Here is a 57,175-nt window from a genome sequence, read left to right on the forward strand (position 1 = left end):
TCTGACCGGCGCCGACGTATTCGGTCCCGGTCACTTGTTTGCAGGTGCCGGGCTCGTCGCCGGTCACCTTGCCGCTGCGGCCGACCTCGTTGCCGGTGACGCGGTTGCCGCGGCCGGTCGAACTCACGCCGACCCGGTTAAAACCCTTGGCCGGTTCGGCCTGGCAGAAATCGCGGAAGATATCCGCACCCATGTATTCGGTGCCGGTCACGGTGCGGCAGGTGCTCGCCTCGTCGCCGGTCACGTCTCGGCTGCGGCCGACCATCGTCCCGGTCACGGTCTGCCCGTCTGCGGTTTCGCTGGCGCCCACCTTCCAGGGCGCGTCCTGGGCCGCAGCTTGCGAAGCGTTGGTGCGAGCCGGCCGCTGCCGCCCGGTCGGCGCGGACTTTTTCTGTCCGGCGCCGCCACGCCGGCTCCGCTGCTCGCGCAGCGCCTGGGCAAGCTCGCGCCCGGACAGTTCCGGATTGCCTGCGCGGGCGGCCTGCGCCGGCGTCATGCCAGCCGCGCTGACGCCCGCCTTGCCGCGCGCAGCCTGTGCCCGGCGGCGGGCCATGGATGCGGCACGACCGGGTTGCCGGAGCCGTGTCCTGCACCGGCTTGCCGGGCATACCAGTGCGTACGCGGTCCTGAACGCCGGCAGCGGTTTTGCCCTTGCTGGACATGGCCTTGCGACGGGCGAGCGCAGCGGCGCGGCTGGACGTGCCACTGCCGGCGGCAGCCCCCTGGCTGCGCGCTGCGGGCACCGGGGCCGCAGCCGTCTGGGCCGGCGCGGCACTGCGCGCGGCCGAGTCCGCCCGAGTGCGGCTGGCCGCGGAGGCCTTGTCGGCCGCCTTGCCGGCACTCGACAAGGCCTTGCGCCTTGCCAGCGCCAACGCGCGTCCGCTTATCTGTGCACTGGTCTGCTGTGTCATGTCTTCACCCGTCTGAAAAGCTGTCTTTACTGCCGGTTTTCCGGCCCAGGGCGGCATGCTGTTGCGTTGCCGCCCCAGCCGGATTCGCCTCACTTCATTGCGTGGCGTCGATTAGCCACGGCCCTCGATGACCACGAAGCACACGCCCTGGCTCTGGGTGTAGTTGTCGTAGCCAATCAGGCGCACGTGATGGCCCGGGTAGGCGCGATGGCAGGCATCGATCTCCGCCATTACGTTGTCCAGATTCTTCTCGCCGAAGAACGGGAGCTTCCACATGGTCCAGTAGTGGTTGCCCGCGCGGCTCGGGTGCTCGTGCTCGATAGCCGGGGTCCAGCCGTTGGCGATCAGGTACGCGATCTGGTCGTAGACCTCGTCCTGGGTCAGCTTGGGCAGAAAGCCGAAGGTCTCGAGCGTCTGGGCGGTCTGGTAATCACCCATCGTGGAACTGTTGTTCATTGAGTTGTCCTCGTAATCGTTTCAGTCGGTCTGAAGTCGTGAACGGACAGGCGATCAGCCCACGTCGAGCTTGTCGACGGTGTCGAATTCGAACTTGATCTCCTTCCAGGTCTCCATCGCGATGGCCAGCTCGGGGCTGTGCTTGGCGGCCTCGGTGAGGATGTCGCGCGACTCTTTCTCGAGTTCGCGACCCTGGTTGCGTGCCTTGACGCAGGCCTCGAGCGCCACGCGGTTGGCAGCGGCACCGGCGGCGTTGCCCCAGGGATGCCCCTGGGTACCACCACCGAACTGCAGCACCGAGTCGTCGCCGAAGATCGTGACCAGCGCAGGCATGTGCCAGACGTGGATACCACCGGAAGCGACCGCGAACACGCCGGGCATGGAGCCCCAGTCCTGGTCGAAAAACACGCCGCGGCTGCGATCTTCCGGCACGAAGGACTCGCGCAGCTGATCGACGAAGCCGAGGGTGGAGGCACGGTCGCCTTCGAGCTTGCCGACCACGGTGCCGGTGTGCAGGTGGTCACCGCCGGACAGGCGCAGGCACTTGGCCAGAACGCGGAAGTGGATACCGTGCTTCGGGTGACGGTCGATAACCGCGTGCATGGCGCGGTGGATGTGCAGCAGCATGCCGTTCTTGCGGCACCACTTGGCCAGGCCGGTGTTGGCGGTGAAGCCGCCGGTCAGGAAGTCGTGCATGACGATCGGGCAGCCGATTTCCTTGGCGAACTCGGCGCGCTCGTACATCTGCTCCGGATCGGGCGCCGTCACGTTCAGGTAGTGACCCTTGCGCTCGCCGGTTTCCTGCTCGGCCTTCTGGATGGCCTCGCCGACGAACTCGAAGCGGTCGCGCCAGCGCATGAACGGCTGGGAGTTGACGTTCTCGTCGTCCTTGGTCAGGTCCAGACCGCCGCGCAGACACTCGTACACGGCACGGCCGTAGTTCTTCGCGGACAGGCCCAGCTTTGGCTTGATGGTGCAGCCCAGCATCGGGCGGCCGTACTTGTTCAGGCGGTCGCGCTCGACCTGGATACCGGCCGGCGGACCGCCGCAGGTCTTGATGTAGGCGATCGGGAAGCGGATGTCTTCCAGACGCAGGTGGCGCAGGGCCTTGAAGCCGAACACGTTACCGACCAGCGAGGTCAGCACGTTAACGATGGAGCCTTCCTCGAACAGGTCGATCGGGTAGGCGATGAAGGCGTAGAAGGACTCGGGGTCACCCGGCACGTCCTCGATGCGGTAGGCGCGGCCCTTGTAGTACTCCAGGTCGGTCAGGAGCTCCGACCACACGGTGGACCAGGTACCGGTGGAAGATTCCGCGGCGACGGCCGCCGCCACTTCCTCGCGCGGCACGCCAGGCTGGCCGGTGCATTTGAAGCACGCGAGCAAATCGGTATCGAGCGGCACATAGTCCGGCGTCCAGTACATCTCGCGGTACTCTTTCACGCCCGCTTGGTAATTCGCACTCATTGAGGAGTCCTCCTAATTTGCGATTTGAGTGTTAATCGATCGACGGCTTCGCGTTCCTGATACGCAGCCCAAGCCTGCAAGATTGGCTCAGAGTTTATGGAGCCGGATATGTAAATAACAGTTTAAGTTTTTAAACTTTTGCTTTAATAATCGTTTAAATATATGGCAGCCCGGCAATGTGCGCGGAGTCTAGGGCGGGAGGAGCGGTAAATTACAGTTTAAGTTTTTAAATATTGCGTTTAGCAATCGTTTAAACCTGGAAAATCCAGGCCGAAACGAATCGGCGTTATCCGGCAACTGGCGGGACAACGAGGGCGTGCTACGCAAGGGAACAAAGCCTGAAGGCCGCCTCAGAACGGCCGTTTTTTTATTTCCACGGCGGATGTCACAATCCGGCCACTCGGGACGTCTCCAGATTGGATCCCCACGCATACCCGGACAGGAGGAAGGAATGCCTTCCGAAGCAACCGACTTCAATCACTATCGTCCCCGACTGTTCGGCATCGCCTATCGCATGCTCGGCACCCGCAGCGATGCCGAAGACGTCCTGCAGGATGCCTATCTGCGCTGGCATCACGCGGACACCTCATCACTGGACACCCCGGAAGCCTGGCTGGTCACGGTCGTGACCCGGCTGTGCATCGACCACCTGCGCAAGGCCAAGCGGGAACGCGAAACCTATCCGGGTGAATGGCTGCCCGAGCCGCTGATATCCGCACAGGCCGCCTCTGCGGAAGAAACCATCGAACTGGCGGGCGATATCTCGCTGGCCTACCTGCGCCTGCTCGAACGCCTCAGCCCCGAAGAGCGCGCCGCCTTTTTGTTGCGGGAGGTCTTCGAATACGACTACCCGGCCATCGGGCAAATCCTGGAAAAATCGCAGGAGGCCTGCAGGCAGATCGTCCATCGCGCCAGAAAACACCTGCAAGCCGGGCGGACCCGTTACTCGGTCGATCGCCAAGCGCATCTGGACCTGCTGTCGAAATTCGTCTCCGTCGCCTACACGGGCAACATCGATGCGCTCAAGACCCTGTTCGCCGAGGATATCCGCCTGATCAGCGACGGCGGCGGCAAGGCCACCGCCGTCAACCGGATTCTCTACGGACCGGAACGCATCGCCAGACTTTATTACGCGGTCAGCAAACGGCTGGACGGCCTGCGGCGGTTTGAGATCATGGACATCAACAACGAGCCGGGCCTAGTCGCCTATCGAAACGATAACGGAGACGTGGAATCCGTCATCCTGCTGATGACGGATGGCCAGGCGATCCACGAGATCTACACCGTCCGCAATCCGGACAAGCTTTCGCTACTCACCCTCCACTGAGAGGGACATAGCGCCCATTGTCACAAACCGTCCGATCCGGGCGTCTTCAGGATGCACACACCAAGCACAGGAGACCCCGACATGCGACCACAACTGAATTACACGGAAATCGCCCCCGAGGGGCTGCAGCCGATGCACGGACTGGAGGCCTATATCCGCCAGTGCGGCCTGGAACACAGCCTGCTGGAACTCGTCAAGACACGCGCCTCGCAAATCAACGGCTGCGCGTTCTGCCTGGACATGCACACCAAAGATGCGCGCGCCGCCGGTGAAACCGAACAGCGCCTCTACACCTTGCCGGCCTGGCGGGAGACGCCGTTCTTCTCAGCCCGGGAAAGAGCCGCCCTGCTCTGGACCGAGACCCTGACCGAGCTTTCGACACACGAGATCACGGAGCAGATCGAACAGACGGTGCAAGAGCAATTCAGCGACAGGGAGCTGGTCGACCTGACACTCGCCATCATCGTGATCAATGGCTGGAATCGGCTGGCCATCCCCTTCCACACACCCGCGGGCAGCTACGACCCCGCAACCTGGCCACGCCGGACAAAACTGAAATCGCACTACCAGCAGGCAAGCTGACCCGCCAGGCATATCCACGAGGGTCTGTCCGGTACCTGTGCCGACAGGCCCTCCTCACCGGTCCGCAAGACCTGAAAGCCCCACCCTGCCTTTATCAAGCGGCAACGCAGCGCACGAACTCAGCCACGCATCCGCAGTCAAACATTCGACTGGATACCACGCGGCGCAACACAGGCCGTTCGTCCCCACCCGCCGCTCCAGCACCCCACCGACGCAGCGCCCCCGGCGCGCCAATCCGGTGCACGAAGCACCTGGCGCACCATATCCGCGCATATGTTTATTATTAAAAACACCTCGATTCGGGCTTACGGCCGGCCACGGCGTTGGCCAACCCAGTTGACTTACAACGAAAATTGCTGCAAATATGCAGAAATAGCCTTGTCCCCGGAGGCGTTTTTTTACTGTTGAATCCGGCGCTTAGGCATATACGCGTTTATTATATTAATCCAAAAACGAAGCTTGATACCGCCATCCAAGGAGATTCCCCGCCCGACCAGCCCTAATTTGGCACGCATTTTGTTACCCCCCTTTGGCAACGCCTATCACAACAACAATCCGGCGGCTGCTGAAAACAATACGACTCGCAGTATTTGACTGAGGAATGAGATCTGATGCCTGAAGCCCAACGATCCCCCCATGCGGTCTTGGACGACCCTCAATCCACGGCACAGACCGCCCCCCTGTCCCACGGGGTAAGCCTGGAAGTGCAGCAAGTTACCAAGCATTACGATGAACATCTGGCACTGGACGGCGTAAGCCTGAAGGTGGAACCCGGCGAATTCTTTACCCTCCTCGGACCGTCGGGTTGCGGCAAGACCACGCTGTTGCGATGCATCGCCGGACTCGAACGACCCGATTCCGGCGAGATAGTCATCAACAACAAGCAGGTTACCGCCGAGTCCGCCCACGTCCGCAAAGTCAACACCGTCTTCCAGTCCTACGCCCTGTTTCCCCACCTGAACGTCACCGACAACATCGCCTTCGGACTTCGCATGCGCGGCATCTCCAAGGCCGAGCGCCACGCGAAGGTGGCGAAGATCCTCGAATTCATGCACCTGGAGCCGCTGGCCTCGCGCCGGCCGGACCAGCTTTCCGGCGGCCAGCAGCAGCGCGTCGCGCTGTCGCGGGCCCTGGTCAACGAACCGCAGATCCTGCTGCTCGACGAACCGCTTTCCGCGCTCGACGCCAAACTGCGCACCGAGCTGCAACTGGAGCTCAAGCGCACCCAGCAGCGCCTGGGCATGACCTTCGTCCTGGTCACGCACGACCAGGCCGAAGCGCTGACCCTATCGGACCGCATCGCGGTCATGCGCAACGGCCGCGTCGAGCAGGTCGGTGGCGTGACCGAACTGTATGAGCGTCCCCGCACGGCCTACGTCGCCGAGTTCCTCGGCCTGGCCAACTGCCTGCCGGTGAACCGCGTGGATGGCAATGCGCTCGACACACCGATCGGACGCCTGATGATCGAACCCGCGGCAACCAACGTATCCAAGGTGATGATCCGCCCCGAGCGACTGCGTATCGGCTGCGAATCACTGCCCGGCTACAACAGCTTCCAGACCGTGGTGCGTGAACGCATCTATCTCGGCGCCAGCAGTCGCTACAGCCTGGAAATCGGCGATTACTGCCTGACGGCGGTGGTCGCCCACCAGGGCCACGGCTGCGATCTGCCGGAGATGGGTGAGACGATCACCGTGCAGGCGCATCCCCAGGACGTCATCCCGCTCGCGGATGACTGACCGATCCATCAAGTAACGGAGATGCGCACATGATCCGCTTGAATGGGTCCTCATACACACAGGCTTTACGGCTCACCGCCACCATCGGTCCCGGGGTGGCGTGGATTACCGTCTTTTTGTTCCTGCCCAGCGTGCTGATGGGCCTGTTGGCCTTCCTGACCAACGGCGCCTACGGCCAGCCCGTCATGCCGCTGACCACGGATGCCTTCAAACAGGTCGCGGGTTTCAACTTTCTGGGGTGGAGTCCTGGCAATCTGCAGGTCATCGGCCGCTCGCTGCTGCAGGCGGGCTATACGACCATCGCGACCATCCTGCTCGCCTATCCGGTGGCATTCTTCATCGCCGGCGTGCGCGAGCGCTATCGCGCCTTCCTGCTGCTGTTGGTCATCATCCCCTCCTGGACCAACCAGGTGGTACGCACCTATGCCTGGATGCAGCTGCTCGCGCCCGACACGCCGCTGTCCGATCTGGCCGTGCACCTGGGCCTGATCCCGCAGCATCTCGGCCTGTATCCCAGCAATTACGCCGTATCGATGGGCCTGATCTACAACTACCTGCCCTACATGGTGTTGCCGATCTATGCCTCGGTCGAAAAGCTCGACTGGCGCCTGGTCGACGCCACGCGCGATCTGTACGCCAACAGCTGGCGGGTGTTCTGGCACGGCGTGTTCCCGCAGACCATCCCGGGCCTGCTGGCCGGCATCATCCTGGTGGCCATCCCGGCATTCGGCGCCTACATCGTTCCCCAGCTGCTGGGCGGTGACAAAGCCATGATGCTCGGCAACCTGATCGCCTCGCAGTTCAGCTCGCTGCCCAACTGGCCGTTCGGTGCCGCCCTCACGCTGGTCATGCTGGCCTTCACTTTCATCGGATTGGCGGTATTCAGGCGCCTCTCCCGAAAACTGAACGCCGGGGAGGCGAACCTGCTATGAGATCCGGTATCGCCAAGAAGATTTCGAACGCCGTCGCGCTCGCCACGCTGGGCTTTTTGTGGATGCCGCTGGTCGTGGTGGTGGCCTTTTCGTTCGAACCCGAAATGGCCGCGGTGCACCTGACCGGCTTTACGCTCGACTGGTACGGCAAGGTGCTGGAAGGCGGCGGCATGCTCAACGCCCTGTTCAAGTCGCTGGAACTGGGCCTGACATCCGCCCTCATCGGCACCCTGTTCGGTGCCTTCCTGGCCGTCGGGCTGCACAAGTATCGCGGCAGGGGATTCGCCGTTCTGGCCCTGATCGTCTACCTGCCGATCGTGATGCCCGACGTCATCTACGGCATCTCGCAGATGGTGTTCTTCAACTACCTCAAGCAGTTCATCGGCTGGCCGAACGCGGGTCTGCTGACCATGGGCATCGCCCACATCAGCTTCCAGATTCCCTATGTCGCACTGATCGTCTATGCGCGCCTGGTGGGCCTGGACCGGGATCTCGTCAACGCGGCGGCCGATCTTTACGCCTCACCGCTGAAGAGCATCTACGCCTTCTGGATCCCCGTGCTGCGCCCGGCCCTGATCGCCTCGTTTCTGCTGGCGTTCACGCTGTCGCTGGATGACTTCGTCATCAGCTTTTTCACCAGTGGCCCGGGCAGCGTGACCCTGCCGATCTACATCTGGGGCAGCATCGCCAAGCACGGCGTCACACCGGAAACCAACGCCATCGCGAGCCTGCTGATCGGTGCCGTGCTGCTGGTCGCGTTGATCCAAACCTATTTAAGCGCCCGTCGTGTTGGGCATCTTGCACCAACGAGTAATTAACCATCAGCCAGATATAAATGGAGAGCAACACATGTCCCTGTTCAAACGACTGTTAATGACACTGGTGCTGGCGTCCCTGCCGGCATGGGCCTTCGCCCAGCAGACGCTTTATCTGTTCAACTGGACCGAGTACATGGATCCGGACATCATCAAGGCGTTCGAGAAAAAGTACGATGTAAAAGTTGTCGAGACCTACTATTCTTCCAACGCCGAACTGCAGGCCAAGCTGATGGCCGGCGGCACCTCCCAGTACGACGTGGTCGTCCCCTCGAACTACATGATCCAGCGCATGGCCAAGGCCGGCCTGCTTATGAAGCTGGATCACAAACAGATTCCCAACCTCAAGAATCTGATGCCGCAGTTCAACAACCCGGCCTACGATCCCAACCTGCAGTATTCGATTCCCTACCAGTGGGGTACCACGCTGCTCGCCTACGATGACCGCAAGATCAAGAACCCACCCAAGAGCTGGTCGCTGATCTTCGACCCGAAGGTCAACGCCTCTTATCCCTTCGCCGTCATGGGCAGCACCGGTGCGGACACCATGGGCGCCGCCTGCGCCTATCTCGGCCTCGGCTTCGACTGCACCGGCGTGGACGCATGGAAAAAGGCCGCCAAAGCGGTGGTCGCCGTGCAGAAACGACCCAATTTCACCGGCTTCGTCGACGGTACGCCGGCCCTGCATCAGCTAGAGAAAGGCATCATCTCCGTCGGCATGATCTTCAACGGCGACCTCGCTTCCGAGATCGAGGGCAGCCCCAAGGCCACCAAGCATGTGAAGTGGTTCATCCCGAAGGAAGGCTCGGAGGTCTGGGTGGACAACATGGCCATTCCCGCCCATGCCCCGCATCCGGCGCTGGCCTACAAGTTCATCAACTACATCCTGGATGCCAAGGTCGGCGCGCAGCTGTCGAACTATAACGTCTACGCCAGTCCGAACGCCGCCGCCAAACCCTACCTGGATCCGGTGCTGAAGACCCCGCTGGTCACCCCGACCGCCGAGGAGTGGAAGCGACTGAGCTATGTGCCTGCCTTGGAAGGTGAGGCGTTGAAGCAGTACTCAGCGATCTGGCGCGCCGCGCGCGAGCACTGATCCTGTGCCTCCGCCCCCGTTGCATCTCTCATCGCGAGGGATGCAACGGGGGTTTTCTTTTGGGTGCGCCAACGCATCCGTCCCGCCAACCATGCTTCCCCCGACAGCAGCCCCGCATTACCGCCTCATCGACGTATAGCCATCAACCCATTCTGGTTCTTCAGGCACAAAAAAGCCGCGGGCCCGTCACCGGACCCGCGGCATTGGCTTGCAGGTAATGCGTGACCGTTACTTGTGCACGGGCATATGGAAGTGCGACGCCCCTTCGGCATGCGCGTGCCAGCGCGAGGTCACCGTCTTGAGGCGCGTGTAAAACCGCACGCCTTCCGGGCCGTGGATGTGCATGTCGCCGAACAGTGACTGCTTCCAGCCGCCGAAGCTGTGGAACGCCATGGGCACGGGGATCGGCACGTTGATACCCACCATGCCCGCCTGTACGGCATGCGAGAAACGCCGCCCCCAACCGCCGTCGCGGGTGAAGATGGCGGTGCCGTTGCCGAAGGTGTGTGCGTTGATCAGCTGCAGGCCGGTATCGAAATCCGGCACGCGCACGACCACCAGCACGGGGCCGAATATCTCTTCCTGGTAAATGCGCATCTCGGGGGTGACGTGGTCGAACAGGCAGCCGCCCAGGAAGAAACCGTCCTCATGGCCGGGCACCTTGAGATCACGGCCGTCGACGACCAGGGTGGCGCCTTCCTCGACGCCCAGGTCGACGTAATCGCGCACCTTCTGATAATGCTCGCGGGTTACCAGCGGGCCCATTTCGATCTCGCCGGCATCGCCGGGACCGATCTTCAGCGCCTCGACCCGTTCGGTCAGCTTCGCGACCAGCGGATCGGCGATATCGCCCACGGCCACGGCCACAGAGATCGCCATGCAGCGCTCGCCCGCCGAACCGTAGGCGGCGCCCATCAGGGCATCCACCGTCTGATCCAGGTCGGCATCGGGCATGACGAGCATGTGGTTCTTGGCGCCGCCCAGGGCCTGCACGCGCTTTCCGTGCTCGGTCCCGGTGTTGTAGATGTACTTGGCGATCGGCGTTGAGCCCACGAAGCTGATCGCCCCCACACGCGGGTCGGTCAGCAGCGTGTCCACGGCTTCCTTATCGCCGTTCACCACATTGAACACGCCATCCGGCAGCCCTGCCTCGGTCAGCAGCTCGGCCATACGCATCGGCAGACTCGGGTCCTTTTCCGATGGCTTGAGGACGAAGGTGTTGCCCGCGGCAATGGCCACCGGGAACATCCACATCGGCACCATGGCCGGGAAGTTGAACGGCGTGATGCCGGCGCACACGCCGACGGGCTGGCGCAGCGACCAACTGTCCACGCCGCGCCCGACGTCTTCCGACATCTCGCCCTTGAGCAGATGCGGAATGCCGCAGGCGAACTCCACCACCTCGATACCGCGGGTCAGTTCGCCCATGGCGTCCGGCAGGGTCTTGCCGTGTTCGCGCGTGATGATCGCCACCAGGTCCTGCTTGTTCTGTTCGAGCAGTTCCTTGAAGCGGAACAGGATGCGCGCGCGGCGCAGCGGCGTCATGGCGGCCCAGGCGGGCGCGGCCTCGGCGGCGGCCTGGATGGCCGCCTCGGTCTCGGCGCGGGAGGCCAGGGCGACACGCGCCTGGACGCTGCCCAGGGCCGGGTTGTAGACATCGCCGTAACGCTCGCCGGTACCGGCGACCCGCCGGCCGTTCACGTAGTGGCCGAGCGTCGGCAAGGTGGCAGCATCAGGCTGCGCCGATGTCTGAGTATTGGCGGTGGATTGACTCATTAGGATTACCCCGATTTGGCAGGCCTTATCGTATAAGCGTAGGCCCTGGACGACGAATGCGACAGAAACAAAAAAATCCGCGGGGGGCGTTGCGCCCCCCACGGCAATACCGAGCTTCAGCTCGCCAGGGAAAGTCGTTTCAGCGCATCCAGCGCAGGCTGATAGTCATAGCCCAGATCTCGGGCCACGGCCTCGAAGGTCACCTGCCCCTTGTGCACGTTCAGGCCGTTGCGCAGATGCGGGTTGTCCAGCAATGCCTGTCCGTAGCCCTTGTCCGCCAGTTCCAGCGCATACGGCAGCGTCGCGTTGGTCAGCGCGAAGGTCGAGGTGCGCGCCACGCCGCCCGGCATGTTGGCGACGCAGTAGTGCACCACGCCCTCAACCACGTAGGTCGGATCCTCGTGGGTGGTCGCACGGCTGGCCTCGAAGCAACCGCCCTGGTCGATGGCGACGTCCACCACCACCGAACCGTTGTGCATGTGCTTGAGCATCTCGTTGCTGACCAGCTTGGGCGCCGCGGCACCGGGCACCAGCACGGCACCGATGACGAGATCCGCGTTGTACACGTGTTCCTCGATGGCGTCGGAGGTGGAGTAGACGGTCTTCAGCAGCGGACCGAACTGGGCGTCCAGCTCCTTGAGCCGGTTCAGGTTCCTGTCCAGGATGGTGACGTTCGCGCCCAGCCCCATGGCCATGCGCGCCGCATTGATACCGACCACGCCGCCGCCGATGACGGTGACATTCGCGGGCGCCACACCGGGCACGCCGCCCAGCAGCACGCCGCGGCCGCCCTGGGCCTTTTCCAGCGCGTGGGCACCGGCCTGAATGGACATGCGCCCGGCGACCTCGCTCATCGGGGCCAGCAGCGGCAGCCCACCGCGGTCATCGGTCACCGTCTCGTAGGCGATGGCGATCGCGCCGGAGGCCACCAGCAGCTTGGTCTGCTCCGGATCCGGGGCCAGGTGCAGGTAGGTGAACAGCACCTGGTTTTCGCGCAGCATCTTGCATTCAACCGGCTGCGGTTCCTTCACCTTGATGATCATTTCCGCACGCTCGAATATCTCGGCGGGCGTGGCGACGATCTCCGCACCTGCGGCCTGGTAGGCCTCGTCTTCCAGACCGATGCCGGCACCGGCCTGGGTCTCGATCATCACCTTGTGGCCGTGCTGCACCATCTCGCGAACGCCAGCCGGCGTCAGGCCAACACGGTACTCGTGGTTCTTTATCTCTTTAGGGACGCCGATCAACATCGTAAAACTCTCCATCTATATGAATGTTTGAACAGTCGGGCGCACAAACGTTCGCCAACTGCGTATCACTTGGTCGCCTTGATCGCCTCGGCCAGTACACCGATCAGTTCGTCTATCTGCGACTTCTCGATAATCAGCGGCGGGGACATCGCGATGATGTCGCCCGTAAACCGCACCAAGGCACCTTTCTCAAAACACCTCACATGGACATCAAACGCCCGCTTACCGGGTTCGCCCGGCCGCGAGTCGAGTTCTATGCCCGCCACCAGACCCAGATTGCGGATGTCGATGACGTTGGGCAGATCTTTCAGGCTGTGCACCGCATCTTCCCAGTACGATGCCAGCTCGGCACCGCGGGTCAGCAGGCCGTGCTCCTCGTAGACGTCCATGGTCGCGATGCCCGCTGCGGCAGCGACCGGATGCCCTGAATAAGTGTAGCCATGGAACAGCTCGATCATGTTTTCGGGGCCGTTCATGAAGGCCTCGTAGACGTGCTCGCGCACGAACACCGCGCCCATGGGGATGGTGCCGTTGGTCAGGCCCTTGGCGGTGGTCATGATGTCGGGCAGCACATCGAAGTACTGCGCGCCGAAGGGCTCGCCCAGGCGTCCGTAACCGGTGATCACTTCGTCGAAGATCAGCAGAATGCCGTACTTGTCGCAGATCTCACGCAGGCGTTTGAGATATCCCTTGGGCGGCAGAATCACGCCCGCCGAACCGGCCACCGGCTCCACGATGACCGCGGCGATGGTGGAGGCATCGTGCAGGCCGACGATGTGCTCGAGCTCGTCCGCCAGTTCCGTGCCGCCGTCCGGCAGGCCGCGGGTGAAGGCGTTGGCCTTGATGTTCAGGGTATGGGGCAGGTGATCGACGCCGGTGAGCAGGCTGCCGAACTGCTTGCGGTTGGTGACGATGCCGCCTACCGACACCCCGCCGAAATTGACGCCGTGGTAACCCTTTTCGCGCCCGATCAGGCGCTGACGGGCACCCTCGCCGCGCGCGCGATGGTAGGCAATGGCGATCTTGAGCGCGGTATCCACCGACTCGGAGCCCGAGTTGGTGAAGAACACGTAGTTCATGTCCCCGGGCGTGTGCTTGACCAGCCGGTTTGCCAGCTCGAAGGGCAGCGGATGCCCCATATTGAAGGTGGGGGCGAAATCCAGTTCCTCGATCTGGCGCTGAATCGCCTCTACAATTTTACGTTGGCCGTGGCCCGCATTGACGCACCAGAGACCGGCCTGCCCGTCGAGGATCTTGCGGCCATCCGCCGTGGTGTAATGCATACCTTCGGCCGCAACCAGCAAACGGGGTGCATCCTTGAACTGGCGATTGGCCGTAAAGGGCATCCAGAAGGACTCCCTGCTGGCACGATCCTGGATAATGTTTTGATAGCGGTTCACGTCGTTCATCACCACGGGTCCATGGTTCAATAGCTCAATACTGGCGATTCTAGCATGTTAAATAAAATAAACAACACACCCGCGATATTTCCGGGTATTCCTGGAATTCAACCGCTTACGTGTTTACTATATTAAGTGGAATGAGGTTAAATACATGAGCATAGATGTCGGTGCACGACTGCGCGCATTACGTGAGATGTACGGTCTCTCGCAGCGCGAACTCGCCAAGCGGGCGGGAGTGACAAACGGGATGATTTCGCAGATCGAGCAGGACCGGGTCAGCCCGTCCATCGGCTCGCTGAAGAAGATCCTGGACGGCCTTTCGCTGTCCATGGCGGATTTCTTCACCCAGGATTTCGGCGCGGCGGAACAGGTGTTCTTTTCCAAGGACGACCTGCCGGATCTGGGCAGCGGACCGATCGCCTTCTTCCTGGTCGCAGCCAACCGCAAGGAACGCGCCATGTCGATGATGCATGAGGTCTACGCGCCCGGTGCCGATACCGGCGAGGAGATGCTGCAGCACAACGGCGAGGAAGCCGGCGTGGTGGTGCGCGGGGAAATCGAAGTGACGGTCGGCGGAGAATCGCGCGTGCTGGGGCCCGGCGACTCCTATTACTTCGAGAGCCGGATTCCGCACCGCTTCCGCAACCCGGGTGATGTCGAGGCGGAGATCATCAGCGCCAACACACCGCCCAGTTTCTGATCCCGGACGTCAGGCGACAGGTCGGACGCCCGGTGATGATCAACCAACACCTTTTGGAGTTCTCATGACCAGTAACCTGACGCTCTCTGACTGGCAGGCCAAAGCCACGACCCTGAACATCCGCGGCCAGGCCTTCATCGGCGGGCGGTATGTAGACTCGCTGTCGAACAAGACCTTCGACTGCATCAATCCCGCCAACGGCCAGACCCTGGCCAGGATCGCGGAATGCGATGCGGCGGATGCCGATGCCGCCGTAGCCGCCGCCCGCAAGGCCTTCGAGTCCGGCTCCTGGTCACGCATGGCGCCGCACGATCGCAAGCAGGTGATGATCCGTTTCGGCCAGCTCATGGACGAACACCTGGAGGAGCTCGCGCTGCTCGAAACCCTGGACATGGGCAAGCCGATCGGGGACAGCACCACCATCGACATCCCCGGTGCGGCCCGCTGCATCCGCCACTACGGCGAAGCTGTCGACAAGCTGTACGACGAGGTGGCACCAACTCCCGACGCGGCCCTGGGGCTGATCACCCGCGAACCCATCGGCGTGGTCGCGGCCATCGTCCCCTGGAATTTCCCCATCCTGATGGCGGCCTGGAAGATCGGCCCGGCCCTGGCCGCCGGGAACTCGGTCATTCTCAAGCCCTCGGAAAAATCGCCCCTGACCGCCATCCGCGTGGCCGAACTGGCGATGGAGGCCGGCATGCCGGAGGGCGTGTTCAATGTCCTGCCCGGTTTCGGCCACACCGTCGGCAAGGCCCTCGCCCTGCACATGGACGTGGATTGCATCGCCTTCACCGGCTCCACCTGGGTCGGCAAACAGATCATGCAGTATGCCGGCCAGTCCAACCTGAAACGGACCTGGCTGGAGTGTGGCGGCAAGACGCCGAATATCGTGTTCGCCGACACCCCCGACCTGGATGCCGCGGCCGAGGCCTCCGCCTTCGCCATCTTCTACAACCAGGGCGAGATGTGCACCGCCGGTTCGCGTCTGCTGGTGGAGGAATCGATCAAGGAGGCATTCATCGAAAAGGTCATCGCCTCCGGCCAGCGCATGGCGCCCGGCGATCCGCTCGACCCGCAGACCCGCATGGGCGCCATCGTCGACGACATCCAGCTCGACCGGGTGATGGGCTACATCGAGGACGGCAGAAAGGCCGGTGCGCGCATTCGCCTGGGTGGCGAGCGTGCCCTGCAGGAAACCGGCGGCTATTATCTGCAGCCGACCATCTTCGACAATGTGACCAACGACATGAAGATCGCCCAGGAGGAGATCTTCGGCCCGGTGCTCTCCACCATCAGCTTCACGGATGAGGAAGAGGCCGTACGCATCGCCAACGACACGGACTATGGCCTGGCCGCGGCGGTCTGGACCAGCAACATGAGCAAGGGGCACCGCATGGCCAAGCGCCTGCGCGCCGGCACCCTGTGGGTCAACTGCTTCGATGAAGGCGACCTGACCGTGCCGTTCGGCGGTTTCAAGCAATCCGGCAACGGCCGCGACAAGTCGCTGCACGCCTTCGACAAGTACGTCGAGCTCAAAACCACCTGGATCGATCTGAGTCGCTGATAGCGGCTCGCGGCCGCCCGCCGATACGATGAAGCGCAAGCCTCCCGTAACGGCGGGCACCCGCCCCACCCTGAGTATCGTCCCGGCCGCGCCGGACAATCTCGAACAACTGCTGGCCCTGATCGAGGACTACCAGCGCTTCTACCGGGCCACCGACATCGATCCGGCGCGCAACCGCGCGTTCTTCGCCTCGCTGCTGGAAGCACCCGAGGAAGGCATCCAGCATCTCGCCCTCGTCGATGAACATCCCGTCGGTTTCTCCACCCTTTACTTCACCCGCTGCAGCGTCGAGGCACGGCGCATCGCCACGCTTTACGATCTGTTCGTGGCATCAACCCATCGCGGACAGGGTATCGGCCGGCAACTGATGGAGCACGCTGCCGGCATCGCCCGCGCGCGTGGGCTCACCCTGATGGAATGGGAAACCGCCGGCGACAATCTAACGGCCCAACGGCTTTATGACGGTACCGGCGCCGAACGCAGCGCCTGGGTTCACTACAGCAAACGCATCGATCACTTTTAAGCACCATCAATGGACAGGGAACGCTTTTCCAACCGGGTTGCACTCATCACCGGCGCCGGCAGCGAAACCGGTATCGGCTTTGCAACGGCATGCAACCTGGGGCGCTCGGGCGCCCGCATTGCCATCACCTCCACCACGGCGCGCATTGATGAGCGGGTGGCGGCCCTGCAGGCCGAGGGAATCGACGCGCGCGGCTACGTCGCCGACCTCACCGACCGTAAACAGGTCGACGCACTGATCGGGAACGTACAAAGGGATTTCGGAGCCGTCGACATCCTGGTCAACAACGCCGGCATGACCCAGGTGGGGCAGGAGGAGCCGCTGCTGTCGCTCGCCGACATGACGCCCGAGACCTGGGATGAGAGCATCGACCGCAACCTCGGCACCTGCTTCAACGTCACCCATCGCGTGCTGCCCGGCATGATCACCCGAGGCTACGGGCGCATCGTAAACGTGTCGTCGGTGACGGGCCCGCTGGTCAGCAATCCCGGCGAGGCCGCCTATAGTGCCGCCAAGGCCGCGATGGTCGGCATGAGCCGCAGCCTGGCCATCGAGGTGGCCGCCCACGGCATCACCGTCAACAACGTCGCCCCCGGCTGGATCGCCAGCGGTTCGCAAACCGCGGAGGAGGCCGTCGGGGCGCAGAACACGCCGATGAAGCGTGCCGGCACGCCGGCCGAGGTGGCCGACCTGATCGCCTTCCTGGCCTCCGACGAAGCGACCTACATCACCGGCCAGCTGCACGTCATCGACGGCGGCAACATCCTGCAGGAATACAAGGGTCCCGGCGAGCAGTACTACTGAGCCGGTTACGGCAGCAGGTCGCGCATCCGGAACCAGGCCATCGACAGGACCAGCGCGGGCGTGCGGAACCACTTGCCGCCAGGGAACGCCATGTGCGGAATCCTGGCGAACACGTCCAGGCGTTCCTCGGTGCCGGCGATGGCCTCCGCCATCAACTTGCCCGCGAACCCCGTCAGCGCGATGCCGTGCCCGGAAAAGCCCTGGGCGAAATACAGGTTCTGATCCAGCTTGCCGAAATGCGGCGCCCGGTTCTCGGTGATGGCGACATAACCGCCCCAGGCGTACTCCACCTTCACATCGCCGAGCTGCGGGAAGACCTTGAGCATGCGCTTGCGCATGGAATGCCGGATGCTGAGCGGTTCGACCGTGGAATAGGAAACCCGTCCGCCGAACAGCATGCGGTGGTCCGCCGATAGCCGGAAGTAGTCCAGCACGAAGTTGATGTCCGCGACGGCCGCGTTGTTGGGCAGCAGCGAGCGCGCGGTTGCCTCGTCAAGCTGCTCGGTGGCGATGATATAGGTGCCGACCGGCATGATGCGACGCCACAGCTTCGGCTCCAGGCCGTCCAGATGGGCGTTGGCGCACAGCACCACGTGCTTGGCGCGCACCCGCCCGCCCCGGGCGGTATGCACCGTTGCGGTATTGCCGCGCTCGATATGCGTCACCCGGCTGTCCTCGAAGATCTGCGCCCCGGCCTTTTGGGCCGCGGATATCAAACCGAGGGTGTAGTTCAGCGGATGCAGGTGGCCACTGCGCGGATCGTACAATCCGGCGACATAGCGGTCGCTGTCGACCATCGCCCTGAGCGCGTCGCCGGTCAGCACCTCGACGCCTTCGTAGCCGTAGTCGCGCACCAGCTCATCGCGCCAGCGCTCCAGCTCCCGATGCTGGCGCGATTTGAGCCCCACGTGCAGATGCCCCGGCGCGAGATCGCACTGGATGCCGTGCTTTTCGATCAGCGAATCGACCAACGACAGGGCTTCGACGGACATATCCCACAGCTGCCGGGCGTCACCCTTGCCGACCAGGCGGTCCAGTTTGCCCATGTCGCAGCCGTAGCCGAAGATCTTCTGCCCGCCGCTGCGCCCGGAAGCGCCCCAGCCGACCCGTTGCGCCTCGAGCAAAGCCACCTTGTAGCCGCGCTCGGCGAGATGCAGCGCCGTGGAGGCGCCGGTGATGCCAGCCCCCACCACACAGACATCCACATTGATGTCCTCTTCCAGAGCGGGAAAGTCGAGCGTGAGATTACGGCTCGCAGCGTAGTACGAATCGACATGGGCCGACTTGGTCATAAGGACTCCGAACAGGCTAGACGGTGAGCAGATACCACTCGTGCTCGAGCGGCGAGACGTGATAATTGAATTTCTCGCGTTCGAAATACTTGTTGGCGAGATAGACCTTGAGGAAGTCGCGTCCCAGGTATTCGGGAATCACCGCTGCGGCTTCCAGCGCCTGCAGCGCGCTCAACCAGGTATTGGGCAGGCAGGGTTCGAACTGTTCGTAGGCGTTGCCTTCCACCGGCTTGCCCGGATCGACCTTGTTGACGATGCCGTGATGCATGCCCGCCAGCACGGTGGCGGCAAGCAGGTAGGGATTCACGTCAGCGCCCGCCACCCGATGCTCGACACGCTTGGCATGGTCCGCCCCCGCGGGTATGCGCAGCGCCGTGGTGCGGTTGTTGAAGGCCCAGGCCGGACACAGCGGCACGAAGGAATGCAGGCGGAAACGCCGGTAGGAGTTCGCGTTCGGCGCGAACAGGGCCATGGACTCCTCCATGGTCACCATCAGACCGCCGATGGCATGACGCAGAACATCGCTGCCCAGCTCGCTCCCGTCGGCGAACACGTTGCGCCCCGACTCATCGACCAGGCTGACGTGCACATGCGTGCCGCTGCCGGCGTTGTCGTCGTAAGGCTTGGCCATGAAGGTCGCCTCCATGCCGTGCTTCTGCGCGACATTCTTGATCACGCGCTTGAGCAGGATGGCATGGGCGCAGGCCGACAGCGGGTCGGCCTCGTGATGCAGGTTGACCTCATACTGGCCGGGCGCGTACTCCGCCACCGCGGTTTCCGCAGGAATGCCCTGAATGGCGCAGTATTCGCCGATGTCCGCCAGGAACTCGCTGTAGTCGTCCACCTCGGACATGCCGTACACCTGCGTATTGCGCTCGCGCTCGCCGGTCACCGGCGAAAGCGGCGGCTGCGGCGCACCGCCGGCGACCCGACGCTTGTCGATGAGATAGAACTCCATCTCCACCGCCACCACCGGCGTCAGGCCCAGTTCACGCTTGAAGCGCTCCAGCACGCGGGCGAGCACATGCCGTGGATCGGCAAAGTAGGGGCTGCCGTCCATGGTGTACATGCTCAGCATGAGCTGGCCCATGGGACGCGAATGCCAGGGCACGAACTCCAGGGTACCGGGCACCGGATAGCAGATCTGGTCCGCGTCGCCGATCTCGAAACCGAGCCCGGTCTCCTCCGCCGTATCGCCCGTGATGTCGGCACCGAACAGCGACCCCGGCAGATTCACTCCGTCCTGATAGCATTTATCCAGGGTGCCGACGTCTACCCGCTTGCCGCGCAGAACGCCGTTCACGTCCGGGACGAGCAGATCGACGGCACGGACCTGGGGATACTGGCGCAGAAACTCCGCGACCTCGGGATGATCGCTCACAGCGGTTTGGGCGGACATGATTTACGCTCTGGGTTGTTTAATATCTTTATACTGGTGATCGTCACCAGGACCTGTCAAGTCGGCTCGCCCACTCCGGAATCCGGCGCCGCCCGGGACTGCACCAAAATATGATGCACCCGGCACGTCCGCACGACTTCGGTGCAAACTGGCCGTTTTATAATTACTTAAGCCCTGCCTCGACAGGGACCGGACAGCCGCATTGCGCCGGCCCCGCTTGTTTCACTCGCGAGGCGATGATATGTTTAATAAACTTAACACAAACTCACCATGACCAACAGCAGCCCCATCATCGGGATCCCCGCGGATCGCCGCGAACTGAGCCCGCACGTCTATCACATGGCGGGTGAGAAATACCTGACGGCCGTGACCGAGGCCATCGGCGGCGTACCGATCATTATCCCCGTCCTGTCAGGCCACTTCGACATGAACACGGTGCTCGAACTGGTCGACGGCATCCTGCTGACCGGCAGCTATTCGAACATCGAGCCGGCGCATTACGACGGCCCGCCCAGCGCGCCGGGGACGCTGCACGACAGCGCCCGCGACGCCGTGACCCTGCCGCTGATTCGCACGGCCATCGAGCGGGGCATACCGCTGTTCGGCATCTGCCGGGGATTTCAGGAGATGAACGTGGCCCTGGGCGGCAGCCTGCACCAGCGGGTGCACGAAGTCCCCGGCAGACACGACCATCGTGAAGACGCCACCCAGCCCCTCGATATCCAATACGGTCCCGCTCATGCGGTATCGTTTACCGAGGGCGGCCTGCTGCACAGCCTGACCGGCAAACTCGAAGGCGAGGTCAATTCCATACATTGGCAGGGCGTCGACCGGCTCGCGCCCGGCCTGAACGCGGAAGCGACGGCACCGGACGGCTTGGTCGAAGCATTTACGGTAAACAACGCGCCGGGCTTTACCCTGGCGGTGCAATGGCACCCCGAATGGCGCGCCACACAGAATCCGCTATCGATGGCGATGTTCAAGGCGTTCGGTGACGCCTGTCGCCAGCGAGCGAAGGTAGGTAACTAATGAGTATGGACCCGACCCAGATGGCATACATCACCCAGTGGCTGCAGGAGCACAAGATCACTGAGGTCGAATGCCTGATCCCCGACATGACGGGCAACGCCCGCGGCAAGATCATCCCGGCCGCCAAGTTCTGCAAGGAACAGGGCATGCGCCTGCCCGAGCAGCTCTTCATCCAGACCGTCACCGGCGACTGGCCGGATGACGAGAGCATGATCGATCCGCGCGAGGTCGACATGGTGCTGCATCCCGATGCGAACTCACTGCGTCTCGTCCCCTGGGCGGCGGATGCCACGGCCCAGGTCATTCACGATTGCTACCTGCGCGACGGCGCACCGGTGGATATCGCCCCGCGGCAGGTCCTCAAGCGCGTGCTCGCCCGCTACGAGGAGCGCGGCATGCAGCCCATCGTGGCGCCGGAACTCGAATTCTTCCTGGTCAAGCGCAACATCGACCCCGATTATCCGCTGGAACCGCCGATTGGCCGTTCCGGACGTCCGGAACGCGCGCGCCAGTCCTACGGCATCGACGCGGTCAACGAGTTCGACCCGCTGTTCGAGGACATCTACGACTATTGCGAGGCGCAGAACCTGGACATCGACACCCTGATCCACGAATCGGGTGCCGCGCAGATGGAGATCAACTTCCTGCACGGCGACGCGCTCGAACTGGCCGACCAGGTATTCCTGTTCAAACGCACCGTACGCGAGGCCGCCCTGCGCCACGACATGTACGCCACCTTCATGGCCAAGCCGCTGGAGGACGAGGCAGGTAGCGCCATGCATATCCACCAGAGCGTGACGGACACGACGACCGGCAGGAATCTCTTCTCCAACGAAGACGGCAGCATGAGCAAGACCTTCTGCCAGTACATCGGCGGACTGCAGCGGCACATGCCCGCCGCCATGTCGTTCTTCGCCCCCAATGTGAATTCGTACCGGCGCATCGCCCGCCACGAATCGGCGCCCATCAACGCCGACTGGGGTATGGACAACCGCACGGTGGGACTGCGTGTGCCCTTCGCCTCAGCCCAGAACATGCGGGTGGAAAACCGCGTCGCCGGCGCGGACGCCAATCCCTATCTGGCACTAGCCGGCACTCTGGCCTGCGGCCTGCTCGGCATCCTCGAAGACGCCCACCCCCGGGATGAGCAGAAGGGCAGCGCCTACGATCTGCCGTTCGGTCTGCCGCGCAGCCTGGAGGATTCCCTGATCAACCTGGAGGCGAGCGCGCCCCTGCAGGACCTGCTCGGTGAACGTTTCGTCCGCGCCTATACCGCGGTCAAGCGCAAGGAATATGAAACCTTCTTTCGTGTCATCAGTTCCTGGGAGCGCGAGTTCCTGCTGTTGGCCGTGTGAATACGTCGCCGTTCCGCGCCGACCTACAACCTTAAGAGAGATTGACCATGGCAGAAGCAGCCCACAAGCACAAAACCACCGCGGACTGGCAGCGTATGGATTCCGCGCATCACCTGCATCCCTTCACCGACTACAAGGACCTCAACACCAAGGGGTCGCGCATCATCACCCGCGCGGAAGGCTGCTATGTGTGGGACTCCGACGGCAACAAGATCCTGGACGGCATGGCCGGGCTGTGGTGCGTGAACATCGGCTACGGCCGCAAGGAACTCGCCGAGGTCGCCTATCGGCAGATGCAGGAACTGCCGTACTACAACAATTTCTTCCAGTGCAGTACGCCGCCCGCGGTCGAGCTCGCCGAGCTGTTGTCCGAGGTAACGCCCGCCCACCTCAACCACGCCTTCTTCACCGGCTCGGGTTCGGATTCCAACGACACCGTGCTGCGTATGGTGCGTTACTACTGGAAGCTGCTGGGCAAGCCTTATAAGAAGGTCATCATCTCGCGCCAGAACGCCTACCACGGCAGCACCGTGGCCGGCGCCAGCCTGAGCGGCATGACCGCCATGCATGAACAGGGCGACCTGCCCATTCCCGGCATCGTCCATATCGAGCAGCCCTACCACTTCGGCAACGCGCCCGACATGGACCCGAACGAATACGGCATCCAGGCCGCGCGCGAACTGGAAAAGAAGATCGACGAGGTGGGCGAGTGCAACGTGGCCGCCTTTATCGCCGAACCGATCCAGGGCGCCGGCGGCGTCATCATCCCCCCGGAAAGCTACTGGCCCGAGATCAAGCGCATCTGCGCCGAGCGCGAGATCCTGCTCATCGCCGACGAGGTCATCACCGGCTTCGGACGCCTGGGCACCTGGTTCGGCTCCGAGTACTACGGCATCGAACCCGACCTGATGCCCGTCGCCAAGGGACTGTCCTCGGGCTACATGCCCATCGGCGCGGTGATGGTCAGCGACAAGGTGGCCGACGTCGTGATCAACCAGGGCGGCGAATTCTTCCACGGCTACACCTACTCCGGTCATCCGGTGGCCGCCGCCGTCGCCGCCGAAAACCTGCGCATCATGCGTGACGAGGGCATCATCGAGCATGCCGGCAAGGAGATCGCCCCCTACCTGCAGCAGCGCTGGCGCGAGCTGGGCGATCATCCGCTGGTGGGCGAGGCACGCGGCGTCGGCATGGTGGCCGCCATGGAACTGGTCAAGTCCAAGGAACCGCGCGAGCTGTTCCCGGAACCCGGCAAGGTCGGCACCCTGTGCCGCGACATCAGCGTCCAGAACGGCCTGATCATGCGCGCCGTGCGCGACACCATGATCATCTCCCCGCCGCTGATCATCACCCGCGAGCAGGTCGACGAGCTGATCGACACGACCAAAAAGGTCCTCGACCTCACCGCGCAGCGGGTGCACGAGGTTCTCTGACGCAATGCCGTGCCGCGGGCATGACCCGCGGCACGCTTATCCCACCTTGCTCCCCGCCGGGGACAGGATTCCGACATGAGCTTTCAATCCATCAATCCGGCGACCGGCGAACTGCTGGCCGAATTCGGCACCTGGGATGCATCCGCCCTGGAAGACGCCCTGGCCCGCGCCGACGACGCGGCCCGGCAATGGCGCGCGACCCCGCTGGCCGAGCGTACCCGCATCATCGCCAACGCGGGCCGGCTGCTGCGCGAACAGGTCGAACCGCTGGCCCGTCTCGCGAGCCTGGAAATGGGCAAACCGATCACCGAGGCGCGCGCCGAGGTCGAAAAAAGTGCCTGGGCCTGCGATTACTTCGCCGAGCATGCGGAAGCCATGCTTCGCCCGGAACCGGTGCAGACCGACGCCTCGCACAGCTATATCAGCTATCAGCCGCTAGGCACCGTGCTGGCCATCATGCCCTGGAACTTCCCCTACTGGCAGGTGCTGCGGCACATGGCCCCCACCCTCGCCGCCGGCAACACCCTGCTGCTCAAGCACGCCCCCAACGTGCCGCAGGTGGCGCAGGCCATCGAACGCCTGGCACTGGAAGCCGGCGTTCCCGAGGGCGTGTTCATCAACCTGCCGATCGACGTGGACCTCATCGAGGCCGTGATCGCCGATCCGCGGGTGCACGCCGTAACCCTCACCGGCAGCGAACGCGCCGGACGCTCTGTGGCGGAGCTGGCAGGGCGGCATCTCAAAAAGGTGGTGCTGGAACTGGGGGGCTCGGACGCCTTCGTGGTTCTGGAGGACGCCGACCTGGATCTCGCCGTCAGCCAGGCCGTTCCCGCCCGCTTCCAGAATGGCGGTCAGAGCTGCATCGCCGCCAAGCGCATCATCCTCACCGAACCGGTGGCGGAGAACTTCACCGGGCGCTTCGTGGAAGCGGTACGGGCATTGCGCGTCGGCGACCCGCTCGACGAGGCCACGCAGATCGGTCCGGTCGCCCGCGCCGACCTGCGCGATGAACTGCACCGCCAGGTACGGGCCAGTATCGATGCGGGCGCGCAGCTGGCGGCAGGCGGTGCCCCCATCGAAGGCCCGGGCTATTTCTACCAGCCCACAGTGCTGGACCGGGTCGGGCCCGGCATGACGGCCTATTCGGAAGAGCTGTTCGGGCCGGTCGCCACCCTGATCCACGCCCGGGACGAGGCGCAGGCCCTGGCCATTGCCAACGACAGCCGCTTCGGGCTGGGCGGCTGCGTGTGGACGCGCGACACCGAACGGGGCGAGCGCTTCGCCGCCGCCCTCGAGTCCGGCGGCGCATTCGTCAACGGCATGTTCAAGAGCGACCCGCGCCTGCCCTTCGGGGGCATCAAGGCCTCCGGCTACGGACGCGAGCTCTCCATTCACGGCATTCGCGAGTTCGTGAACACCAAGACCCTCTGGGTCCGCTAACCCTCGATATGACCGGGCCGCGGGTCGCTTTTGATCTGCGGCCCGCGCCCACCCCCTGTCCGAAAGCCCGCCGCAGCACTGTGCCCGGGCCGGTCCCGCCAAATAATGCGCGACAAGTTCATTCGGACTCGATAATCCGCTAATATACCGCCCCTTTGGGTCGCGGGCGCCCCAGGGACGCCCGTGCCCTCACGAGAACAATCCAACCCTGCAACTGCCGTCCGGCAGGCGACAGCGGAGACACAGTATGCCTTTGAAACTGGCCATTCCCAGAGAGACCAGCACCGGTGAACGGCGCGTGGCTGTCGACGCGTTGATCGCGGGCAAGCTGAGCGGCCTCGGTCTCGAGGTGCTGCTCGAAACGGGCGCCGGCGACGCCGCGCGCATGCCCGACGACAGCTATACCGACGTCACGGTGGTGAAAGACGCCGCCGGCCTGTATGCCCAGGCCGACATCGTCGTCAAGATCCAGCCTCCGACCGAGGACGAGATCGCCCAGATGAAGGAGGGCGCGGTGCTGATCGGCACCCTGCTGCCCCACCGCCACCCGGAGCTGGTGGCCAAGCTGCGCGACCGCAAGATCACCAGCTTCGCCATGGAGCTGATCCCGCGCATCTCGCGCGCCCAGTCCATGGACGTGCTGTCCTCCCAGGCGGCCGTGGCCGGCTATAAGGCTGCCATCATGGGCGCCGACCTGGCCTCGCGCTTCTTCCCGATGCTCACCACCGCGGCCGGCACCATCCGCCCATCGAAGGTCATCGTGCTCGGCGCCGGGGTTGCCGGCCTGCAGGCCATCGCCACGGCACGCCGCCTGGGCGCCATGGTGGAGGCCTATGACGTGCGCTCCGCCACCAAGGAGCAGGTGGAATCGCTGGGCGCCAAGTTCATCGAGCTGGACATCAAGGCTGAGGGCGAGGGCGGCTACGCCCGCGAGCTCACCGACGAGGAAAAGCAGAAGCAGCAGGAACAGCTGGCCGGCTTCGTGGCCCAGGCGGACGTGCTGATCACCACCGCCGCCGTGCCGGGGCGCCCGTCGCCCAAGCTGGTGCCGGAAGCCATGGTGCAGGGCATGAAGCCCGGCTCGGTCATCATCGACCTGGCCGCCGAAGGCGGCGGCAACTGCGTGTTCACCGTGCCCGGCGAGACGATCGAAAAGCATGGCGTGGTCGTACACGGCCCGCTCAACGTGCCCAGTCAGGTGCCGTTCCATGCCAGCGAAATGTACGCCAAGAACGTCTTCAACTTCCTGTCCCCGATGATCCAGGAAGGTCAGTTCACCCCGAACTGGGAAGACGAGATCCAGGCGCAGAGCGTGCTCACGCACGAGGGCGCCATCAAACACGAACCCACCCGCAAGCTGGTTGAAGGAGAGGCATCATGATCGAGGGTTTCGTCGCACTGTATATCTTCATGCTGGCCGCCTTCACCGGCTATGAAGTCATCTCCAAGGTGCCGGTGATCCTGCACACCCCGCTGATGTCCGGCTCCAACTTCGTGCACGGCATCGTGCTGGTCGGCGCCATGGTGGCGCTCGGCCATGCCACCACAGGGCTGGAGCAGGTGATCGGCTTCGTCGCCGTGATCCTGGCCGCGGGCAACGCGGCCGGCGGCTACGTGACCACCGAGCGCATGCTGGAGATGTTCAAGAGCTCCAAGAAGGAGGCGAAGTGATGGGCCTGATCATCAACATTGCGTACTTCGCCGCCGCGGTCCTGTTCATCCTCGGCCTGAAGCAGATGAGCTCGCCGGTCAACGCCCGGCGCGGCATCGTCTGGGCGGGCATCGGCATGCTGGTCGCCACCGTGGTGACCTTCTTCCATCCCGCCATCCACGGCGCGATGAACTATCTGCTGATCGTCATCGCCATCGCCATCGGCGGCGGGCTGGCCTGGTACACCGGCAAGAAGGTGGCCATGACCGACATGCCGCAGATGATCGCGCTGTACAACGGCATGGGCGGCGGCGCGGCCGCGGCCATCGCCGCGCTGGAACTGGTCAAGGGCGCCGAGATGACCCTCACCCTGCAGTCCATCGCCGTACTGGGCGCACTGATCGGCACGGTGGCCTTCTCCGGCTCGCTGATCGCCTTCGCGAAACTGCAGGGCATCATGCGCAAGACCTTCCGCTTCGGCGGGCAGCAGATCTTCAACCTGACGATGTTCGGCGTGACCGTCGCCCTCGGCGTGATCATCGCCGTCAGCGGCCATTACAGTCTGATCGTGCTGTTGATCTTCTTCCTGCTGGCCCTGGCCTTCGGCGTGTTCATGACCCTGCCGATCGGCGGCGCGGACATGCCGGTGGTGATCTCGCTGTACAACGCCCTGACCGGCCTCGCCGTCGGCCTGGAAGGCTTCGTGCTCGGCAACCCGGCCATGATGATCGCCGGCGTGGTAGTCGGCGCCTCCGGTACCCTGCTGACGCAGCTGATGGCCAAGGCCATGAACCGCCCCATTACCAACGTGCTGTTCAGCCACTTCGGTGCCAGCGGCACCGGAGCCGAGGAGGAGGAGGTCTCCGGCCACCTCAAACCCATCGAGGCACCGGATGCCGGCATCATGATGGCCTTCGCCGAGAAGGTGATCATCGTGCCCGGTTACGGCATGGCCGTGGCCCAGGCTCAGCACAAGATCTGGGAGCTGACCCAGCTGCTGCAGGAGCGCGGCGTGACGGTGAAGTTCGCCATCCACCCGGTGGCAGGCCGCATGCCGGGTCATATGAACGTGCTGCTGGCCGAGGCGGGCGTGCCGTACGACATCATCTATGACCTGGACGAGATCAATAACGAGTTCGCCACCGCCGACGTGGCCCTGGTCATCGGCGCCAACGACGTGGTGAACCCGGTCGCCCGCACCAACCCGGACAGCCCGATCTACGGCATGCCGATCCTGAATGCGGACCAGGCCAAGAATGTCATCGTCATCAAGCGCGGCCAGGGCGCCGGTTTCTCGGGTATCGAGAACCATCTGTTCTACGCCGACAACACGCGCATGCTGTACGGCGACGGCCAGGCCATGGTCTCCGAGCTGATCAGTGCGGTGAAATCGCTCTGATCTCCGCCTTCATACAGCAACCCCCGAGCCCGGCCACGTGCCGGGCTTTTTTGTCTGGGCCCCTTCAGACTCGACAGGCTCGGCCTCGCCATGGAAGATTGAACAAGGCCGCCGGGACGGATATCGCAGACCGTTTTGCCCGTTTTTGCCCCAATATTTAATCCCTGTGATTTAATTTTTTTCTGCTTTTTTGCAACCGGAGGGCTTGACAGAATCAAACGAAGCCTTCCGGCATGAATCTTGTTATGCACAGGAAGGAGAATCGTCAGCAGCCATTTACACAAAAGACTGTCGAGATTCCGTCAAACGCCAGCCATTCACATAACCCATTGAAAAATAAAAACAAAATTAGCTGGTCACTTTTTGACCAATTAAACAAAAATGTAGCATTCAGTGTGGCTGGAGCAACTTGATGACACGCTGTCCACAGAGTTATCCACAAGATGTGTGGATAAACCCAAACGACAATGTAGTTTTAATCAGTTACCTTCACACTCCTAATAAATCGCTTTAACAGCAGAGCGTAACTTGCCTCCCGACACCCCTCTCACCCAACCCCTCGTACAAGTCGCCGTACCGTCTCCGTTGTACGGGGTATTCGACTACCTGCCGCCGCCGGGTCAGCCACTGCCGGCCCGGGGAAGCCGCGTACGGGTACCCTTCGGCCGTCAGCATCTGGTGGGGGTGGTGATGGCGCTCGCCCCGCGCAGCGAGATGCCCGCGCATCGCCTGAAACATATCGAGGCCGTACTGGACGGCGAAGCGCTGCTCGGCCCGCCCCTGCTGGGCCTGCTCGAATGGGCCGCCGGCTATTATCAGCACCCGCTGGGAGAGGTCATCAGCACCGCCCTGCCCACCCTGCTGCGCCAGGGAGAGGCGGCACAGGTGCAGGGGATCACCCGCTGGCGCGCAGCGGTGGACGAGGTGCCCGAGGAAATGATGCGCCGCGCCCCGCGCCAGGCCGCCCTGCTGCACGACCTGATCGCACAGCCCGGCGGGCTGGACGCGCAGCAACTGAATGACGCCCATGCCAACTGGCGTGCCCCGATGGGCGCGCTGGTCGACAAGGCGCTGGCAGCCAAAGCGGAAAGCCCCTGCCTACAGGGCATCCCCGTCGACCCGGACACGGTTCGCAGTGTCTCCCTCAACCCCGCCCAAGCAGCGGCGGCAAAGGCGGTGATCTCGGCCCCGGACGGATTCGCACCGTTTTTGCTGGAGGGCGTGACGGGCAGCGGCAAGACCGAGGTTTATCTCAGCATTATCGAGGACGTCGTCGCCGCCGGCCGCCAGGCGCTGGTGCTGGTGCCGGAGATCGGCCTCACGCCCCAGCTGCTGACGCGGTTCCAGGCGCGCTTCGAACGGCCGATCGCCGTCCTGCACTCCGGCCTGACCGATCGCGAACGATTGTGTGCCTGGCTGTCGGCACGCAGCGGCGAGGCCCCCATCGTGATCGGCACCCGTTCGGCCGTGTTCACCCCGCTCGCCAACCCAGGCGTCATCCTGGTCGACGAGGAACACGATTTGTCGTTCAAACAGCAGGACGGCCTGCGTTACCACGCCCGCGACCTGGCCGTGATGCGCGCGCGGCGCGAAAACGTGCCGGTCGTGCTGGGCTCTGCGACACCCGCCCTGGAAAGCATCAACAACGCGCGCAAAGGCGGCTATCGGCACATCTCCCTGCCGGAGCGCGCCGGCGTCGCCAGCCACCCGGAAGTCAGCCTGCTCGACGTACGTCGCCGGCCGATGACCGAGGGCATGTCGGACATCCTCATCGAACAGATCCACCGGCACCTGGATGCGGACGGCCAGGTCCTGCTGTTCCTGAACCGCCGCGGCTATGCGCCGGTGCTGCAATGCCACGACTGCGGCTGGGCGGCGGACTGCCCGCGCTGCGACGCCCATATGACCTATCACGCCCGCCGTCGCCAGCTGGTGTGCCATCACTGCGGCGTGCAGATGGGTGCGCCGGATCAGTGTCCCGGCTGCGGCAGCGCCCAGGTCCATCCCCTTGGGCAGGGCACGGAGCGCATCGAAACCGCGCTGCAGACGCTGTTCCCGGAGGTGGAGATCTCGCGCATCGACCGCGACACCACGCGCCGCAAGGGTGCCATCGAGGCCAAACTGGAAGGCGCCCGCAGCGGACAGCACCGGATACTGGTCGGTACTCAGATGCTGGCCAAGGGACACGATTTCCCCGGCGTTACCCTGGTCGGCATCCTGGATATCGATCAGGGGCTGCTGAGTGCCGACTTCCGCGCCACCGAGCGCATGGCTCAGCTCATCACCCAGGTGGCGGGACGCGCCGGGCGCGCCGAGCGTCCCGGCCACGTGCTGATCCAGACCCGACAGCCGGATCATCCGCTGCTGCTGACCCTGATCCACGAAGGCTACCGGGGATTTTGCCGCCAGGCCCTCGAAGAGCGCGAGGCGGCCTGCCTGCCGCCCTTCAGCTACCAGGCCCTGATCCGCGCCGAATCGCCCCAGGCCGACCATCCCCTGGCCTTTCTCGGCGAAGCACGCGAGCTGTTCCAGCAGGCCGGTTCGACGGTTCAGGTGCTCGGTCCGGTGCCGGCCCCGATGGAGCGCCTGGCCGGCCGCTACCGGGCCCAGTTGCTGCTGCAGGCCGAGACGCGGGCCCCGTTGCACCAGCTGCTGTCGCGCCATGTCCAGGCCCTGGCCAGCCTGCCGCACGCGCGCCGGGTGCGCTGGTCGCTGGATGTCGATCCCATGGAGCTGTTTTAAGCCTGCTGTCTACTCATGCGGCACGATAGGGCGTCAAAACCGTGCTCATAGATGCGGGGCCGCGAAGCGGCAAACACTTCAAGTAAACTGCGCTTTTTGGCAGGCACGCTGCGCGGCTGGCGCGAAAATCTTTTCCAGAAAGATTTTTCGCCCGATTTTTCCTTCTCTCGCACTCGCCTGAGCGACAATATCAACCCGTTGATAACCTATGGCTTCTCGCCCCGGCGCCATTTCTTTAGAATGACGGCTCTTTGCCGTCTGCCTGATCGGAATCCAGATTGAAAGCCACCATCCACGCGCTCGTTACCGCCGCTCTCGAACAACTTCATCAGGCGGGTGACCTCGACACCCTGCCCGGCGACCTGATCATCAGCCGCACCCGCGACAGTGCCCACGGCGATTTCGCCTGCAACGTCGCCATGCCCCTGGCCAAGCAGCTCGGCCGCAAGCCGCGCGACATCGCCCAGGCGATCGTCGACCACCTGCCGGCATCGAAGGACATCGACAGGGTCGAGATCGCCGGTCCCGGCTTCATCAATTTCTTCCTCAGCATCGAGTGCCGGCTGGCCGTGGTGAACCGCACCCTCGACGAGGGCGACGCCTATGGCCGCAGCCAACTGGGCGCCGGCAAGCGGGTACAGGTGGAATTCGTGTCCGCCAACCCCACCGGCCCGCTGCACGTGGGCCACGGCCGCGGCGCGGCCTACGGGGCCGCGGTGGCCGACCTGCTCGACGCCGTGGGCTTCGACGTGCACCGCGAGTATTACGTCAACGACGCCGGCCGCCAGATGGACATCCTCGCCACCAGCGTCTGGCTGCGCTACCTGGAGCAGTGCGGCGAACGCTTTCCCTTCCCCAGCAACGGCTACAAGGGCGATTACGTGCGTGACATCGCCGCCGTTCTGCACAAGGAACACGGCGGCGAGTGGGCCTCGCCGGCCGGGGCGGTGCTGGACGGCCTGCCGCCCGACGAACCCCAGGGCGGCGACAAGGAACAGCACATCGACGCCCTCATCGGACGCGCCCGCGAGCTGCTGGGCGACACCCGCTACCGCTACGTGTTCGACCTCGGCCTCAACGCCATCCTCGACGACATCCGCGAGGACCTGCGCGAATTCGGGGTGGAATACGACGAGTGGTATTCGGAACGCTCGCTGACCGAACGCGGCAAGGTCAATCTGGCCATCGAACGGCTGCGGGACGCCGGACACATCTACGAGCAGGACGGCGCGCTGTGGTTCCGCTCCACCGAGTTCGGCGACGAAAAGGACCGCGTGGTACAGCGCGACAACGGGCAGACCACCTATTTCGCCTCTGACATCGCCTACCACATGGACAAGATGGAGCGCAGCTTCACCCGCGTCATCGACGTGTGGGGCGCCGATCATCACGGCTACGTGCCGCGCGTGAAGGCGGCGCTGACCGCGATGGGCGAGGATGCGGCCAAGCTCGACGTGCTGCTGGTGCAGTTCGCCATCCTCTACCGAGGCGGCGAGCGGGTGCAGATGTCGACCCGGTCCGGGTCCTTCGTCACCCTGCGCGAACTGCGCGAGGAGGTGGGCAACGACGCCGCGCGCTTCTTCTACGTCATGCGCCGCTGCGAGCAGCATCTGGACTTCGACCTCGACCTGGCCAAATCCCAGTCCGCGGACAACCCGGTGTATTACATCCAGTACGCCCACGCCCGCATCAGCAGCGTCATGCGCCAGCTGCAGGACAAGGGCATGCATCACGACCGGGCCAACGGCGCGGCCAAACTCGGCCGGCTGGCGGAATCCCATGAGCACAGCCTGATCGACCGCATCGGCCGTTACCCCGAGGTGGTGGAGGCCGCCGCCCTGAACGAGGAGCCGCACCAGGTCTCACAGTACCTGCGCGAGCTGGCCAACGATTTCCACGCCTGGTACAACGCCCACCAGTTCCTGGTGGAGGACCCGGACCTGCGTGACGCCCGCCTCAACCTGTGCCTGGCAGTGCAGCAGGTGATCCGCAACGGTCTCGGTTTGCTGGGCGTCAGCGCCCCCGAAACGATGTAGCCATGGCGCGCGACTTCAAAAACAGCCGAGCCAAACAGAACAAGGCCCTGCCGGGCTGGGCCTGGCTGCTGGCCGGCCTGACGATCGGCCTGTTCGTGGCGCTGCTGGTGTATCTCAACAACACGCCCGCGCGCATGGGCGCGCCCCATCTGACGGTGCACAAGGCGCGTCCCGAACCCGTCAAGAAAGCGGCTGCCGCACCGAAAACCACCACCAAGACGGAAAAGTCCGCCGAGAAACAATCCCCGCCCAAGCCCAAGTTCGATTTCTACACCCTGCTGCCCGAACTCGAGGTGGTGGTGCCCGACGGCAACTATACGGTCCACAACGAAAACCAGTCCGGCGGCAACGCCCAGCCCGACAAACCGGGCGAGTACGTGCTGCAGGTGGGCTCGTTCAAGAGCTACGACCAGGCGGACAGCATGAAGGCGCGCCTGGCCCTGCTCGGCGTGCATGCCTCCATCCAGAAGGTTTCCGTCAACAACGACACCTGGCACCGGGTCCGGATCGGCCCCTACAAGGACCTCGCCCAGCTCAACAAGATCCGCGAACTGCTTGCCTGACCCGGTACCTCGCTCTACAGTAAGCCTCAGGAACTCCGGACAATAATCACAACCGGTCCCAGCGGACCCCCTGATGGGAACTCGCGCATGATTCGACTGTTCAGCACCCCCGGCGACTCCTCGGCCGACAGCATCCGCATCGCGCTCGCGCTCAAGGGCCTGTCTTACGACATCCACCCCTTCGAGGAGCTCGAAAACGCCACCGACGTGGTGTCGTCGCCGGCATTGGAGGAGATGGCACCGTCGATCCTGCTGGACGAAAAGCGCATGCTGACCCAGGCGCTGCCCATCATCGAATACCTCGACGAAAGCTGGCACGAACCCACGCTGCTGCCCGGCATGGCGCGGGAACGCGCCCAGATCCGCAGCCTCGCCTATCTGATCATGAGCGAAACCAACACCCGCGTCGCGCAGCGCACCCTGCAGGCACTGCCCAGCGGCGTCGACACCCAGGCCTGGCAGCAGCACTGGTACGAATCGGGTCTCGCGGTGCTCGAGTCCCTGATGATGAACAACCCCACCGTCGGCCGGTTCTGCTACGGGGACCAGGTCACCCTGGCCGACGTGTGCCTGATTCCGGTCAGCTGGGCGGCCCGCCGCGCCGGCCTTGATCTGTCGGCATTTCCCACCATCCAGCGCATCTGCGGGCACTGCATCCAACTGCCGGAAATCGCCCACATCGCCGCGCAGGCCGACTAGGCCACGGCCTGCGCCGTCCGCCGCGTCCGGAAACAGGCGCTTTCGTAGATCAGCAGACCGCCCAGAATCAGCCCAGCGCCGGCCACCACGCCCGGCCCCACCGGCTCATGGTTGAGCAAATGTCCCAGCAGCAGGGCCAGCACCGGCGTCAGCAGGGTGATCATCGCCACCCGCGTCGCGCTCAGCTCGCGCAGCAGGAAGAAATACAGGCTGAAGCCGAAGGCGGAGCCGAACAGGGCCAGATAGGCGATGGCCCACGGCATCACCGCCGGCATGACCCGCGGCATCCCCTCGCCGCTCGCCAGCCAGGCCAGCAGGTACAGCGGGGCGGCGAACAGCAGACTTCCGCTCGCCAGACTCAGCCCGGACAGCCCGGGATTCAGCCGTTTCACCCATACGCCACCGACCGCATAGAGGGACATGCCTACAAAGGCGGCCGCGATGCCCACCGCGGACTGCTCGCCCAGCCGGCCGCCGGCATAAAACACCAACGCCAGACCGGCGAGACCGCTCAGCATGCCGACGATCCGCAGGGGACTGAAGGCCTGTTCACCGAGCCAGAACGAAGCGAACACCCCTGTCATGATCGGTGACAGCCCGAAGACCAGCGACAGCCAGCCGGAGGGGATGTGCCGTGCGGCCCAATAGGTGAACATCATCGCCGTGAACAGGGAAAGCGCCGCCACCGCGTAAGTGCCACGTGCCGCGCTCGTCATCGGCAGCCTGCCTACGAACACGCGGTGCAGCAACCAGGCCGACAGCCCACCCAGCCACATGCGTGCGGTCACCCCGAAGACGAAACCGTCGCCGGTATTGCTCCACTGGATGGCCAACGGCGTGGTTGCCCAGATCATGATCACCAATGCATAGGCCAGACCGACCATGTATACGCTCCGAAAAAATGACAGCAAAAAATAGCCGCGGTCCTGGGACCGCGGCCTGGAATTCTTCCGATGTGGATCAGTCAATCAGAAATCATGCATGCGCGCGGCCAGCACTCCGGGAGGAGTGGTAATGACGGGAATCATTCGCAGGGACCAACGTCGCATGTCGGTGAGCATGCATCGCCATCCCGAACCGTGTCAATAGCGCTTGACTCCCCCGGGGGCCGACGTAAGCTGAGGGCAGGTTCACCCCCGCACAAATCATGAACGATCCGCACAGCGAGTCCCCCCACAACGTCAAGCCGCGACGTTTTTTCGCCCCCTGGGAACATGCCTTCGACCGCGTCCTGACGCCGTTCGAGGCGTTCATCCACAATCAGACGACGGGCGGCATCATGCTGCTCATCTCCGCCGTGGTCGCCCTGCTGTTCGCCAACAGCCCCTGGGGTGCGGCCTACCATCATCTGCTGGAAGCCCGCGTTCAGATCTCGCTGGGCGGTTTCGTGCTCAATAAGTCACTGCACCACTGGATCAACGACGGGCTGATGACCCTGTTCTTTTTTCTGGTGGGAATGGAAATCAAGCGCGAGGTGCTGGTCGGCGAGCTGTCCAGTCTGCGCCAGGCATCGCTGCCCATCGTCGCCGCCATCGGCGGCATGGCCGCACCCGCACTGGTGTACGTGCTGGTGGCCGGCGGGCCGGAATTCGTCCAGGGCTGGGGCATCCCGACCGCCACTGACATCGCCTTTGCCGTCGCCGCCCTGGTGCTGCTGGGACGCCGCATTCCGGGGCCACTGATGACCTTCCTGGTCGCGCTGGCGATCGTGGACGACATCGGCGCGGTGATCGTCATCGCCGTGTTCTACACGGACCAGATATCGACAACGTATCTCGCCCTGTCGGCCGCCCTGCTGGTCACCCTGATCGCCTTCAATCTGGGCGGCATCCGCCGACCGCTGCCTTATTTTATTCTTGGCACTTTGTTGTGGCTGGCGATGCTCAAGAGCGGGGTGCACGCCACCCTGGCGGGTGTGCTGCTGGCCTTCACGATTCCGGCGCATCCCAAGTTCGACCCGGATGATTTTGCGAACAAGCAGAAACACCTGCTGGACCGCTTCGATGACGCGCGCATCAAGACCGGCCCCCTGCTGTCCAGCCCGCAGCAGCAGGCCATCCTGGAAACCATTGAAGACAATGCGGCCGGCATGCAGACCCCCTTGCAGCGCCTGGAAGGCGGCCTGCACCTGCCGGTCGCACTGCTCGTCATGCCCCTGTTCGCACTGGCCAACGCCGGCCTCAGCCTGGACCCCGCAGCCGTGCGTCTCGCCCTGTCCCATCCGGTCACGCTGGCCGTGGCAGCCGGTCTGGTCATCGGCAAACCGCTCGGCATCGTGGGCAGCACCTGGCTGGCGATCAAGCTGGGCCTGGGACGTTTGCCCGAGGGCGTGCTGATGCGCCACGTGATCGGTGTATCCATGCTGGCCGGCATCGGATTCACCATGTCGATCTTCATCACCGACCTGGCCTTCAGCGGCAACACGGAACTGATCGAACTGGGCAAGGCCGGCATCCTGTTCGCTTCATGTAGCGCCGGCCTGCTCGGCTATCTCTGGCTGCGATTTGTGCCCACGCCGCAGCGTAAGTGATGACTGGCGGCTCACGCCGCGCAAGGAGTCTCTATGACACTCAACGCCCAGGCACGCATCACGCGTGAGCGACTCGCTTTCCTCAATCGCGACGGCCTGCAACTGGCCGGCCTGCTGGAACGGCCGACCGGCCAGCCCCGCGCCTATGCCCTGTTCGCCCATTGCTTCACCTGTTCCAAGGATATCGGCGCCGCCACCCGCATCGCGCGCGCCCTGGCCGAACAGGGATTCGCCGTGTTGCGCTTCGACTTCACCGGCCTAGGCAACAGCGAGGGCGATTTCGCCAATACCAACTTCAGTTCCAATATCGACGATCTGGTCAGCGCCGCGGAGCATCTGGCCGAAACCGGCTGCGCGCCCGACCTGCTGATCGGACACAGTCTGGGCGGGGCGGCCGTGCTGGCCGCGGCGCATCGCATCCCCTCGGCCAAGGCCGTGGTCACCATCGCCGCGCCCAGCGACCCGGCCCACGTCGCGAATCTGTTCGAAAACAGCCGCGAGGAGATCAAGGAGGCCGGTTACGCGCAGGTCAATCTGGTCGGACGGCACTTCACCATCAAAAGGCAGTTCCTCGAGGACATCGAATCCCATTCCCTGCATGAACAGATCGCGCACCTGAACCGCGCCCTGCTGATCCTGCATTCACCGACCGACGAGGTAGTGGGCGTGGAACATGCCCGGCACATCTACGAGGCCGCCAAGCATCCCAAGAGTTTCATCTCGCTGGACCGGGCCGATCACCTGATCACCCGCCAGGAGGATGCGAGCTACGTCGCCGACACCATCGCCATCTGGGCCAGCCGCTACCTTGCCCGCTGCGCGGAGGACGGCGGCCGCATGGAATCGCCCGCGCTGCAAACGGGCGAGGTCCTGGTGCGCGATACCTACGGGCATCTCACCCACGAGGTCTTCACCGAGTCGCACCGCCTGCTGGCCGACGAACCGATCCACGAAGGTGGCGACGCGATGGGACCGTCGCCGTACGAATACCTGCTCGCGGCCCTGGGTTCCTGCACCGCGATGACCCTGCGGCTTTATGCCGAGCACAAACAGCTCCCGCTGCGACACGTCAGCGTGCGCCTCACCCATGCCAAGGTGCACGCGCAGGACAGTGAGCACTGCGCGGAAAATCATCCCGAGAAACTGAGTCTGATCACGCGCGAGATCACGCTCGTCGGCGATCTCACCGAGGCGCAGCGCCAGCGCATGCTGCAGATCGCCGATCGCTGCCCGGTGCACCGCACCCTGACCGGCAAGATCTGCATCGAATCGCGCCTGGCGACCTGACGCTTACAACGGGAATTTGAACTCCGATACACCCGCCGCCCTATAATCACCGGCCTGCAAAAACCGAAAGGACGACATCCATGGCACGTACTCCCTCGACCATGCTCGACCTGGGCACGTCTGCACCCGATTTCTCCCTGCAGGATGCCGTGAGCGGCAACACCGTTTCGCTGTCCGATTACGCCGGCAAACCCCTGCTGGTGGCCTTCATCTGCAACCATTGCCCGTTCGTGCAGCTGATCCGCCACGAGTTCGCCCGCTATGCGCGCGAATACGAGCAAAAAGGGCTTGCGGTGGTGGCGATTCAATCCAACGACGTGGAAAGCCACCCGGACGACAGCCCGGAAAAGATGCAGGACGAGGCACGGCGTTTCGGCTACACCTTCCCCTATCTCAGCGACCCGACGCAGGAAGTGGCCAAGGCCTATCGCGCCGCCTGCACACCGGACTTCTTCCTGTTCGATGCCGACCACAGGCTGGTCTATCGCGGCCAGTTCGACGCCGCCCGCCCGGGCAGCGATGTTCCCGTCACCGGCGAGGACCTGCGCGTGGCATCCGAGGCGCTGCTGTCCGGCACGCCGGTTCCTCAGGACCAGAAACCCAGCCTGGGCTGCAATATCAAATGGAAGCCCGGCAACGAGCCGGATTACTACGGCTGAGCCGTCGCCCGTCTAATCGAGCAGCGCATTGAGGTGGGCGGCCACGCTGCGCCCCAGCGCGGACAAGGCGTAACCGCCCTCCAGGACCGAGACGATGCGGCCGTGCGCACAGCGCGCGGCCATCTCCACCAGCATCTGCGTAACCCGCTGGTAATCGCCCTCCACCAGGCGCAGGGCGGACATATCGTCTTCCACATGGGCGTCGAAGCCGGCCGAAATCAGGATCAACTCGGGCCCGAAATCCTCCAGCGCCGGCACCCAGTGCCGCTCGACCGCCTCGCGGAACACCACGCCGTTGCTGCCCGCCGGCAGGGGGACATTGATGATGTGTTCGTTGCCGCTGTCCGCGCCCTGGTAGGGGTAAAACGGATGCTGAAAGGTGGAGCAGTACAGCACGCGCGGATCGTCGCGGAAAATATCCTCCGTCCCGTTGCCGTGATGCACGTCGAAATCGACGATCGCGACCCGCTGCAACCCGTACACCGCCAAGGCATGCGCGGCACCCACCGCCACGTTGTTGAAGATGCAGAACCCCATCGAGCTGTCCCGCGTGGCATGGTGACCGGGCGGACGCACCATGCAGAAGGCATGGCGGACGTCGCCGCGCATGACCAGATCGACCCCGTATACCACAGCGCCCGCAGCGTGCAGCGCGGCATCCAACGACTCGGGGCTCATCCGGGTATCGGGATCCAGCCATGCGCGGCCTTCCAGGGGCGAGGCCTCGAAAATGGACTGCACGTACGCCGGAGTATGCACCCGCTCGAGCTGCTCGCGGGTAGCCGCCGGCGCGGTTTCGTGGCGCAACAGCATGTCCAGACCCGAGGCGATGAGCTGGTCGTTGATGGCGTCCAGCCGCGCGGGTTGCTCGGGATGATCGATCCCCATATCGTGAAGCCGGCAGGCTGGGTGGGTAATAAGTGCGAGCGTCATGTCGGGAACATCCACATGGCTTAAGCTTCCAATGGCCGATGGAGTCAATTCATGGAACGGACCGCTTCATTCTCGCCCGCGCAATGTAACAATGCCAGCATGCCACCGCCGACCGAGCTGAGGGAATCCTGATGGGACCGCATTACCTGAGCAGACTGTTTTCGCCCGAATCCATCGCCGTCATCGGCGCCAGCGAACGCCCGGACTCGGTGGGCATGCGCGTACTGGTCAACCTCAGGGAAGCCGAGTATCAAGGCGCGGTCTACCCGGTGAACCCCAAGCACAAACGCGTGCTGGAGCAACGCTGCTATCCCGACGTAGCGTCGATCAACAAACCGGTCGACCTGGCGGTCATCGCCACACCGGCACCCACCGTGCCGAAGATCATTCACCAGTGCGGCGAGGCGGGGGTGCGCGCCGTGGTCGTCATTTCCGCAGGCTTCGGCGAAGTCGGCGAACAGGGCCACCAGCTTCAGGAGGCGCTGATCGAGGGCGCGCGCCGATACGGCATGCGCGTCCTGGGCCCCAACTGCCTGGGCATCATGCGCCCGGAAATCGGCCTCAACGCCACCTTCAGCAAAAACCGCGCACACCCCGGGCATCTCGCACTGGTCTCGCAATCCGGCGCCCTGTGTACCGCCGTCCTGGACTGGGCGGAACAGAACGATATCGGTTTTTCCGCCATCGTCTCCCTGGGCGACGCGGCCGACCTCGATTTCGGCGACGTACTGGATTATCTGGCGCTCGATCCCGACACGCGCAGCATCCTGCTCTACATCGAAGGCGTGCTGGATGCGCGCGGCTTCATCAGCGGCCTGCGCGCCGCCGCCCGCCTCAAACCGGTCATCGTCATCAAGGCAGGACGCCATGCCGCGGGGACGCGCGCCGCCGTGTCGCACACAGGCGCCCTGATCGGCGCGGACGACGTCTTCGATGCGGCACTGGAACGCACCGGTGCCGTGCGGGCAGCCAGCGTCGCCCAGCTCTTTGCCGCGGCGGAGATCCTTACCGTCAACAAGCCGGTGCGTCACAACCGGCTTGCCATCGTCACCAACGGCGGCGGACCGGGCGTCATGGCCAGCGACCGTGCGTCGGAAATGGGCGTCGCACTGCCCGATCCATCGAAAAACAGCATTGAGGCCCTCAACGCCCTGCTTCCCAAACACTGGTCGCACGGCAACCCCATCGACATCCTCGGGGATGCGCCGCCCGATCGCTATGGCCGTGCGGTAAAGGCCTGCCTGGACGATCCGGCCTACGACGGGGTCGTGGCCATGCTCAGCCCCCAGGCCATGACGGAACCCACCGAGGCCGCCCAAGCGGTCGTCGATGCCGCCAAGGACCACCGCAAACCGGTGCTCGCCTGCTGGCTGGGCGAAGCGCAGGTAGCCGACGCGCGCGCGCTGTTCGCCGAACACCATATCCCTTCGTTCAGTACCCCCGAGGACTCCATCGAGGCCTTTTCGTTTCTGAGCAACTATCACCACAACCAGGCCCTGTTGCGCCAGGTTCCACCGCCGCTGCACGGCCATGCCGCACCCGACATCGAAGGCGCTCGGCTGATCATCGAAAGCGCACTCAGTGAGAGCCGCAGCCTGCTCAGCACCACCGAGACACGCGCCATCCTGAGCGCCTTCCATATCCCGATTCTGCCGGCCATCCAGGCCAAGGACGCCAACGACGCCCTGATCGCCGCCGAGGCACTGGGCTTCCCGGTCGCGCTCAAGATCGACTCCCCCGATCTCACCCACAAATCCGATGTCGGCGGCGTGCGGCTCAACATCGGCAATGCACCGGCCGTCCGCGGCGCCTATCAGGCGCTGATGGAAAACGTACAACGCCGCGCCCCCGATGCCCGGGTGCACGGCGTGACCGTGGAACACATGTACGAAAGCGCACAGGCCCGCGAGCTGTTCATCGGGGTGATGCGCGATCCGGTATTCGGCCCCACCATCAGTTTCGGCCTGGGCGGCACTGCGATCGAGGTGCACCGCGACCGCGCCGTCGCACTGCCGCCGCTCAACACCTTCATCATCCGCAGCATGATCGGCCGTACCCGCGTCGCGCGCATGCTGGGCGAATTCCGCCAACTGCCCGCGATCAACATGGGTGCCCTGGAAAGCGTCCTGGAGCGCATCTCTGAGATGGTCTGCGAGCTGCCGCACATCAAGGAACTGGACATCAATCCGCTGATGGCCGACGACCAGGGCGTAATGGCGGTGGATGCGCGCATCGTGGTCGAGCTGCCGGCCCGGCATCACGACCGTTACGACCATATCGCCATCCACCCCTATCCCAGCCACCTGGTCAGCCGGTGGCAGCTGCCGGACGGCACCGAGATCGTATTGCGCCCCATCCGCCCCGAAGACGCAGGCATCGAACAAACCTTCGTCAAGGAACTGTCGGACGAGTCGCGCTACTTCCGGTTCATGCAGGCCCTGCACGAACTGACGCCCGAAATGCTGGTGCGTTTCACGCAGATCGATTACTCGCGCGAAATGGCCTTCATCGCCGTCACCGAAATCGACGGCCGCGAGGTCGAGCTGGGCGTGGCCCGCTACACCATCAACCCCGACCGGGCGAGTTGCGAATTCGCCCTGGTCGTCCTCGACTCGTGGCACCATCGCGGCATCGGCACTCACCTGATGGAAAAACTCATGCAGGTCGCCCGCGCCCGCAGTCTTCAGACCATGGAGGGCGAGGTATTGAGCAACAATCGCAACATGCTGGAACTCGTTCATTCCCTCGGCTTCACCAGCCGCCCCAGCCCGGATGATCCGCAGATTCAGATTGTGTCTGCCAGGTTGTAGTGGGTGAGGTGTGGGTTGTGTTGTATTCGACAGGTGTGCAGCCCTGTACCGTTTGTTTTGAATGCAGTTAGATAGGCATGTGGAATGGTTTCGCGCATTCATGGATGCGTGTTTCTAATTAGCTCTTGTAGTAATGCGCGAGCCGGGTTCTTTGCTCGCCCAAAGAACCCGGCGGAAGAAAGGGCGCCCCACGGCCACGCTATGCCGACACACTGCCTTCCTGGCGCGTCGGCATTCGTGCGCCCCTGCACATCACCTTCACACCCCGCGGTCTGACCCGAGGTCTTTCGACAGGCCGTCCCTGGCCTGCGAAAGACGCGCGTGATCCTTCACGCGCCCTGACGGCTCCTGGTCAGTCCAATGCGGGGCGTTCCGGGCGTGGCCGACGGGGATTAAAGACAGGTGCCGAGCCCTGAGTGCGAAGTGCTGAGTAAAAAACCGCTCTAGACGCTCACTCAGTCCTCAGTACTCTGCACGCAGCACTGTTTTTTCCTTCCCCCGTCCCACCTTGCCGAGCGACCGATGGCTTGCAGGGTCAGTCCGGCAGGGACGCCGGGCTGAGGTTCATCGCACCAGGGAAGGTGCGTTGAACCGTGCCCGTCGCAAGCCGGCGGTTGTGAGGGTAGCCCGCAGGGCCAAGGCGGTGGGGGCGCATTTCTTTCGTCCCTTTCTTTGGGCGAACAAAGAAAGGGACTCGCACGCCACAATAGGTGTTAGATAAGAAAATCCCAGCGCGTTAGCGTGCGAAACAGGGCCTCAAAGCCATCTAACCGAAAACCCCAATCACCCATACGGCTCTTCCTCTCGCGGATCGACCAGCTCGATGCGCGCATCCCCCTCGAGCAGCGCAGTCCGGTAAAGCACATGCGCGAGCACCTGCGGGGCATGCAACAAAACCAGGTGGGCACGATTCATCGACATGACGCGCAAACAATCGACCAGCAAACCCAACGCCCTGGCATCCTCGACATCGAGATCCAGCAGCTCGAGCGTCAGCACATCACTCTCTGCGGCCGTCGCGTGCAGCGATGCCAGCGCGGGCGCCGCATTTTGTGCATTCAACTCACCCGCCATGGCCAGACGATCGGGCGCCAGGGGTTGCACACGAACCGCAGGCGACGAGTGCTTCACGGCGCGCCAGTCGCCCCCGGCAGTTCCACGACATAACGTCCGTGGGTTTCTCCCGCCAGCATGCGCTCGAACGTCGAGGGCAGATCCTGCATGCCGATGACGCCGCTCACGAAGGGCGCGAAATCCGTGATGCGCAGATCGCCGGCCAGACGTTGCCAGATCGCCAATCGCAGCGGGCGCGGACAATCGACCGAATTGATGCCGACCAGGCTCACCCCGCGCAGGATGAACGGCATCACCGTGGTATGCAGCTCATGGCCGGCGGCCAGTCCGATGCTGGCAATACTGCCCCATGGCCGTACCGTACGCGTCAGCCAGGCCAGGTACTCTCCACCAAGGGTATCGACCGCACCGCCCCAGGCGGCCTTTTCCAGCGGTCGCTCGCCCAATTCCAGGCTGCGGCGGTCCAGCAGCTCGTCGGCACCGATTTGTTTCAACCAATCGTGCAGTCCGGGCTTGCCGGTGAGCGCCACGGTTTCGCATCCCTGTTTTTTGAGCATGGCGAGCGCGAAACCGCCCACGCCGCCGGTCGCCCCCGTCACCAGAACCGGCCCAAGCTCGGGGACGAGGTGGTTGTCCTGCAGGCGCTGCACGGCCAGCGCGGCGGTAAAACCGGCCGTCCCCAGCGCCATGGCATCGAACGGCGTCAGCCCCTCCGGCAGGGGGACGACAGCCTCAGCCGGCACTCGCACCAAGCCGCTGTAGCCGCCGTCACGCGTCTCGCTCAGGCCGCAGCCCGTGACGACCACTGCATCCCCCGGCTTGAGGCCGGAGACCTCGGAGCTGTGTACCACGCCGGCCACGTCGATCCCTCCCACCAGCGGGGAGGTGCGCAAGATCCGACCGCGCCCCGTACCGGCCAGCGCATCCTTGTAGTTCACCGAGGAATAATGCGCCTCGATCACAACCTCGCCCGGCGATAGATCGGTCAGGGCGAGCTGTTCCAATCCCGCACGGTGACCCTGTTTGTCGCTGTAAATCCGGAACGCGGGAAAGGTATTGCCGGCCATGTACACATCTCCCCTATCTGAACTTGCGCTCGAATTCCGCGCGCTCTAGTGTGTCTATATCCAAGTATGAAACATCCGACATCGATGCATCACCCTGCTTCCGTCCTGCAAGGCCCCAGCGTTGCCCGTTGGCGATGCCCGAGCTGCGGACGCGATGTCCCCAGGCTGCTTCCGAACGGACAACTCAATCGCCATCCGGTTCTCGCGTCGGAATGGATACTACCGGATGCTTCCATCGCCCAGACCCTCCAGCAGTTCGATCTGCAGACCGAGTTCGAGGTCTGCCTGGCCTGCAGAGACACCGCACATGACCTGCTGGGTACCCTGATCAGGCTCGAACTGCGCGGCGGCCGCTCGGATGTCGGCGTGATCGGGGCGCTCTGCATCGGCCTGGGTCCGGTCGCACAACTGATGATGTTTGCCGAAGAAAACGATGCGCTCGCACTCAAAGAGCGCCTTCCTCTACCCGAGCTCATTCCCGCCCGGCTTCTCTACCTAGATTCGCCGTCTGGCGTACCGTCCGCCGTATGGTCGGCACATCAGGCACGGATCGACACACTGCGCGCCCTGCTGGACGATTCGGCATAAAAATGCCGGGCACTCGGCCCGGCATCCAACAAACCCGACAGGTCTTGCGCCTAGGGCTCAGAACTTCATGTTGTACTGCGCGCTGAGGATATCCACGCTGGATTTGTAGGTACCCGTGAGGGTCTGGTTTGCACCGGTCTCGGTCGTGTTATTGATCTTCGTATTCGGCACGAACAGATGCGCATAGCCTACGTCCAGCGAGGAACGGCGGTTCCAGGCCCAGTTGGCGCCCAACGCGATCCAGGTGCGGTCATTGCCCGGGATGCGTGGCGTGCGGTGTTCCGCGTTGGGTATCGGCGTCTGGTCATAGGCGAGCCCGCCTCGCAGCTTCCATTGGCCGTTCACACGGTAGGTCGCGCCGGCGGACACACGCCAGGTGTCCTTCCAATCCTCGGTAGTCGTGGTGCTGGGCTGATAAGGAAAGTTGGCGTAATCCACCACCAGTTCCTTGAAGTGACTCCAACCCGTCCAGGTCAGGTCGGTCATCAACGTCCAGTCGGGTGAAAGTAACTGCACCCAGCTCAAGGAGGCGGAATCGGGCAGGGTGATGGCGGCATCGACGCTCTGATTTACGAAGAACTGGCTGTTCAGCGGGGAAGCCGACATCGCATTATTGAATGCGGCCGAGCGATCGAAGGTAGCCGTGCCGCTCAGGTTCTGGATCACCGTGGAGCGGTAACCGAAGCCGATCGTGGTACGGTCCGACGGACGATACAGGAACCCGAAGTTCATGCCGTAACCCCAGGAATCGCCCTTGATCGTGGCGTAGCTGTCCTGCGGTTGATAGCCGGGCGCTGCCGTCAAGGCCCCGGGATTACAGTAGCTTGTATTCTGGTTATACAGACCCGCACAGGTCAGGTAGGAATCGGCGGCCTGCGACAGCTTGGCGTCGATGTACTGCGCATTCAGACCGATACCGAACGCCCAGCGGTCACTGAGCTTGAACGACAACGCCGGATTGAGATTCAGGGTATACATCTCGGAATCGATGGCGTGGTAGCGGCCGATCCAGTCCTTGTTGTATTTGGTCGCCAGACCGAAGGGTGCATTGATCCCGAAACCGAAGGTTACGTTTCCGGCCAGTGGACGCGTGTAATAAAAGTTCGGCACATAGCCGGTGACGCCCCCGTCTCCGCCGTTATTGCCGGCAGTGGCATACGGCACATTACCTGTCGTGGCCGTCGCCGAAGCATCGCTCAACTTCGCACTGGGCTGAATGACATGCACCCCCACCGTCATGCCGCTGCCGTCCATCGCCGACAGGGTGGCCGGGTTGTAATACATGCCGCTGGGATCGCCGGTGATCGCACCCATGCCGGCAAAGGCAGTGCCCAACCCACTGGCGCTTTGCTCGGTAAGCGCAAAGCCCGACGCATGGGCCATGCCTCCGGCGCCTGCGAGAGCGAACCCGAGCAGGGCTGCCGAAATCTTTTTTCGATGCGTATTCATCACTCGTCTCCTCTAGCTCTAATGGATCTGTTGTTGTTTTGCTCCATTCTCACCGAAACAACACCGGCTACCCTGCCGGGTGTAATCTCTCGGGCACAGGGCGTGGTTTGCCGTCGGCATCCACGGCCACATAGGTCAAACCCGCATCGGCCACAGCCACCGTCTCAATCTCGCCGTCGCGATGGCGCTGCGCAATCACCTCGACATTGATGCCAATCGAGGTGTGTCCCACACGGCTTACCTCGGCATAGAGATTCACCATGTCGCCGATGTACAGCGGCTTGCGAAAGTTGATGTAGTTCACGGCCGCCGTCACCACGCGCCCCTTGGCAAGCAGGACCGCCGGGATGCTGCCGGCGATGTCGATCTGCCCCATCAGCCAGCCACCGAAAATATCGCCGCCGGCGTTGGCGGCCTGCGGCGTCGCCGGCACGCGCATCACCGGGGCGCGCCCGTCCACGACGCCGTTCTCAGGATTCATGCACAATGCCCTTCATACATGCACTCTATGGCTTCGTGATATTTGTTTTCGATACGCGCCCGCTTCATTTTCATGGTCGGTGTCAGCAGGCCGTCCTCGATGCTCCAGGGCGTGAGTGAAAGCGTCACGCGACGGACCTGAGCGTAGCCGGGAAAATCATCTATCGCCTGAGCGATGCGATGCAGAACGGCCTTTTCAACATATTTGTCGCTCAAGCTGGCCGCCCCGTGCGAATCCACATCCAGCCCGGCTGCGAATTCCTTCCAGTGATCTTCGTCAAGCACGACAAGAGCGCTGAGATACGGCTTCCCCTCACCGATAATCATGACCTGCTCGAACAACGGATCCATGGTGATGGCCATTTCCATGTCTGCCGGCGGCACCTTCTCACCGTTGGCCAGCACGATGATCTCCTTCAATCGGCCGATGATGTAGATATGCCCGCCCTCATCGATGCGCGCCTGATCGCCGGTATGCAGCCAGCCGTCCGCATCGACGGCTTCCTTGGTTGCCTGCTCGTTGTTCCAGTAACCGAGCATGACATTGGGCCCGCGCACCAGAAGTTCGTCACGCTCGCCCACCTTGACCTCCACGCCCTCCAGGGCGAGGCCGATACTTTCGGGAATATTGTCATCGGGGTGATTCACGCTTGCCACCGGACTGCACTCGGTCATGCCGTATCCCTGGAACAGCGGCAGGCCGAGCCCGATAAAGACCTTCGCCACTTCGGGCGGCATCGCCGCACCGCCGCAGATGGCGAGCCGCATGCGCCCGCCCAGTCGTGAAAGAATCTTGTGCGCGACCGCTTTTTCCAGCAGCGGCCAGGTCAGAAGCGAGGGATGCCAGCCGGCGCGCCCCTGGTGATGTTGAAAGCGCCGCCAACCGACCGCTACCGCACGCCTGAACAGGCGTTGCGCCAAGGGGGACTTTTTCTTCAGACCGTCGAGAATACGTCCGTAAACCCGTTCGTAAATCCGCGGTACCGATACCAGGATGGTGGGACGGATCGCCTGGAGATCCTCACCCAACTGCGGGATGGAACGGGCATAAGCCACCTGGATACCGACCATCATCGCCATGTAGTAACCGGCGGTGCGCTCCAGGGTATGCGACAACGGCAGGAAGGAAAGCATCACGTCTTCCATCGACATGGGTGCACAGCGGCTGGAGGCATAGGCATTGCTGAGTATGTTGTGGTGACTCAGCATGACCCCCTTGGGTCGGCCGGTGGTCCCGGAGGTGTAGACGATGGTGGCGAGGTCGTCCGCGTCGCTCTCGCCGGCCTGCAGATCGCCGCGCACACCGAACAGCCATGCGCTCAGCGATTCGAGACGACCGTCCGCGGGCCCGTCTTCCTCTTCGATGGTATTGACGCTGATAATGCGTTCAAGACCCTGGATTTCATCCTTTACGGTCTGCAGCTGCTGCCACTGGCGCTTGCCTTCCACCAGCAGCAGTCGGATATTCGCGTCATTGATGATGTAGGCCGCATTCTCGGGGCGGTCCTCGGTGTACAGGGGTACCGTGACCAATCCCAGACCCAGCGCGGCCTGATCAAAAGCGATCCATTCACGGGAATTGCGCAACATGATGCCGACGCGATCGCCGGGCTTAAGCCCCTCACGCAACATCGCCGCCTGCCAGTCACCCACCTCGTTGGCCATTTCGCGCCAGGTGGTTCGCGTCCACTCGCACCGACCGATATCGTACTGCCGATATGCGATCGCATCCGGTGTCTGATGTACCCGTTCACGAAACAACCCGGCCAGGGTTACCGCCTGCTCCGGCGAGATGGTCGCACCGGTTGTCATTCACTCCACCCTATGAATCATTTAAGTTATTGTTGTAGCCGAGACAGTGTGAATCTGTCGCCAGACGTCATCATATTGTAACTATAGCCTGCGCCCCAGCCCTTTTTCAGAACACGAAACACGACTATGCAAACTGTGGGGCTTTTCAACCTGAAAGGCGGCGTCGGCAAAACCACTGCCGCGGTCAATCTGGCCTGGCTCGCCGCGCACGCGGGACATCGCACGTTGTTGTGGGACCTCGACCCTCAGGGCGCCGCCAGTTGGCTGTACCAGGGCGAACCGCAGCGCAAAAAGCATGCAAAAAAACTGTTCGAGGGCGCACATCCGGTCGGCGAATTCATCACCCCCACCGCCTACGAGCGCCTGGACCTGATTCCCGCCAACCTGTCCGGCCGTCATCTCGACCGCCTGCTTGCCGGCCAGTCCGAAAAACACGAACGCCTGCAGCAACTGCTCGAACCGCTGGCGGAGGAGTATGCGTTGGTGATCTTCGATTGTCCGCCGAGCCTCTCCAACCTGGCGATGAACGTCTTTCACGCCGCCGACGTCCTGCTGATGCCGTTACTGCCCAGCCCGCTCGCACTGCGCGCCTACGAGCAGGTCATCGCCCAACTGGCCAAACAAAAACTCCGCCGCATCAAACTGTATCCGTTTTTGACCATGGTCGACCGGCGCCGCCAACTGCATCGCCAGATGCTCGAAACCTTACCGGGCCGCATCAAGACCCTGCTGCACACTACCGTCCCCTACAGCGCGGTGGTGGAACGCATGGGTGTGGAACGTGCGCCGCTGCCTGCCTTTGCACCCAAATCACCGGCCGGCCAGGCCTATGAGGCCCTGTGGCAGGAGGCCCGGTCCCTGCTGGCGCTTTAATCCGATGCGGCATGCGCCGCCCACCAGAGCCGCGCCCGCAATCCCCATGTCGTGCTGTAACCCAGCTCCGCGAAGCGGATCGTTCCCTGCGGGCCGATGACGAAGTCCGTGGGCACCGCCTGCACGCCGAACCGCCGCGACAGCTCGCCGGACTCGTCCACGATAACCGTCCAGCCCAGCCCGTGTTTTTTGAGATACTGCCGGACGTGTTTGGCGTCGCCGGACTGCATGGCCACCGTAATCACCGGCCAGTCACGGGCCACCGCCGTAATATTGGGCTGTTCCAGGTGGCAGACCGGGCACCAGGTCGCCCAGAAGTGCACCAGCACCGCCCGCCCGCGGTAATCATCCAGACTGAGCCGCTGGCCCGCCAGGGTTTCGACGTTGAAAGATGGCGCGGGGCCGACCGGCAGGGTCCGCGTGCGCCAGGCCTGAATACCGAAATAAACGCCCGCCACGACCAGGACCTCCGCCGCCAGCCACAGCAGCTTCCGCGTACGTGGCTTCATCAGCGGATCATCAGCGCCTGTCCCGGACGCGCCCGCGTGGAACGCGGCTTCGGCCCCTTGCGCGCCGCCCGCACCACCAGTTCGTCCGGGTCATCGAGCAGGCGGTTGCGCTGCGTCTCGGTCAGCAGCACATTCCTGGCAATGAAATAACGCAGGTTGGGATCGCGGTCATTGACACAGCGCTCGACCTGCTCGGGCGTCAGGTCCTCGCGCTTTGCGCAATTCAGGCGTACCGTCTGGTTCGGGTCGTCGAGCAGGATGGCCACTTCTTCCGCGCTCAGGTCCGCCCGGCGCGAAAAATAGGCCTTCACCTGGGCATGCTGATCGCGTACCAGACAAGGGCGCCAGCGCGGATCGAGATCGGCGGACAAGGCCATGTCCATACGCTCTTCGATGGGAATCTGTTTGTATTCCTTCAGTAGGACGTCCATCGCTTCGACATCGCACAAGCGGCTGAGAATATACGGCCGCGCATTCTATCACTACGCGAATCCCTTGATTTAAAAGGGGATATCCCGCACTACCGCCCGCTCTCAACTAAAATTAGAATATGAGCATGAACTCAGCACAGCACGTGGAAATTCTGAAGGCCTATCCTCACACCGACGCGGTGGAGGCGGCCAAGCCGCATTACACCGATGCCGAGCGTGCCGATGTGAAGCAGCGCATCAAGCAACTGCTCAAGGAGCAGAACGCGGTGCTGATCGCGCACTACTACACCGATGCGGAGCTGCAGGAACTGGCGGACGAAACCGGCGGGTACGTCTCCGACTCCCTGGACATGGCCCGCTTCGGCAAGGAACACCCTGCCGACACCCTGGTCGTGGCCGGCGTACGCTTCATGGGCGAAACGGCCAAGATCCTCTCTCCCGAGAAACGCGTCCTCATGCCCACGCTGGAGGCCGAGTGCTCGCTGGACCTGGGCTGCCCCATCGAGGAATTCGCACCGTTCTGCGACGCCCACCCCGACCGTACGGTGGTGGTGTACTCGAATACCAGCGCCGAAGTGAAAGCCCGCGCGGACTACGTGGTCACCTCCAGCATCGCCGTCAAACTGGTCGAGCATCTGCGCGACCGCGGCGAAAAGATCCTGTGGGCCCCCGACCGCCACCTGGGACACTACATCCGCCGCCAGTCAGGTGCCGACATGGTGATCTGGGACGGCGCCTGCATCGTGCACGAGGAGTTCAAGGCCCGTGCGCTCGAGGAGCTGAAGGCGGAGCATCCGGAGGCGGCCGTCCTGGTTCATCCCGAATCGCCGGAGGACGTCATCGACATGGCCGATGCCGTGGGTTCGACCTCACAACTCATCAAGGCCGCCCACACCCTGCCCAACAGCAGTTTCATCGTGGCCACTGACTACGGCATTTTCTACAAGATGCAGCAGGCGGCTCCCGGCAAGACACTGATCGCCGCCCCGACCATGGGCAAGGGCGCCACCTGCATCAGCTGTGCGCACTGCCCCTGGATGGCCATGAACGGCCTGCACAACCTGCTCGAAACCCTGAAAACCGGTCACAACGAGATTCATGTCGACGAAGAAATCCGCGTCAAGGCCCTGCGCTCCACCCAGCGGATGCTGGATTTCGCCGCCACCCTGAAATAGACCGTTTGTCAGCTCTGACCGCCGATATGACACCGTTCGTCACAAAAGTGTGAACGGCATCGTTGACATGCGCCTGCCCACATTCCTAAGCTGCAAGGTCGCGATGGTGTAACGGACCATCTCATGTCCAAGGATACTGCCGAAAAACCGCAGATTCCGCTGGAGGTTTTCAGAAAGCTGGTCTTCACGCTCAGCCCCGAAGAACTGGCCAAACTCCCGCCGGAAAAGCTGCCCGAGAATATCCCGGCCGATTTTACCGAGGAGGCGCCTCTGTATTCGCGCGCCGCCCTGGAAGGCCTGATCCTCGCTTCCAACTCCTACCATCTCAACCGGCGCCTGACGATGCAGGGCAAGTACGGTGACGAGATCATGGACGCCCTCGACCAGTCTCGCATGAAGGGACTGCCGGCCAGTATCCGGGTGTTCAAGAACAAGGTGCTGGATCTCGCCGCTCTGTTCCAGGAATACGGCAAAAGCGACGAACAAAAACATCAGGATCTGCTGTCGACCAACGTGCGCCACCTGGGCAGCCTGCTCATGGACGTACGCTCCGAAAACACCCGCATTACGCGGCTGTCGCGACTGCTCGAATCCACCCTGCAGAAACACCGCGAGGATCGTGATGTCTTCACCCCCGCGATCAGGCATCTCCACAATCAGTCGGAGCGCATCGAACGCCTGCTCGCCGAGTTCTACCTGCTGCGGCTGAACATCAACGCGATCCAGATGCGCAAACTCGCCGCCATTGCCGAACAACACGAGGAAGAGGCCAGAAACCTGTTTCACGAAGCCGAGGCCATGCGGGCCGAGTTGGAAAAGACACAGACCGTGTGGCGGCGCACGATGAACAAGAAAAAGGCCGACGACGAGGCCCGCGAGATCCGGCTCAAGATCGAGACGCTCATCAACGAGCAAAAGGCGCGCGAGGTCGCCATTTCCGAAAACGACCTCACGCACTGGCTGGACACCATCGTCGACGTCAGTGTGCACCCTTACACCCGTGAGCGGGTGGGACGCACCCTCAACCTCGCCCGCCTGGCGCTCTACAACCTGCTGGACCGCTACTGCGTCGGCCAGGAACGGGGCGCGCGCCAGATCGCCCGCAACCCCTTCCTGCAGATCGACGCCAAACAGGCCATTCAATACCTGCTGCTGTCCGAGCAGTTCATCCTCGACTACTTCGCCAAGAAGCGAAACCAGGCGACCGCCTTCCTGAGCGATGTCGCACAGATCAAGATCGAGGATCTCGACGCCCTGGAAGGCGTGCTGCTCAGCGAACTCAAGAAGAACAGCCGTTTCGGCAGCCGCGGCTAAAGCCCGCGCAGTTTCACGCCCTCGTTCAGCCACGCCGCCCACTGGGCGTGCAGAGAAACGTCGACGCCGTCTTCGCCGGCCCGTCCCTGCAGGTAACGCTGCAGATCCTCAAGCAATTCGGAATCCATCAGGGCCGGTTCCTGAGCCAACTGATCGTGCAGCAACCGGTAGATCAGCTTGAGCTCGGCCAGCGTGTATTGATCAAGGGGTTTCATACCCATCTCTCCCGCCCGTCAACCATGTTTAGGCAGCCAGAACGCAAACGGGATGGCGATGAACCCGCAGACGACCGCCGCCCAGAGCGGCGCCTCGGCACCCTGCGCCTGGGCAAGCGGCCCCAGCAGCATGACACCCACCGCACCCAACGCATTCCCCAGTCCCAGCGCAATGCCCGAACCCAGCGATCGGTTCTCCGGCACGATGTCCTGCCCGATCAGCACGGTAAGCGGAAGCGTGGAGAACAGTCCGATGCCCAGCAATCCGAGCACCGCGTACGCCATCCAGCCTGAAGACAGCAAAAAAGCCGGCAACAGCAGAGCGAACGCCACACTGGCGATCCGCACCACCACCTGCCTGCCATAACGGTCGGCGAGCTGCCCGCCGCCGACATTGCCGATGATCCCGACCACCAGCATCGTGGCGATCAGCGACGCGCCCTCGACCAGCGATCCGCCCTTTTCGTGCCAGACCAGCGGAATAAACGTAACCACGCTGAAGATGACCAATGCCCGCAATGCACAGTAGGTCACCAATCGGCTGAAAGGGCTGAGATGGGCACGCCATTGGATCGGGTTTTCATGCCGATTGCGCGCCGCCAGCTGGGGTGTGGCCTGCCAAAGCACGGGCAGGGTCAACAGCCCGGGAATCGCCAGTATCCACAGCATGTGCAGTCCCCAGTGCACCACAACCCAGCTTGCGAGCACCGGCCACAGGCCGCGACCGATCTCGCCGCCCACCAGGAATACCGACATGGCGGCCCCGTCCCGTTGCACCGCCAGGGAACGCACACCGGCCATCGCCTGGGGATGGAACATCGAATTCGCAATCCCGATCAGCACCAGGATACCGACCAGCGGCCAGAAGCCAGGCGCCCAGCCCACCAGGGCGGCCCCCAGCGTGCTGCCCGCCAAGCCGAGCAACACGAACAGCCGCCCACCGTGGTGATCGGCCAGCCAGCCCATGAACGGCTGCAGCGCCTGTCCGACCAGCAGGGCACCCATCAGCGGCCCCGCCAGCTTTACCGGCAGACTGAGGCCCAACAGAATCGCAGGCAGAATGCCCGGCAAAAAATTCGCCGCGCCGTCATTGAGGAAATGCGCCCAGCTCATCAGGCTCAATCGGGCCGGATGCGGTGCGCTCAAGGCTTGGGAGGTCGTGCTCATGGATTCGTCTCTGCTTTATGCGTAGTCTATCGGACCCTCGGCAAGGCAAACACCCACCGCAAACACGGTTGCTCCCGACAAGACCCGCCCGACCATGTACAAACGCAAAGCGAGAGTCCTGTTCGTCTCCCGGCACTGTCGTGCCCGCCCCGTGCTGGCGGCCGCGCTGGCCGGCGGCGTGGGCGCCGACTGGCTGGAAGGGCGTGCCGCCGGCATCGACCCTAAACCCGTGCCGTTGGAAATAGGACAACTGCTCGCCGAAAAAGATGAATCGAGCCCCGGGCGTTGCCTTGCGCTCGCACCCGAGCTGCTGGAATGGGCCGATCTGGTGGTGGCCTTTACGGAAGACGATCTGAAAACCATCGGGCCACTGCCCGCCACGACCCGGAGCAAGGTGTGGGACGTCGAACCTGACGAGACAAATCCCGACCGGCTTTATGCACGCCTCAAACACCGTGTGGAATGCATGGTGGGTGGTATGCGGATGCTTTCCAGGGTGGATGAGGACGATTGAGATGGCTGGGTTTTGGTTCCCGAGTTAGGTAGGTATGGGGAACCGTTTCGCGCATTATCGGGTGAGCGTTTCTAACTGACCGTTGTCACAATGCGCGAGTTCATTTTCTTTGCTTGTCCAAAGAAAACGAACCAAAAGAAACGACACCCCACGGCCGCGCTTTACCTGCACACCCCGCGGTCTGACCGGACGTCGCCCGACAGGCCGTCTTGGCCTGACGGGCGACGCGCGTGATCCCTCACGCGCCCTGACGGCTCCTGGTCAGTCCACTGCGGGGCGTTCCGGGCGCAGCCGACGGGGACATTCGGCGTGAGGAGATGGCAGTGTCTTTTCGCCTCACCCCTCACTTCTCACGCCTTACTCTCCATCAATGCCGCTGCAGTTTCTCCTTGATCTGCAGCAGATTGCTCTCCAGCCCCAAACCGAGCTTCTTGTTGGCGAACACCAGCAAAGGGTAGGTGCGCAACATCAGGGAGCGGACCTGTTCGTCGACCTTGCGGGTCTCGCCGGCCTTGAGCAGGACCAGCGCCTCCTCAACGGAAAGCAGGTTCTGCGGCTCGGGAGCAACCGCCGGCTTGGTTTCGGTCTGGGGTGTCTCCTGCTCGGCATTGGTGATGACGCGGTTGCCGCCGGTGGCGATGGCCTTGGCCAGGCGCGCCTCGGCGATTTTGAGCACCTCGTCGAACTGCAGGTCGTGGGTGAGCTGCGGCGTTACCAGACCCGCGCTGATGGTCATGCGAAAGCGCGTATTGCCGACCCGGTAGCCGGTCTTGAGCATGATCTGGTGCACGCGCGCGGCGACGTTGACCGCCGAATCCTCATCCGCGCCGGGCATCAGCACCGCGAACTTGGCGAGACCGACGCGGGCGGCCGTGTCCTCCTCGCGCACCGTGCCGGAAATGATCTTGCTGATGTTGATCAGCACCCGCTCCGCCAGTTCCTTGCCCTTTTTCTGATACAGCACGTCGTATTTGTCGACGTTGAAGCGGATGATGGAAATCGGCGAGCCGTGACGGATGGCGAAGGACAGCATCTCCGGCCCATGCTGCGTGAAGTAGCGCAGGTTGGGCAGCCCGGTCAGCGGGTCGATGGTGGACTGCTTCTCCAGGGTGTGCTGGGCCTGCGCCAGCTTGCGGTTGGTGTCCTGGAATTTGACCGCCGAACGCGCGCGCGCCTTGAGGTGCAGCGAATCGAACGGCTTGGTGATGAAGTCCGTCGCGCCCAGCGACATCGCCTGACGATGCATCTTCTCATCGTCGTTGTGGCCGGTAATGATGATCACCGGCAGGTGGCTGATCCGGTTGTGGATCGATTCCCGGATATTGCGCAACAGCTGAAACCCGTTGACACGCGGCATCATCAGGTCGGAAAAGACCACCTGAATGCCGTTGTCCTTCTGGATCATGTCCCAGGCCACGTCGCCATCATCCGCCTCCACGACATCGAAGTCGTGGGACAGCAGGCGGCGCATCGACTTTCGCATGACCCGCGAGTCATCGACGATGAGGATGCGCGGCTTTTCGATTGTGATCTGGGTCTGGGTCAGCTCCATCCGGCCCCTCCTGGCGGTTCGAACGGGAGACAGGTCCGCCTTATATATCACAGACCCCGTTTAAGGACCTATCCCGACATAGTCCGCGGACCGGATTTGCACACCCAAACCGGCGTCGGCAAGGGACGCGCGGGGAGCTGCGGCCCGGCTACGGGCAGGTGTGCAACATAGCTGGCGCGGCTTTGGGCCGCAACCCCCAGGGCGACGAGGCAGGATCAACCTGCCGCGGAACGCGACGCCTTTTTGCGCTCATGCTCCTTGAGCAGTTTCTTGCGCAGCCGGATGTGGTGTGGCGTCACCTCGACCAGCTCGTCGTCGTCGATGAATTCCAGAGCCTGTTCCAGGGTCAT

General features: G+C 63.5%; 53 protein-coding genes (1 of these 53 cut by a window edge). 32 read left to right on the forward strand and 21 right to left on the reverse strand.

From position 1 onward, the window contains the following. Positions 1-553 (reverse strand): CsoS2 family carboxysome shell protein (locus P8Y64_05705; GenBank protein ID MEJ2059968.1); only part of this gene is annotated, 553 nt, incomplete at its 3' end. Between the two features lie 98 nt (positions 554-651). On the opposite strand from P8Y64_05705, the gene P8Y64_05710 reads away from it, so the two are divergent. Beyond that, the gene (locus P8Y64_05710) at positions 652-927 is read left to right on the forward strand and encodes a hypothetical protein (GenBank protein ID MEJ2059969.1); all 276 of its coding nucleotides are present in this window, start codon (positions 652-654) and stop codon (positions 925-927) included. Between the two features lie 95 nt (positions 928-1,022). Here the strand turns inward: P8Y64_05710 and P8Y64_05715 are convergent, their stop codons facing one another. Together P8Y64_05715 and P8Y64_05720 are read right to left on the reverse strand one after the other, a co-directional pair. After that, positions 1,023-1,367 (reverse strand): ribulose bisphosphate carboxylase small subunit, encoded by a 345-nt coding sequence (locus P8Y64_05715; GenBank protein ID MEJ2059970.1) that lies wholly within the window; start codon positions 1,365-1,367, stop codon positions 1,023-1,025. Between the two features lie 54 nt (positions 1,368-1,421). Continuing rightward, positions 1,422-2,834, reverse strand: a complete 1,413-nt coding sequence (locus tag P8Y64_05720; protein ID MEJ2059971.1) for a form I ribulose bisphosphate carboxylase large subunit — start codon at positions 2,832-2,834, stop codon at positions 1,422-1,424. A gap of 451 nt (positions 2,835-3,285) precedes the next feature. On the opposite strand from P8Y64_05720, the gene P8Y64_05725 reads away from it, so the two are divergent. From P8Y64_05725 to P8Y64_05750, 6 genes are all read left to right on the forward strand, one after another. Beyond that, a complete protein-coding gene (locus P8Y64_05725) occupies positions 3,286-4,161 on the forward strand; it encodes an RNA polymerase sigma-70 factor (protein ID MEJ2059972.1) in 876 nt (291 codons plus the stop codon). 81 nt (positions 4,162-4,242) lie between these two features. Continuing rightward, complete coding sequence (locus P8Y64_05730) at positions 4,243-4,743, forward strand: carboxymuconolactone decarboxylase family protein (GenBank protein MEJ2059973.1); 501 nt, start codon at positions 4,243-4,245, stop codon at positions 4,741-4,743. 704 nt (positions 4,744-5,447) lie between these two features. After that, positions 5,448-6,482 (forward strand): ABC transporter ATP-binding protein, encoded by a 1,035-nt coding sequence (locus tag P8Y64_05735; GenBank protein MEJ2059974.1) that lies wholly within the window; start codon positions 5,448-5,450, stop codon positions 6,480-6,482. Positions 6,483-6,511: 29 nt separating this feature from the next. Then, entirely contained in the window at positions 6,512-7,414 is a 903-nt protein-coding gene (locus P8Y64_05740) for an ABC transporter permease (GenBank protein MEJ2059975.1), read from the forward strand. Continuing rightward, positions 7,411-8,232: an ABC transporter permease gene (locus tag P8Y64_05745; GenBank protein MEJ2059976.1), complete on the forward strand. Its 822-nt coding sequence runs from the start codon at positions 7,411-7,413 to the stop codon at positions 8,230-8,232. Before P8Y64_05740 ends, P8Y64_05745 begins: the two co-directional genes overlap by 4 nt. A 31-nt stretch (positions 8,233-8,263) precedes the next feature. Further along, positions 8,264-9,325 (forward strand): spermidine/putrescine ABC transporter substrate-binding protein, encoded by a 1,062-nt coding sequence (locus P8Y64_05750; GenBank protein ID MEJ2059977.1) that lies wholly within the window; start codon positions 8,264-8,266, stop codon positions 9,323-9,325. A 228-nt stretch (positions 9,326-9,553) separates the two neighbouring features. Here the strand turns inward: P8Y64_05750 and P8Y64_05755 are convergent, their stop codons facing one another. The 3 genes from P8Y64_05755 to P8Y64_05765 form a co-directional block, all read right to left on the reverse strand. Continuing rightward, positions 9,554-11,101 (reverse strand): CoA-acylating methylmalonate-semialdehyde dehydrogenase, encoded by a 1,548-nt coding sequence (locus P8Y64_05755; GenBank protein MEJ2059978.1) that lies wholly within the window; start codon positions 11,099-11,101, stop codon positions 9,554-9,556. Between the two features lie 116 nt (positions 11,102-11,217). Then, positions 11,218-12,351, reverse strand: coding sequence for an alanine dehydrogenase (gene ald / locus P8Y64_05760; protein ID MEJ2059979.1), 1,134 nt, complete (start codon positions 12,349-12,351; stop codon positions 11,218-11,220). 65 nt (positions 12,352-12,416) lie between these two features. After that, the gene (locus tag P8Y64_05765) at positions 12,417-13,760 is read right to left on the reverse strand and encodes an aspartate aminotransferase family protein (GenBank protein ID MEJ2059980.1); all 1,344 of its coding nucleotides are present in this window, start codon (positions 13,758-13,760) and stop codon (positions 12,417-12,419) included. Positions 13,761-13,905: 145 nt separating this feature from the next. On the opposite strand from P8Y64_05765, the gene P8Y64_05770 reads away from it, so the two are divergent. From P8Y64_05770 to P8Y64_05785, 4 genes are all read left to right on the forward strand, one after another. Next, positions 13,906-14,454: a cupin domain-containing protein gene (locus P8Y64_05770; protein ID MEJ2059981.1), complete on the forward strand. Its 549-nt coding sequence runs from the start codon at positions 13,906-13,908 to the stop codon at positions 14,452-14,454. A 64-nt stretch (positions 14,455-14,518) separates the two neighbouring features. After that, a complete protein-coding gene (locus tag P8Y64_05775; GenBank protein ID MEJ2059982.1) occupies positions 14,519-16,021 on the forward strand; it encodes an aldehyde dehydrogenase in 1,503 nt (500 codons plus the stop codon). Positions 16,022-16,049: 28 nt separating this feature from the next. After that, a complete protein-coding gene (locus P8Y64_05780) occupies positions 16,050-16,544 on the forward strand; it encodes a GNAT family N-acetyltransferase (GenBank protein MEJ2059983.1) in 495 nt (164 codons plus the stop codon). A 9-nt stretch (positions 16,545-16,553) separates the two neighbouring features. Continuing rightward, positions 16,554-17,348 (forward strand): SDR family NAD(P)-dependent oxidoreductase, encoded by a 795-nt coding sequence (locus tag P8Y64_05785; protein ID MEJ2059984.1) that lies wholly within the window; start codon positions 16,554-16,556, stop codon positions 17,346-17,348. 5 nt (positions 17,349-17,353) lie between these two features. Here the strand turns inward: P8Y64_05785 and P8Y64_05790 are convergent, their stop codons facing one another. Continuing rightward, entirely contained in the window at positions 17,354-18,640 is a 1,287-nt protein-coding gene (locus P8Y64_05790) for an FAD-binding oxidoreductase (protein MEJ2059985.1), read from the reverse strand. A gap of 16 nt (positions 18,641-18,656) precedes the next feature. After that, positions 18,657-20,039, reverse strand: a complete 1,383-nt coding sequence (locus tag P8Y64_05795) for a glutamine synthetase family protein (GenBank protein ID MEJ2059986.1) — start codon at positions 20,037-20,039, stop codon at positions 18,657-18,659. Between the two features lie 270 nt (positions 20,040-20,309). Here P8Y64_05795 and P8Y64_05800 point away from each other — a divergent pair, with 270 nt between their 5' ends. The 12 genes from P8Y64_05800 (at position 20,310) to P8Y64_05855 (ending at position 34,386) form a co-directional block, all read left to right on the forward strand. After that, a complete protein-coding gene (locus tag P8Y64_05800; GenBank protein ID MEJ2059987.1) occupies positions 20,310-21,068 on the forward strand; it encodes a gamma-glutamyl-gamma-aminobutyrate hydrolase family protein in 759 nt (252 codons plus the stop codon). 20 nt (positions 21,069-21,088) lie between these two features. Continuing rightward, the gene (locus P8Y64_05805) at positions 21,089-22,423 is read left to right on the forward strand and encodes a glutamine synthetase family protein (protein ID MEJ2059988.1); all 1,335 of its coding nucleotides are present in this window, start codon (positions 21,089-21,091) and stop codon (positions 22,421-22,423) included. Between the two features lie 47 nt (positions 22,424-22,470). Next, positions 22,471-23,856 carry an aspartate aminotransferase family protein gene (locus tag P8Y64_05810; GenBank protein MEJ2059989.1) on the forward strand — a complete coding sequence of 462 codons (1,386 nt, stop codon included), beginning with the start codon at positions 22,471-22,473 and terminating at the stop codon, positions 23,854-23,856. A gap of 75 nt (positions 23,857-23,931) precedes the next feature. After that, entirely contained in the window at positions 23,932-25,296 is a 1,365-nt protein-coding gene (locus tag P8Y64_05815; protein MEJ2059990.1) for an NAD-dependent succinate-semialdehyde dehydrogenase, read from the forward strand. Positions 25,297-25,543: 247 nt separating this feature from the next. After that, positions 25,544-26,677 carry a Re/Si-specific NAD(P)(+) transhydrogenase subunit alpha gene (locus P8Y64_05820; GenBank protein ID MEJ2059991.1) on the forward strand — a complete coding sequence of 378 codons (1,134 nt, stop codon included), beginning with the start codon at positions 25,544-25,546 and terminating at the stop codon, positions 26,675-26,677. Continuing rightward, the gene (locus P8Y64_05825; GenBank protein MEJ2059992.1) at positions 26,671-26,967 is read left to right on the forward strand and encodes an NAD(P) transhydrogenase subunit alpha; all 297 of its coding nucleotides are present in this window, start codon (positions 26,671-26,673) and stop codon (positions 26,965-26,967) included. The genes P8Y64_05820 and P8Y64_05825 overlap by 7 nt, the downstream gene beginning before the upstream one ends. Beyond that, a complete protein-coding gene (locus P8Y64_05830; protein ID MEJ2059993.1) occupies positions 26,967-28,346 on the forward strand; it encodes an NAD(P)(+) transhydrogenase (Re/Si-specific) subunit beta in 1,380 nt (459 codons plus the stop codon). The genes P8Y64_05825 and P8Y64_05830 overlap by 1 nt, the downstream gene beginning before the upstream one ends. Positions 28,347-28,874: 528 nt before the next feature. After that, positions 28,875-31,088, forward strand: a complete 2,214-nt coding sequence (locus P8Y64_05835) for a primosomal protein N' (protein MEJ2059994.1) — start codon at positions 28,875-28,877, stop codon at positions 31,086-31,088. Positions 31,089-31,139: 51 nt separating this feature from the next. Further along, complete coding sequence (locus P8Y64_05840; protein MEJ2059995.1) at positions 31,140-31,370, forward strand: hypothetical protein; 231 nt, start codon at positions 31,140-31,142, stop codon at positions 31,368-31,370. Further along, positions 31,367-33,124, forward strand: a complete 1,758-nt coding sequence (argS, locus tag P8Y64_05845) for an arginine--tRNA ligase (protein ID MEJ2059996.1) — start codon at positions 31,367-31,369, stop codon at positions 33,122-33,124. Before P8Y64_05840 ends, argS begins: the two co-directional genes overlap by 4 nt. A gap of 2 nt (positions 33,125-33,126) precedes the next feature. Then, positions 33,127-33,687, forward strand: a complete 561-nt coding sequence (locus P8Y64_05850) for an SPOR domain-containing protein (protein ID MEJ2059997.1) — start codon at positions 33,127-33,129, stop codon at positions 33,685-33,687. A gap of 87 nt (positions 33,688-33,774) precedes the next feature. Further along, a complete protein-coding gene (locus P8Y64_05855; protein ID MEJ2059998.1) occupies positions 33,775-34,386 on the forward strand; it encodes a maleylacetoacetate isomerase in 612 nt (203 codons plus the stop codon). Here P8Y64_05855 and P8Y64_05860 read toward each other — a convergent pair. Further along, positions 34,383-35,270: a DMT family transporter gene (locus P8Y64_05860; GenBank protein MEJ2059999.1), complete on the reverse strand. Its 888-nt coding sequence runs from the start codon at positions 35,268-35,270 to the stop codon at positions 34,383-34,385. The two genes, P8Y64_05855 and P8Y64_05860, sit on opposite strands and share 4 nt — an antisense overlap. A gap of 263 nt (positions 35,271-35,533) precedes the next feature. On the opposite strand from P8Y64_05860, the gene nhaA reads away from it, so the two are divergent. The 3 genes from nhaA (at position 35,534) to P8Y64_05875 (ending at position 38,862) form a co-directional block, all read left to right on the forward strand. Beyond that, a complete protein-coding gene (gene nhaA, locus P8Y64_05865; protein ID MEJ2060000.1) occupies positions 35,534-36,916 on the forward strand; it encodes a Na+/H+ antiporter NhaA in 1,383 nt (460 codons plus the stop codon). Positions 36,917-36,949: 33 nt separating this feature from the next. Continuing rightward, complete coding sequence (locus P8Y64_05870; GenBank protein ID MEJ2060001.1) at positions 36,950-38,203, forward strand: alpha/beta fold hydrolase; 1,254 nt, start codon at positions 36,950-36,952, stop codon at positions 38,201-38,203. Between the two features lie 80 nt (positions 38,204-38,283). Continuing rightward, positions 38,284-38,862, forward strand: a complete 579-nt coding sequence (locus P8Y64_05875) for a thioredoxin family protein (GenBank protein ID MEJ2060002.1) — start codon at positions 38,284-38,286, stop codon at positions 38,860-38,862. A gap of 12 nt (positions 38,863-38,874) precedes the next feature. Here P8Y64_05875 and P8Y64_05880 read toward each other — a convergent pair whose 3' ends face one another. Continuing rightward, positions 38,875-39,795: a histone deacetylase family protein gene (locus tag P8Y64_05880; protein MEJ2060003.1), complete on the reverse strand. Its 921-nt coding sequence runs from the start codon at positions 39,793-39,795 to the stop codon at positions 38,875-38,877. A 131-nt stretch (positions 39,796-39,926) separates the two neighbouring features. On the opposite strand from P8Y64_05880, the gene P8Y64_05885 reads away from it, so the two are divergent. Further along, positions 39,927-42,605: a bifunctional acetate--CoA ligase family protein/GNAT family N-acetyltransferase gene (locus tag P8Y64_05885; GenBank protein MEJ2060004.1), complete on the forward strand. Its 2,679-nt coding sequence runs from the start codon at positions 39,927-39,929 to the stop codon at positions 42,603-42,605. A 783-nt stretch (positions 42,606-43,388) separates the two neighbouring features. On the opposite strand, the gene P8Y64_05890 is transcribed toward P8Y64_05885, so the two are convergent. Together P8Y64_05890 and P8Y64_05895 are read right to left on the reverse strand one after the other, a co-directional pair. After that, on the reverse strand, positions 43,389-43,679 hold the full coding sequence (locus P8Y64_05890) for a hypothetical protein (GenBank protein MEJ2060005.1): 291 nt from the start codon (positions 43,677-43,679) through the stop codon (positions 43,389-43,391). A gap of 53 nt (positions 43,680-43,732) precedes the next feature. Then, positions 43,733-44,746: an acryloyl-CoA reductase gene (locus P8Y64_05895; protein MEJ2060006.1), complete on the reverse strand. Its 1,014-nt coding sequence runs from the start codon at positions 44,744-44,746 to the stop codon at positions 43,733-43,735. An 84-nt stretch (positions 44,747-44,830) separates the two neighbouring features. Here P8Y64_05895 and P8Y64_05900 point away from each other — a divergent pair, with 84 nt between their 5' ends. After that, the gene (locus P8Y64_05900) at positions 44,831-45,334 is read left to right on the forward strand and encodes a hypothetical protein (GenBank protein ID MEJ2060007.1); all 504 of its coding nucleotides are present in this window, start codon (positions 44,831-44,833) and stop codon (positions 45,332-45,334) included. Positions 45,335-45,391: 57 nt separating this feature from the next. Here P8Y64_05900 and P8Y64_05905 read toward each other — a convergent pair whose 3' ends face one another. The 3 genes from P8Y64_05905 to P8Y64_05915 all read right to left on the reverse strand — a co-directional run bounded on the left by P8Y64_05905 (position 45,392) and on the right by P8Y64_05915 (position 49,075). Next, on the reverse strand, positions 45,392-46,783 hold the full coding sequence (locus tag P8Y64_05905) for an outer membrane protein transport protein (GenBank protein MEJ2060008.1): 1,392 nt from the start codon (positions 46,781-46,783) through the stop codon (positions 45,392-45,394). A gap of 67 nt (positions 46,784-46,850) precedes the next feature. Then, positions 46,851-47,264: an acyl-CoA thioesterase gene (locus P8Y64_05910; protein MEJ2060009.1), complete on the reverse strand. Its 414-nt coding sequence runs from the start codon at positions 47,262-47,264 to the stop codon at positions 46,851-46,853. Further along, positions 47,261-49,075, reverse strand: a complete 1,815-nt coding sequence (locus tag P8Y64_05915; protein ID MEJ2060010.1) for a long-chain fatty acid--CoA ligase — start codon at positions 49,073-49,075, stop codon at positions 47,261-47,263. Before P8Y64_05915 ends, P8Y64_05910 begins: the two co-directional genes overlap by 4 nt. A 126-nt stretch (positions 49,076-49,201) precedes the next feature. On the opposite strand from P8Y64_05915, the gene P8Y64_05920 reads away from it, so the two are divergent. Beyond that, positions 49,202-49,948 (forward strand): ParA family protein, encoded by a 747-nt coding sequence (locus tag P8Y64_05920; GenBank protein ID MEJ2060011.1) that lies wholly within the window; start codon positions 49,202-49,204, stop codon positions 49,946-49,948. On the opposite strand, the gene P8Y64_05925 is transcribed toward P8Y64_05920, so the two are convergent. Continuing rightward, complete coding sequence (locus tag P8Y64_05925) at positions 49,945-50,457, reverse strand: protein disulfide oxidoreductase (protein ID MEJ2060012.1); 513 nt, start codon at positions 50,455-50,457, stop codon at positions 49,945-49,947. The genes P8Y64_05920 and P8Y64_05925 overlap by 4 nt on opposite strands. Further along, on the reverse strand, positions 50,457-50,888 hold the full coding sequence (locus P8Y64_05930; protein MEJ2060013.1) for a hypothetical protein: 432 nt from the start codon (positions 50,886-50,888) through the stop codon (positions 50,457-50,459). The genes P8Y64_05925 and P8Y64_05930 overlap by 1 nt, the downstream gene beginning before the upstream one ends. Before the next feature lie 119 nt (positions 50,889-51,007). On the opposite strand from P8Y64_05930, the gene nadA reads away from it, so the two are divergent. Beyond that, positions 51,008-52,063 (forward strand): quinolinate synthase NadA, encoded by a 1,056-nt coding sequence (gene nadA, locus P8Y64_05935; GenBank protein MEJ2060014.1) that lies wholly within the window; start codon positions 51,008-51,010, stop codon positions 52,061-52,063. Between the two features lie 123 nt (positions 52,064-52,186). Continuing rightward, positions 52,187-53,377, forward strand: a complete 1,191-nt coding sequence (locus tag P8Y64_05940; protein ID MEJ2060015.1) for a hypothetical protein — start codon at positions 52,187-52,189, stop codon at positions 53,375-53,377. Here P8Y64_05940 and P8Y64_05945 read toward each other — a convergent pair. After that, entirely contained in the window at positions 53,374-53,592 is a 219-nt protein-coding gene (locus P8Y64_05945) for a hypothetical protein (protein ID MEJ2060016.1), read from the reverse strand. The two genes, P8Y64_05940 and P8Y64_05945, sit on opposite strands and share 4 nt — an antisense overlap. A gap of 18 nt (positions 53,593-53,610) precedes the next feature. After that, a complete protein-coding gene (locus tag P8Y64_05950) occupies positions 53,611-54,759 on the reverse strand; it encodes an MFS transporter (GenBank protein MEJ2060017.1) in 1,149 nt (382 codons plus the stop codon). Between the two features lie 94 nt (positions 54,760-54,853). On the opposite strand from P8Y64_05950, the gene P8Y64_05955 reads away from it, so the two are divergent. Further along, on the forward strand, positions 54,854-55,273 hold the full coding sequence (locus P8Y64_05955) for a hypothetical protein (GenBank protein ID MEJ2060018.1): 420 nt from the start codon (positions 54,854-54,856) through the stop codon (positions 55,271-55,273). Positions 55,274-55,640: 367 nt separating this feature from the next. Here P8Y64_05955 and P8Y64_05960 read toward each other — a convergent pair whose 3' ends face one another. Next, positions 55,641-56,825: a response regulator gene (locus P8Y64_05960; protein MEJ2060019.1), complete on the reverse strand. Its 1,185-nt coding sequence runs from the start codon at positions 56,823-56,825 to the stop codon at positions 55,641-55,643. 215 nt (positions 56,826-57,040) lie between these two features. After that, positions 57,041-57,175, reverse strand: partial view of a translational GTPase TypA gene (gene typA, locus P8Y64_05965; GenBank protein ID MEJ2060020.1) — the end only. The gene runs 1,686 nt beyond the window's last position; 135 of the gene's 1,821 nt are visible here — the last part of the coding sequence; the start codon falls outside the window, past its right edge; its stop codon occupies positions 57,041-57,043.

The organism is Gammaproteobacteria bacterium (assembly GCA_037388465.1).
In the GTDB taxonomy this organism is placed as follows: Bacteria; Pseudomonadota; Gammaproteobacteria; order SpSt-1174; family SpSt-1174; genus JARRKE01.

What these genes read in the sequence shown, in the direction of transcription:
- P8Y64_05715 (MEJ2059970.1), bottom strand. Translation starts at nt 1,367, where the DNA reads ATGAACAACAGTTCCACGATGGGTGATTACCAGACCGCCCAGACGCTC.
- P8Y64_05720 (MEJ2059971.1), bottom strand. Translation starts at nt 2,834, where the DNA reads ATGAGTGCGAATTACCAAGCGGGCGTGAAAGAGTACCGCGAGATGTAC.
- P8Y64_05725 (MEJ2059972.1), top strand. Translation starts at nt 3,286, where the DNA reads ATGCCTTCCGAAGCAACCGACTTCAATCACTATCGTCCCCGACTGTTC.
- P8Y64_05730 (MEJ2059973.1), top strand. Translation starts at nt 4,243, where the DNA reads ATGCGACCACAACTGAATTACACGGAAATCGCCCCCGAGGGGCTGCAG.
- P8Y64_05740 (MEJ2059975.1), top strand. Translation starts at nt 6,512, where the DNA reads ATGATCCGCTTGAATGGGTCCTCATACACACAGGCTTTACGGCTCACC.
- P8Y64_05745 (MEJ2059976.1), top strand. Translation starts at nt 7,411, where the DNA reads ATGAGATCCGGTATCGCCAAGAAGATTTCGAACGCCGTCGCGCTCGCC.
- P8Y64_05750 (MEJ2059977.1), top strand. Translation starts at nt 8,264, where the DNA reads ATGTCCCTGTTCAAACGACTGTTAATGACACTGGTGCTGGCGTCCCTG.
- P8Y64_05755 (MEJ2059978.1), bottom strand. Translation starts at nt 11,101, where the DNA reads ATGAGTCAATCCACCGCCAATACTCAGACATCGGCGCAGCCTGATGCT.
- ald (MEJ2059979.1), bottom strand. Translation starts at nt 12,351, where the DNA reads ATGTTGATCGGCGTCCCTAAAGAGATAAAGAACCACGAGTACCGTGTT.
- P8Y64_05765 (MEJ2059980.1), bottom strand. Translation starts at nt 13,760, where the DNA reads ATGAACGACGTGAACCGCTATCAAAACATTATCCAGGATCGTGCCAGC.
- P8Y64_05770 (MEJ2059981.1), top strand. Translation starts at nt 13,906, where the DNA reads ATGAGCATAGATGTCGGTGCACGACTGCGCGCATTACGTGAGATGTAC.
- P8Y64_05775 (MEJ2059982.1), top strand. Translation starts at nt 14,519, where the DNA reads ATGACCAGTAACCTGACGCTCTCTGACTGGCAGGCCAAAGCCACGACC.
- P8Y64_05780 (MEJ2059983.1), top strand. Translation starts at nt 16,050, where the DNA reads ATGAAGCGCAAGCCTCCCGTAACGGCGGGCACCCGCCCCACCCTGAGT.
- P8Y64_05785 (MEJ2059984.1), top strand. Translation starts at nt 16,554, where the DNA reads ATGGACAGGGAACGCTTTTCCAACCGGGTTGCACTCATCACCGGCGCC.
- P8Y64_05790 (MEJ2059985.1), bottom strand. Translation starts at nt 18,640, where the DNA reads ATGACCAAGTCGGCCCATGTCGATTCGTACTACGCTGCGAGCCGTAAT.
- P8Y64_05795 (MEJ2059986.1), bottom strand. Translation starts at nt 20,039, where the DNA reads ATGTCCGCCCAAACCGCTGTGAGCGATCATCCCGAGGTCGCGGAGTTT.
- P8Y64_05800 (MEJ2059987.1), top strand. Translation starts at nt 20,310, where the DNA reads ATGACCAACAGCAGCCCCATCATCGGGATCCCCGCGGATCGCCGCGAA.
- P8Y64_05805 (MEJ2059988.1), top strand. Translation starts at nt 21,089, where the DNA reads ATGGCATACATCACCCAGTGGCTGCAGGAGCACAAGATCACTGAGGTC.
- P8Y64_05810 (MEJ2059989.1), top strand. Translation starts at nt 22,471, where the DNA reads ATGGCAGAAGCAGCCCACAAGCACAAAACCACCGCGGACTGGCAGCGT.
- P8Y64_05815 (MEJ2059990.1), top strand. Translation starts at nt 23,932, where the DNA reads ATGAGCTTTCAATCCATCAATCCGGCGACCGGCGAACTGCTGGCCGAA.
- P8Y64_05820 (MEJ2059991.1), top strand. Translation starts at nt 25,544, where the DNA reads ATGCCTTTGAAACTGGCCATTCCCAGAGAGACCAGCACCGGTGAACGG.
- P8Y64_05830 (MEJ2059993.1), top strand. Translation starts at nt 26,967, where the DNA reads ATGGGCCTGATCATCAACATTGCGTACTTCGCCGCCGCGGTCCTGTTC.
- P8Y64_05840 (MEJ2059995.1), top strand. Translation starts at nt 31,140, where the DNA reads ATGCGGGGCCGCGAAGCGGCAAACACTTCAAGTAAACTGCGCTTTTTG.
- P8Y64_05850 (MEJ2059997.1), top strand. Translation starts at nt 33,127, where the DNA reads ATGGCGCGCGACTTCAAAAACAGCCGAGCCAAACAGAACAAGGCCCTG.
- P8Y64_05855 (MEJ2059998.1), top strand. Translation starts at nt 33,775, where the DNA reads ATGATTCGACTGTTCAGCACCCCCGGCGACTCCTCGGCCGACAGCATC.
- P8Y64_05860 (MEJ2059999.1), bottom strand. Translation starts at nt 35,270, where the DNA reads ATGGTCGGTCTGGCCTATGCATTGGTGATCATGATCTGGGCAACCACG.
- nhaA (MEJ2060000.1), top strand. Translation starts at nt 35,534, where the DNA reads ATGAACGATCCGCACAGCGAGTCCCCCCACAACGTCAAGCCGCGACGT.
- P8Y64_05870 (MEJ2060001.1), top strand. Translation starts at nt 36,950, where the DNA reads ATGACACTCAACGCCCAGGCACGCATCACGCGTGAGCGACTCGCTTTC.
- P8Y64_05875 (MEJ2060002.1), top strand. Translation starts at nt 38,284, where the DNA reads ATGGCACGTACTCCCTCGACCATGCTCGACCTGGGCACGTCTGCACCC.
- P8Y64_05880 (MEJ2060003.1), bottom strand. Translation starts at nt 39,795, where the DNA reads ATGACGCTCGCACTTATTACCCACCCAGCCTGCCGGCTTCACGATATG.
- P8Y64_05885 (MEJ2060004.1), top strand. Translation starts at nt 39,927, where the DNA reads ATGGGACCGCATTACCTGAGCAGACTGTTTTCGCCCGAATCCATCGCC.
- P8Y64_05890 (MEJ2060005.1), bottom strand. Translation starts at nt 43,679, where the DNA reads ATGGCGGGTGAGTTGAATGCACAAAATGCGGCGCCCGCGCTGGCATCG.
- P8Y64_05895 (MEJ2060006.1), bottom strand. Translation starts at nt 44,746, where the DNA reads ATGGCCGGCAATACCTTTCCCGCGTTCCGGATTTACAGCGACAAACAG.
- P8Y64_05900 (MEJ2060007.1), top strand. Translation starts at nt 44,831, where the DNA reads ATGCATCACCCTGCTTCCGTCCTGCAAGGCCCCAGCGTTGCCCGTTGG.
- P8Y64_05905 (MEJ2060008.1), bottom strand. Translation starts at nt 46,783, where the DNA reads ATGAATACGCATCGAAAAAAGATTTCGGCAGCCCTGCTCGGGTTCGCT.
- P8Y64_05910 (MEJ2060009.1), bottom strand. Translation starts at nt 47,264, where the DNA reads ATGAATCCTGAGAACGGCGTCGTGGACGGGCGCGCCCCGGTGATGCGC.
- P8Y64_05915 (MEJ2060010.1), bottom strand. Translation starts at nt 49,075, where the DNA reads ATGACAACCGGTGCGACCATCTCGCCGGAGCAGGCGGTAACCCTGGCC.
- P8Y64_05920 (MEJ2060011.1), top strand. Translation starts at nt 49,202, where the DNA reads ATGCAAACTGTGGGGCTTTTCAACCTGAAAGGCGGCGTCGGCAAAACC.
- P8Y64_05925 (MEJ2060012.1), bottom strand. Translation starts at nt 50,457, where the DNA reads ATGAAGCCACGTACGCGGAAGCTGCTGTGGCTGGCGGCGGAGGTCCTG.
- P8Y64_05930 (MEJ2060013.1), bottom strand. Translation starts at nt 50,888, where the DNA reads ATGGACGTCCTACTGAAGGAATACAAACAGATTCCCATCGAAGAGCGT.
- nadA (MEJ2060014.1), top strand. Translation starts at nt 51,008, where the DNA reads ATGAGCATGAACTCAGCACAGCACGTGGAAATTCTGAAGGCCTATCCT.
- P8Y64_05940 (MEJ2060015.1), top strand. Translation starts at nt 52,187, where the DNA reads ATGTCCAAGGATACTGCCGAAAAACCGCAGATTCCGCTGGAGGTTTTC.
- P8Y64_05945 (MEJ2060016.1), bottom strand. Translation starts at nt 53,592, where the DNA reads ATGAAACCCCTTGATCAATACACGCTGGCCGAGCTCAAGCTGATCTAC.
- P8Y64_05950 (MEJ2060017.1), bottom strand. Translation starts at nt 54,759, where the DNA reads ATGAGCACGACCTCCCAAGCCTTGAGCGCACCGCATCCGGCCCGATTG.
- P8Y64_05955 (MEJ2060018.1), top strand. Translation starts at nt 54,854, where the DNA reads ATGTACAAACGCAAAGCGAGAGTCCTGTTCGTCTCCCGGCACTGTCGT.
- P8Y64_05960 (MEJ2060019.1), bottom strand. Translation starts at nt 56,825, where the DNA reads ATGGAGCTGACCCAGACCCAGATCACAATCGAAAAGCCGCGCATCCTC.